We start from the raw sequence: 57,671 nt of genomic DNA, 5'->3' as shown, positions 1-57,671 counted from the left end.
ATGCGACTCGATCGCCCTGTCGTCGTCGCTTATCTGCTGGTCATCGTCAGTCTCTTCATCCTCATCAATTTCGTGGTCGACGTGCTCTATTCACTGGTCGATCCGCGTGTTCGCCTCGGAAATGCATCATGAGCGTCGCCGCCCTTTTCAACGAGGATATGCTGCTTGGCCGTCTGGTGGTCGGTATCGGCCGCAGTCCGAAGGCGGTGATCGCTGCCATCGTTTGCGTGGTCCTGCTGTTTGCCGCCATTGTCGGCCCTTACCTGACGCCGCAAGATCCCTTTGATCTCGCCGTCCTCGACATTCTCGACGCCAAGTTGCCGCCCGGCTCTCAAAGCTTGGATGGGCTTACCTATCTTCTCGGTACGGATGGGCAAGGTCGCGATATGTTCTCAGCGATGATCTATGGCCTGCGCACCAGCCTCGGCGTCGGCGTCTTCTCTGGCCTCGTCGCACTCATCGTCGGCACCGTGCTCGGCCTGATCGCTGCATATTTCGGCGGCCGAATCGAGGCGTTGATCATGCGTGTCGTCGACCTGATGCTCGGCTTCCCGACCATCCTCGTCGCGCTGATGCTGCTGGCGCTGCTGGGACAGGGGCTTTGGAAGGTCATATTCGCGCTGGTTCTCGTGCAATGGGCAACTTTCGCCCGGGCCGTGCGCAGCGCAGCCCTCGTCGAAAAGAACAAGGACTATGTCGAGGCGGCACGAACGCTCGGCCTTTCGACACCGCGCATCCTCCTCGGTCATCTCCTGCCCAACTGCCTGCCGCCGCTGATCGTCATCGGTATGCTGCAGATGGCAAACGCGATTTCGGCGGAAGCGACGCTCTCCTTCCTCGGCATCGGCCTGCCGATCACCGAGCCCTCGCTCGGCCTCCTCATCGCCAACGGTTACCAGCTGCTAATGTCCGGCGAATACTGGATCAGCGTCTATCCGGGCGTGCTGCTGCTCATCCTCGTCTTTTCGATCAACATCGTCGGCGATCGCCTCCGCGAAGTGCTGAACCCTCGTCTGGGCGAGAGGTGAGAAAGATGACCCCGGTTCTCCAAGTCAAAAACCTTTCCACTCATTTCATGACGCGACGCGGCGTACTGAAAGCCGTCGATGATGTCAGCTTCACGGTCGGCCAGCGGGAAATCGTCGGCCTAGTCGGGGAATCTGGGTCCGGCAAGTCGATCACCGGCTTCTCAATCCTCGGCCTCGTCGATCCGCCAGGTCGTGTCGTCTCCGGCCAGGTTCTTTTCAACGGCGAGGATCTCTTGAAGATGCCGCCGACCGCCATGCGAGCGATCAGGGGGAAACGCATCGCGATGATCTTCCAGGATCCGATGATGACGCTGAACCCGGTTCTGTCTGTCGGCACCCAGATGATCGAAACCGTACAGGCGCATGATAGGGTTTCTCGCGCCGAGGCGCGCGCCCGTTCGCGCGATGCGCTCGGTCTTGTCGGCATCCCGTCGCCGGACGAGCGGTTGGACTCTTATCCGCACCAGTTTTCAGGCGGCATGCGTCAGCGTGTGGCGATCGCGATTGCCCTCCTGCACCGGCCGGACCTGATCATCGCCGATGAACCGACGACCGCGCTCGACGTAACGATCCAGTCGCAGATCCTTTACGAGATCAAGCGGCTCGCCGCTGAGTTTGCCATGGCGCTGATCTGGATCAGCCACGATCTCGGCGTCGTCGCCGCACTCGCAGACCGCGTCATGGTCATGTATGCCGGCAAGATCGTCGAGGCGGGGCAGGTGGACGGCGTTCTGACCGAGCCGCGCCATCCCTACACGTCAGGCCTCCTGTGTGCCGTTCCCGCCGCCGTACCGCGCGGCGAGCCGTTGCGTCCCATTCCGGGTTTTGCGCCGTCGCCTCTGTCACGTCCCTCGGGCTGCGCCTTCCGTGATCGCTGTGCCCGCGCGACCGAAATCTGCGCCACCGACCCCGTGACGGAAATCGCGGCCGGACGTGAATTTCGCTGCTTCCATCCACATGTCGGGAGAGCCGCATGACGACGTCACTTATCGAAGCAGCCGATGTCAGCCGCCGCTTTTCACGAAAACTCGACTATGCGGAAAAGATCGCCAACCTGTTTGGTGCCGGCCTTGAGGAAAAGACCGTCCACGCGGTCGATCATGTCGATCTCGCCGTCTATCCGGGTGAGGTGGTCGGCCTGGTCGGCGAATCCGGTTGCGGAAAGTCGACGCTCGGCCGCGTCATGGCCGGTATCATACCGGCAAGCGACGGCGAAGTGCGCTGGCAAGGCACGGCGCTGACGGCGCTGGAAGGCGAGGAAAAGCGCGCCATGCGCCTTGGTGCCCAGATGATCTTCCAGGATCCAATGTCGACGCTCAACCCGCGCAAGAAGGTGATCGACCTGATCGGCGAGGCGCCCAAAGTGCATGGCATCGTCAAGGCCCGCGAGATGCGCGAGTATGTGGCTACGCTTGCAGAACGCGTTGGCCTCGATGCCACCTATCTCGACCGCTATCCTCACCAGTTCTCCGGAGGGCAGCGCCAGCGCATCGGAATTGCCCGCGCACTGGCCGTGAAGCCGAAGTTGCTGGTCTGCGATGAGTCGGTCGCCGCCCTCGACGTCTCGATCCAGGCGCAGATCCTCAATCTCTTCATGGACCTGAAGCGAGAATTCGGCCTCACCTATCTCTTCATCAGTCACGATCTCGGGGTGGTGAAACATATCTGCGACCGAGTCGTCGTCATGTACCTTGGCCGCGTGGTGGAAAGCGCCACGCCGGACGAAGTCTTCAACAATCCAAAACACCCCTATACGCAGGCGCTGATCCGCGAACTGCCCGATGTCTCCGACCGCCGGCGCAGCTTTACGCCGATCAAAGGGGAGATCCCATCACCGCTTCACCCGCCGGCGGGATGCCATTTCCATCCCCGCTGTCCGAAGGCTTTCGACCGCTGCCGTGTGGAGCGGCCGGTCCTCAAGAAAAATGCCGCCGGTCACGTCAGTGCGTGCCATCTGAACGATCAGCCGGTGACCGAAACCACGAATGCAACGGCCGAAACGGCCATCTGAAGAGGGGAATGAAAATATGAAACCGATGAAACTGCTCCTGGCCGGCGTTGCCGCCACGGTGCTTTCGCTGGGCTCCGTCCATGCCGCCGACCTCATTATCGGCAGCGCCACAGAGCCGTCCGCCATCGATCCGCTTTTCTCGCGCACCGGTAACAACCAAAATATCGCACAGTCGATGTTCGACCGCCTGGTCAGCACGGATGCCACGATCAATATGGAGCCGGCACTTGCCGTTTCCTGGACAAATGTCGATCCGCTGACCTGGCAGGTGAAGCTGCGTGACGGCGTGAAGTTCCATGATGGCAACCCGCTGACGGCCGACGATGTCATCTTCTCGCTGAACCGTGCCAAGAACGTGCCGAACAGCCCGGCGCCCTTCTCCGGCAACGTCGCGACCATCGCCAGCATGAAGGCGATCGACGATCTGACGATCGAATTCAAGACCAAGGCACCGACGCCCGATTTCATCGAACAGATTGGCTTCGTTTATATCCTTGAGAAAAAGGTTGCCGAAAATGCCACGATCGAGGACTACAACAGCGGCAAGGCCGCTATCGGCACCGGCGCCTACAAGTTCACCTCCTGGACGCCCGGCGATAACCTGGTGATGACCAAGAACGATGCCTACTGGGGCAAGAAGCAGGATTTCGACAAGGTCACGGTCAAGTTCATCTCCAACGACGCTTCGCGCGTCGCGGCATTGCGTTCCGGCGCCGTTGACCTGATCGACGCGGTGCCGCCGGGGGACGTCAAGACCATCCAGGGCGTTTCCGGCCTCAAGGTCTTCTCGATCGCCTCCTCCCGTCTGATCTACCTCGCGCTTGATAGCGTCCGCGACAAGAGTCCGTTCGTTACCGACAAGGATGGCAAGCCGCTGGACAAGAACCCGCTGAAGGACGTCAAGGTCCGCCAGGCGCTGTCCGAACTCGTCAACCGCCAGCTGATCATCGACCGCATCCTTGACGGATCGGCGGAAGCGGCCGGCCAGCTGGTGCCGAACGGCGTCGCCGGCAGCGATCCGTCGATCAAGGTTCCGGCCTTCGACGCGAACGATGCGAAGAAGCTGCTTGCCGATGCCGGTTACAAGGACGGCTTCGGCATCACCATTCACACTTCCAACGATCGGTTCCCCGGAGATGCGGAAGTTGCCCAGGCAGTCGGCCAGATGTTTGCCCGCGGTGGACTGAAGGTCAATGGCGTCGTCGCTCAGCCGTACAACGTTTATACCAAGGGCGCGTCGAATGGCGAGTTCTCGGCCTTCATCTTCTCGCTCGGCAATTCCACGCCGACCTCGGCAACCGGTCTGCGCAACCTGTTGATGACCGCCAACAAGGAGGCCGGCACCGGTTCGTTCAACCGCACCAAATATTCGAACCCGGCCTTCGATCAGGCGATGCTGGCCGCGACTTCCGAATTCGACGCCAAGAAGCGTATCGAAATGCTGCAGAACGCGACAAAGCTGGTCTTCGCCGACGTGCCGGTCATTCCGCTCTACTGGCAGAAAGTCCACTGGGCCGGCAAGGCGAACCTCTCCTATGTCGCCAACATGACGGAAGATACAACGCCGGTTCTTGCCGGGCTTGCGGAGTAGCGGTTGCGGCACACGCAACCAACCCAGCGATATGCCGCTGCGCCGCGTGTTCCGGCGCGGGGCCACTCCCGGGCCGGTCGCAGAATGCGGCGGTCCGGTCCGGGCCTTCGCATTGATTTTGAGGATACCGACATGGATAGCCTGGCGCCTTCGCGCGTTGAAATGATTGCCGACGACGTACTCGCCGAGCGCGATGTGATGGTGACGATGCGCGACGGTATTCGGCTCGCGACAGACGTTTATCGACCCGTCAAGGACGGCAAGGCGATCGAAGACCGGTTGCCGGCGATAATGGAACGCACGCCCTACGGCAAGGCCGAACGCTCACGCTCCGAGATCGAGATCGGTATGACGACGCCGATGAACCGCCATGAAGTGGCAAGCTTCTTCGTCCGTGCCGGATATGTGGTGATCTATCAGGACTGCCGCGGCCGATACAATTCCGAAGGCGAATTCAGCAAATACGTTTCCGAAGCCGCCGACGGTTACGACACCGCCGGCTGGTTGCTGGAACAGCCCTGGTCCAACGGCAAGTTCGGTACGATGGGCCTGTCCTATGCGGCACATACGCAGGCGGCGCTCGCCTGTCTCAATCCGCCTGGCCTTTCCTGCATGATCATGGATTCCGGCGGTTTTTCGAATGCCTTCCAGTGCGGCATCCGTCAAGGCGGCGCCTTTGAGCTGAAACAGGCGACATGGGCGTATAACCAGGCGATCGGCGAGGGTGACGAATTCGCCCGCGCTGCCATGGAGGCCGAGGATCTGCGAGCCTGGTTCTCCGTCATGCCGTGGCGCGAGGGCGTATCGCCGGTACGCTGGATGCCGGAATACGAAAGTTACCTTCTGGAACAATGGCGCAGTGGCACGTTCGACGACAGCTGGCGTCGCGTCGGCCTCTACATGGAAGGATACTACGAAACCTTCCCGCAGGTGCCCTGCGTGCTGATGTCCAGCTGGTACGATGCCTATGTAAAGTCGACGCTCGACAATTATCGAGGTCTTTCGGGTCGCAAACTGCAATTGATCATGGGGCCCTGGCTGCACGGCAACCGCAACACCACGCTCGCCGGCGACACGTCTTTCGGGGCGGCCGCACCGCTCGGCGGCAATGTCGTGGAAAGCTGGATGGCCTTCCGCCGCAACTGGTTTGACCGCTGGCTGAAAGGCAAGGAAAACGGGGTGCAGGACGAACCGACCGTGCGCGCCTTCGTCATGGGTGGCGGTTCGGGCAGGCGCAATGACGAGGGGCTGCTCGATCACGGTGGCCGCTGGATCGAGGCTGCTGACTGGCCGCTGCCGGGCACAGAATACCGCGATTTCCACATCCACGAAAATGGCCTGCTCTCGACCGAAAGACCGAAGGTCGATGCCGCGCCCTTCGTGTACGATTTCGATCCGAAGAACCCTGTTCCCACCATCGGCGGGTCACTGACGAGCGGCCAGCCGATCTTCGAAGGAGGCGGCTTCGACCAGCGCGAGGGTGAAAAGTTCTACGGCTCGAAATACCCTGGCCTGCCGCTCTCGGCCCGCGCCGATGTGCTGTCCTTCGAGACCGAGGCATTGGTCGAAGACGTCGCGGTCGTCGGCCCGGTCACCATCGAACTCTACGTCTCGTCGGATGCACCGGACACTGACTTCACCGCCAAACTGATCGACGTCTATCCGCCAAGCGAAGACTACCCGACCGGCTATGCGCTCAACATCACCGACGGCATCATCCGTTGCCGCTACCGGAATTCCTTCGAAAAGCCGGAACCGATCGTTCCCGGCGAGATCTTCAAGGTGACGATCGAGCCCTTCGCCACCGCCAACCTCTTCGCCAAGGGCCATCGCATCCGCCTGGACATTTCCTCGTCGAATTTCCCGAAATACGACGTCAACCCGAACACCTATGCGCCGGAAGGCCGGGGCCGGACGACCGAGATCGCCCGCAACAGAGTGTTTTGCGATGCCGCGCATCCCTCGGCGATCCGCCTGCCGATCGTCGGCAACGAAGCGATGGTGGCGCTGAAGCCTTTCACCAGATAGAAGGATCGGAGCATGTCGCTCACCGTCGCCGTCACCGGCCAAATCCTCATCCACGGCCCGCTCGATATTTCCGGTGAAGGACAGCGGCAGGTCATGGATTTCTTGGCGGCGGACGTCGCCTTTGCAAATCTCGAGGCGACGGTTACGACGGAGGGTGCGTGGCCGACCAAGACCAAGACGCTGCATCTGGCCTCGCCAGAGGCGCTCGTCTCCGTGCGCAAGCTCGGCTTCCACGCGCTCACCCACGCTAACAATCATGCCTTCGATCTTGGGCCGCCGGGCATTGCGTCCACCAGGGCCGCGGCCGAAAGGGCAGGGCTGAAGCTTACTGGCAGCGGGATGAGTATCGAGGAGGCGGCGAGGCCTGCCGTCCTTGGGAATATGAATAATACCCTGGCGATCTTCTCGGTCGATCTCGGCCCGCAGCCTGATATTACTTATGCCTCTTCCGATCGCGCCGGAACAGCGCCACTGCGGATGAAGCGGACGGTAAGTGTGCCGCCTGACGAGTTCGCAATGCTGCAGCGGTTGACCGGCGCTCTCGGCGACGACAAGCGCTCTATCGCGCGAACCGCCGTCGGCTACGATATAGCAGAGGAGACCACCCTCCAGGTTTTCGGCACGCCGGTCGTTCCCGGCGACGCGATCGGTGTTTCCTTCTTGGCGGACGAAAGGGATTGGGGTCGGCTTATGGCTGGCATTGGCGCTGCGAAAGCAGCGGGCCATTTGGTGGCGATAGCGGTTCACACGCATCACTGGGATGCGAATTGGTCGGAGACACCTGAATGGATGCTCGATCTCTGCCGCGATCTGATAGATGATGGGGCAGACATCATCCTTGGAACCGGTTCGCCGGTCATGCAGCCGATATTTTTCCACCGGGGCAAGGCGATAATCCCTGGTCTTGGCAATTTCGTCTTCCACACGAACCGCGCGTCCACCTACGACGAGAAGGGTGTCGACGTGTGGAGAAGTGCCGCCTTGCGGTTGACGCTTGGCTACGACGGTGTTTGCACAGGCCTCGACATCCTGCCGGTTGCGGTCGGGCGACCATCGGCAGGGATCTCACCTGCACCAGTTCCCCTCACGGAGAATGACGCAGAAGCAGTTCGTGTGCGGGCTCTGTCTCGAACTCACAGCGACACCCAATAAGCGAGCATCGATCGGCCGCGTGGGGTCAGACTGCCGAGCACCTATGAATACGAGATCGATGCCGAGTTTCCATCGCCGGATGCTGAAGCGAGAAACCAGTGCCGGATTTTGCGACCGCTTCGAGGACCGCCACTCTTGGATAATTGGCAACGGCAGAAGCTTAACGGCGCACCACAGTCGGTGACCAACGAAAACGGCCGGGCATCTAACCCGGCCGTTCTTTAGGGTGAGCACCCGATCCGCCATCCTGTCACAGATTTCGAACCGGGCGCTCTTGCGCTTCCATTGCCCCCAGAAGCGCGGTCCTTATTCCCGCTCGCCCGTGAAGTTGAGCAGAAGCTGGAAGATGTTGACGAAGTTCAGGTAGAGCGACAGAGCGCCGAAGACGGCGAGCTTCTGATTCGATTCCTGATCGTAGTTTTCCGAATACTGTTCCTTGATGTTCTGCGTGTCGTAGGCAGTCAGGCCAACGAAGACCACGATACCGATGACCGAGATCGCAAACTGCAGGGCGCTCGAACCCAGGAAGATGTTGACGATACCGGCGATGATGATGCCGAACAGGCCCATCATCAGGAAGGAACCCATCTTCGAGAGGTCACGCTTGGTCGTGTAGCCGTAGAGGCTGATCGCACCGAACATGGCGGCGGTGATGAAGAAGGTCTGTGCGATGCTCGTCTTGGTGAAGACCAGGAAGACGGAAGCAAGCGACAGGCCCATCACGGCGCAGAAAGCCCAGAAGGTCATCTGTGCGATGCTCGACGACATCGACTGGATGCGGAACGAGAAGAAGAAGACGAAGGCGAGCGGCGCCAGCATCACCACCCACTTGAGCGGCGTCTGGAAGATCGGCACGTAGAGCGCCGGCGTCGAGCCGACGATGAAGGCGACGATGCCGGTGATCACGAGGCCGAGCGCCATGTAATTGTAGACGCGCAGCATGTGCTGGCGCAGACCTTCGTCGAAAAGGACCTGTGTCTGGGCGCCGGAGCCGTAACCATAACGGGGATTGATCGGGTTCATACTGATCTCCTCGGTTGAACTAGTAGAGCGACTGGGCAAGCCGTTCGGCTGCCTGATCGAGATTGGTGCCGCTGTTATCGGCGATCAGCGCGTAAGCGACGTCGCCGATCTGCCAGTAGGCGGCTTCTGTTTTTTCAAGAGCGATATGGCTGACCGGTTTCACCTCGAAAGCGCCCGGGCGCACCGCAAAGAGCGACAGGCGTTTGCCGTCGGTCTCCTCGATTGCCATTTCGACACTCGGTCCAAATTCCGACGGGAAGATCTGCACATCGGCAACCTTCCAGTCATTGGGCAATTCCGGCATTACGATTGCGGTCGCAGCACGGATATCCTCGGCGCTATAGACCTGGGTTTTCTGCGACGGAATGGTTTCGCGAAGGGCTGCCGTACGATAGGCGCGCACTGCATCCTCGACATAGGCAGGGGCCGGAACCGAGGCGGCGACTTCCGTTGCCGTAAAGGCACCGAAGGAATTATGGGCCACCCAGCCTGCGGCCAGTAGAACGCCGACTGCGGCGATGCGCTGCATCGAATGCAGGATACGACCGTAGGACAGGCCGCGTTCCAGCCTGCGGGCGGCATCGCGCGTCTCAGGACGACCGAAGGCGCTTGCGCCTGCCAGAGCCAGGCGCAATTCGCCCTTCATGCTGAGATCGGCCATGACCTTTGCGGCGGTCGCCGGATTCTCGGAAAGATAGGATTCTACCTGAATGCGCCGCGCGACATCGAGCTCGCCGTCCACATAGGCGTCGAGATCGGCATCGATGATCGGATCAATCGCTTTCATTGCCGTTCCCTCCAATTAATCTCAGATGCGCGATGCGCGGCGTCTTTTCCTCGAACTCGCGCAACTGGGCGCGGGCGCGGGAAATGCGCGACATCAGCGTTCCGACGGGAATGCCGAGCGCATTGGCGGCTTCCTGGTAGGACAGGTCTTCGATCGCCACGAGATGCAGCGCCTCACGCTGTTCCTCCGGCAGGCTGAAGAAGGCGTTGCGCACCTGCTGCAGGCGCACCGCATGTTCCTGTCCGGCCGGCAGCGCCTGTTCCGCATCGACTGCCGCCTCGTCATGGCGGCGCGTCAGCGAACGGTTTTGGCGAACGCGGTCGATATGCGCATTGTGCAGGATGGAAAGCAGCCAAGTGCGCAGGTTTCCGCTGCTGCGGAAGCTCTTGCGCTTCTCGAAGGCCCGGACCAGCGCGTCGTGCACCAGATCCTCCGCCTCGTCCGAATTGCGCACCAGGGAGCGCGCATAGCGGCGAAGCGCTGCGAGCTGACCGATGACATCGAAGGGGCGTTCTTTCCGTTCCATGATTGAGTATACGAATGCATTTGAGATTTTATTCCGCAGCGATGCAGATTTTTTTCGCATCGATCGGAAACCTTGCCGAAACCGGACCAGGCACTGTAGGGAAGGGGCCGCACGGAGAAGGTAATGAGCAGGACCACCAAACGAGAAGCAGATCTCCTCATCACCGACGAGAAAGAACCGGTAAAACGCAGGCTTCGCGAGCGGGGCGCCGCGGAGCGTCCGGCAGAGCTCGAAAACTTCTTGAACTCGCTGGCCCGCGCGATGCTGGACCCGTCGGCCTCGACGATGGCGAGTTTTGTTGCAGGCAAGGTTTTCCAAAAACTTGAACGCACGGGGACGCTGAATCAGAGGCAGCTCCAGGACACCGGAATCCCTTCGGGCCTTGAGTCTACTCTCAAGAATGCAATCGCGACTGGAAAGGTTTGCGCGGAGATAGCGCACTGCGTTCGGCGGCTAGCTCACTCGCTTGTGTGGATCCGAGGCAGAAGCGGGCCATTTGCCAGCCTGAACTTCGAGACAGCTCATGCCCATAGCGTAATCGTCGGGCCCGGCGGACTTGAAGACCGGACGGATATTCGCATTGGCCTCACCTACATGGAGCCTTACAGCCGTTTCCCCGATCATGTTCAGCGATTTTCTCGGGCGTTCCTGTTGCTCTCTCCGTGCGAACTGTCGATTGCCGGAGAGAGTTGGTTTTCGAGCGGAACAGGCGGCGTCTTCGCTGCCGAAGCGGGACAGTCCTTTGCCATGCGTTGCACCGCGACTTCACTACTTACGGTCTGGTGTCACGTCGAAGAGATCGGGAAATCGAGAAGATAGTCCTCGCAAGCCCCGCAATTCGCGGAGGCGAGCGGCTTGATGCTCGCCGGTGTGAGGATCGCTTGCTCGCGCCTGTCGGCCAGTTGGCGATGCTATAACTGGTCCGGCTCGGCGGTGCTAAAGTGTTTCTCCGATTGCATCGATTAGGCACGCATTAGCCACCGGTCTACTAACACAAATGCGAGTTGGCGCAGTCAATGCCTCTGCGCATGATCCGGGTCGTCTTAACGGGCGGCGCATCCGGCTATAAGAACCCCCTTCCTAAGCTGCCGTAGTGCTTCCGCCTTCGACGAAACCACGTTTCGCCTGCAAGGAGCTTACGCTGTGGCATCGCATTTCTCGGTTAGAATCGTGGCACGAGGTTCGGGCCGGAGCGCAGTGCAACTTGCCGCCTACAGCCATTGTGCGCGGATGAAAATTGAGCGAGAAGCGCAGACTGTCGACTATTCCCGCAAGAGGGGTCTTCTCCATGAGGAACTGGCTATCCCCTCTGATGCGCCTGAATGGCTGCGGTCGATGACCGCCGCACGGTCGGTCTCGGGTGCGTCCGAAGCCCTCTGGAACAAGGTTGAAACTACTTCAAAGCGTTTAAATGCTCAGCTCGCCAAGGAGATCATATTGGGTTTGCCAATCGAGCTGTCATCGAAGCAGAACATCGCGTTGATGCGCGACTTTGTGGAGGTTTACGTCACATCCAAGGGCATGGTGGCCGATTGGGTGTATCATAACGCGCCCGGCAATCCACATGTGCATCTGATGATCACAGTTCGCCCGCTGACTGAAACTGGCTTTGGTCCAAGTATCGTTCCGCTGCTGGGAGATCAAGGCCGCCCGATCCGCACTGGTGCGGGCAAAATCGTCTACAAGCGCTGGTTAGGTAGTATCGAGGAGTTTAATACGCTCCGCGACGGTTGGTTTGCCGAACTAAATCGCCACTTAGCTCTTGCCGGTCACGATATAAGGGTTGATGGCCGCTCCTACGAAAAGCAGGGGATCGAGTTGGTGCCAACCGTCCATCTCGGCGTTCGCACTAAAGCGATTGAGCGAAAAGCCGCCAGATCAGGTCAGCCCGTCTCGCTTGATCGGCTCGAGTTGCAAGAAGAACGGCGCACTGAGAACGCGACGCGTATCTCGCGCAATCCCAACCTGGTGCTCGACCTGATCACGCGGGAAAAAAGCGTCTTCGACGAACGCGATGTGGCTAGAGTCTTGCATCGGTATATCGACGGGGAAGAGCGATTCCGGATCCTGATGGCACGGATCCTGAAGAGTCCACGCGCTGTCAGGCTCGAAGGCGAGCGCATCGATCTTGCGACCGGTCAACGCTCGCCAGCACGATATACCACGCGCGAAATGATCCTCTTGGAATCCGAAATGGCAAAACGAGCAAACTGGCTATCACAGCGTTCGTCGCATGGCATCAAGGGCAACGTCCTGCAGGCAATGTTTTTGCGGCACGCGCTGCTGTCCGATGAGCAGAAGGCAGCCCTCGAACATGTTACTGGCGACGGGCGGATGGTCGCAGTCGTCGGACGTGCCGGTGCCGGCAAGACCACGATGATGAACGCTGCCCGCGAGGCCTGGGAGTCGGCGGGTTACCGTGTCATTGGCGGTGCACTTGCCGGCAAGGCAGCGGAGGGCCTGGAGAAGGAGGCCGGCATCGCCTCGCGCACACTCTCATCCTGGGAACTGCGTTGGAGCCAAGGCCGCGATCATATCGATGGTAAGACTGTCTTTGTGCTCGACGAGGCCGGCATGGTGTCGTCAAGGCAGATGGCGTATTTTGTTGAGGCAGTAACCAGAACCGGTGCCAAGCTCGTCCTCGTCGGCGATCCGGAACAACTGCAGCCGATCGAGGCCGGTGCCGCCTTTCGGGCGATTGCCGATCGCATCGGCTATGCCGAACTCGATACGATCTACCGCCAGGAAGCCGAGTGGATGCGCGAGGCGTCGCTTGAACTTGCCCGCGGCAATATCGATAGGGCAATTGATGCCTATCGCGCCAACGATAGGATAATGGGTTCGGAGTTGAAGGCGCAAGCCGTCGCCGCTCTGATATCGGATTGGTCGCGAGACTACGATCCGAACAAGACATCACTCATCCTGGCGCATCTGCGCCGCGACGTGCGCGCCCTGAACGAGAAGGCACGCGCCATGTTAATCGAGCGCAACATCGTCGCCGATGGCTTCACCTTCGAGACGGCAGACGGCAAACGAAATTTCGCCCGCGGAGACCAAATCGTCTTTCTGAAGAACGATAGTGCGCTCGGCGTCAAGAATGGCCTGCTCGGCAGGGTGATCGATGCTTCGTCTAATCGTATCGTAGCCGAGGTTGGTACGGGCGCCGATCTCCGGCAGGTCGTCGTGGAGCAGCGTTTCTATCACCATGTCGATCACGGTTATGCAACGACGATTCACAAGAGCCAAGGCGCCACCGTCGATCAGGTCAAGCTGCTCGCCTCGCTCTCCTTGGAGCGGCACCTGACATATGTGGCGATGACGCGGCATCGCGAAGATCTTGCCATCTATTACGGCCGCCGGTCGTTCGAAAAGGCAGGAGGGCTCGCGGCCACGCTGTCACGAAGGAACGCCAAGGAGACGACTCTCGACTACGGAGGCGAACGCTTTTATCGGGAGGCTCTGCTTTATGCCGAACGCCGCGGTATGCACATCGTTCGGGTTGCACGATCGATCCTTCAAGATCGGCTCGATTGGGTAGTCATGCAAAAAGGGATGCTTTTCCGTCTCGCTACCCGTCTGGCCGCCGTCGGCAAAAGGCTCGGTTTCGCGAGGATCGGCTCGACGGCGGACCTTGTGAGTGGAGGCAAGACAGCGAAGCCGATGGTATCCGGTATCACGACCTTCCCTCAGTCGATGGCACAGGCCATAGAGGTCCGGCTCGGCGCGGATCCAAGCCTAAAGAAAGGGTGGGAGGATCTCTCGCTTCGGTTTCGTCTTGTCTATGCTCACCCAGAGGCCGCATTCAAAGCGGTCAACGTCGACGCGATGATCAACGATGCAAAGGTGGCTGAGGATACAATTTCGAAGATCGCGAACACGCCGGAATTATATGGCGCTCTCAAAGGAAAGACAGGCTTCTTGGCCGGAAAGAGCGACACGCGCGAGCGGGAAATTGCGTCCGTAAATGTTCCAGCCCTGGCTCGCTCTCTGGAGCGTTTCTTGAAGATGCGAGTTCAGATCGCCCGCAGGGCTGAAATAGAAGAAGTGACTCGACGCGAGAAATTATCGGTAGAAATCCCAGATCTGTCACAGGGCGCCAAAGCTGTTCTCGAGCGTGTTCGCGAAGCGATCAATCGAAACGATCGCTCGGCTGGCCTGGAACTTGTGCTCGCCGACGCAAAGGTAAAGGCCGAGCTCGAAGGATTTGCGCGCGCCGTTTCTCAACGGTTCGGGGAGCGCGCTTTTCTAGGAATAACGGCAAAGGACGCTACGGGAGAAGCGTTCAGTGTTCTTACCGCCGGCATGACCTCCGCGCAAAGGCTTGAGATCGAGGCCGCCTGGACCTCGATGCGGACTGTCCAGCAAATTTCTGCGTTTGAGCGTTCTGTCATAGCACTTAAGCAAGCGGAGATAATGCAAACAACGAAGACTCAGGGACTAGCCCTGAAATAGCATATATGATCAAAATTTATCGTCCCGGCCGCGCCAATGACCGCGCAATATCGATGATGTCGTCACGGCCGGCAGTCGGGTCTTCCCGGTTCCAGGCGACACCGAGCCCTATCTTGAAATCGATCCCCCTCACCTTCTTCAGCTCAAAGCCGCGGTTCGGCAGATCCTGCGTCCATTCCGGCACGAAGCCGATGCCAAGACCGGCCGAGACCAGCGACACCAGCGAGAAGGTGTCGTCACAGGTGTAAGCGACATTGTCGGTCAGATCGTGCTCCTCGAACTTTTCGGCAAAATAGCGCTCGCTGTAGGAGAGGTTCTGACGGGAAAACGAGATGATCTTTTCGGAGCGCAGATCCTCAAGATCGATCTCGCTCTTCAATGACAGCGGGCTCTCTTTGGCCACGGCCAGCAGGTAGCGCTCATGGGCGATCGAGAAGAAACGCAACGAGCCGATATTCTCCACCGGCCGGATGAAGCCGAGGTTGATGCGGCCTGCCTCGATATGGCGGATGATGTCATCGGTGGTGCCGCTTTCGATATGCATGCGGATATCGGGATATTTGCGGCCGATGCGCGACAGGAAGGATGGCAGCACGCCGATGGTAGCGGGATAGACGGTACCAATGGCAATCCTCCTCGCCGTCTTGCCGGCAACTGACCGGGCAATCTCCCTCGACAGGTCGATCTCACTCAGGATCCGCACTGACCGCTCGTAGAACGCCGCCCCTGCCCGCGTCAGCTCCACCCGCCGGGTCGAGCGGATGAAGAGCTGTACGCCGAGTTCCTTCTCCAATGCCATGACCTGGTTCGACAGAGCCGGCTGGGCGATATGCACCTTGGCTGCGGCTCTGCCGAAATGCAGCTCCTCGGCCACCGCAACGAAGTAGGATAGCTGGCGTAGTTCCATAGATTGCCCCTGACGCGTGCATTGATTGCAACCGCGCCTCGCAAAAGATAAGTTGGAGGCTCATAGCACGGAAGACTTTTGTTTTCAATACTCAACTTTCGGAAAAAGAAAGTTTTTATGATCAAGCCTCCTCAGTGTCGCGCTGCAAGAGCGCTACTTAACTGGACCCAGAATGATCTTGCCGAGCGCACAGCCATCAGCTCGGTCTCTATTCGAGCCTTCGAAAAAGGCGGCGAGATGCGGGAAAGCAATCTCCGGCTTATCAAGTTAACGTTCGAGTCTGCGGGAATCATTTTTCAAGGGGAGGGAGAGATGGTTCCAGGTGGCATGGGTGTAAGGTTGAAGACGAATTCGGAAGCAAAATGAGACGCTTTCCTAGATTGCACCGCTGAGCAATTGTCGACATATCACGGTCTGCTGTTGTTTGTGACAGTTACATGACAGAGTATGCCCCGCTAATGTGTGGGGAACATAGAAAATGAAAGAGAAGAAGCGGGTCTACGAGGCTCTCGTGGACGGCGCCATGGAAGGACTTGTGGGTGATGCGCTTTATGATTTCGTCCGCAAGCGTTGTCCGAAGGCGTCCAGCAAGAAGATCGTTCGCGCTTCGCTGCTGGCGTTGACCGATCCCCACCTGAGAGACCGCAATATTCTCGATGTCATCTATGCGCTAGCGATCAAGCATCGACTTGACGGAGCCATGGTCGAGGACGAACAGAACGAGGAGGCCGAAGATGAGAAGCCTTCCGAGGCCGCCAGCCAGGGCTAGCCGCCATTTTGCGGATATATAGCGACAGGATGCCCCGCGCTTTCAAGAGGAGGCCGCACCGTCAGCCTGCGCTGTCCGAAAGTTCTTCGAGGATCGGGCAGTCGGGACGATCATTGCCGTGGCAGGCATGAACGAGATGTTCGAGCGTATGCCGCAACTCCGTCAGTTCGCGGATCTTGCGATCGATTTCCGAGAGCTTCGCCTCGGCGATTCCCTTGACGTCGGCGCTCGCCCGGCTCTTGTCTTCGTAGAGCGCCAGAAGCTGGCGACACTCCTCCACCGAAAAGCCAAGGCCGCGCGAGCGCTGCAGGAAGCGTAGCTTGTGCACATCGGAGGCCGCGTAATCGCGGTAGCCGTTTCCGCCCCGATCGGGGCGGATGAGGCCGATATCCTCGTAATAACGGATAGTCTTTGAAGGCAGGCCGGACCGTTCTGAAGCTTCGCCGATATTCATCACCTGGTTCCTTTAGAGTTTTTCCACCCTGAGCCTCAGCGCATTGCCGATGACCGAAACCGAGGAGAGGCTCATGGCGGCAGCGGCAATCATCGGCGAGAGTAAGAGGCCGAAGATCGGATAGAGCACACCGGCTGCCACGGGAACGCCGAGGGCATTGTAGCCGAAAGCAAAGCCGAGGTTCTCGCGGATGTTGCGCATCGTCGCCTCAGCCAGCCGCCTTGCGCGCACGATTCCGTTAAGATCACCCTTCACCAATGTAATGCCGGCGCTTTCCATCGCAACATCGGCACCCGTGCCCATGGCGATGCCGACATCGGCTGCCGCGAGTGCCGGCGCATCATTGACCCCGTCACCCGCCATGGCAATGACGGCGCCCTTTGCGCGAAGTTCATCGACAAGCGATTTCTTCTCTTCGGGCAGGACGTCGGCACGGACTTCATCGATGCCGAGACTTTTTGCCACCGCGCGCGCCGTGCGTTCGTTATCGCCGGTCGCCATGATGATCTTCAGTCCGCTGTCATGCAGCGCCTTGATGGCCGCTGCCGTCGTCGGCTTGATGCGGTCGGCAACGGCGAGGAGACCGGCGAGCCCGCCATCGAGCACGACGAACATGACGGTCTTGCCTTCCCCGCGCAGCGCCTCGGTCTTTTCGGATAGCGGCGAGGGATCGATGCCGAGTTCGGCGAGCATCGCGGCATTGCCGAGCGCGACGGACATACCACCGACCCTGCCCAACACGCCCTTACCGGTCTTTGCCTCGAAGCCAGTGACATCGTTGAAAGTGAGGCCGTGTTCTTCCGCACCCGAGACGATTGCCTCTGCCAGAGGGTGTTCGGAGCCACGCTCGAGGCTTGCGGCAAGCGCCAGCAGATCCGCCTCGTCAACACCCGATGATACAGCCACATCCGTCAGCTTGGGTTTGCCTTCAGTCAGCGTGCCGGTCTTGTCGACAATCAACGTGTCGACCTTGGAAAAACGCTCCAGCGCTTCGGCATCCTTGATCAGGACACCTTCCTGTGCGCCACGCCCCGTGGCGATCATGATCGACATCGGTGTCGCGAGGCCGAGCGCGCAGGGGCAGGCGATGATCAGCACGGCGACAGCGGCAAGCAGTGCATTGGCAAGCCGCGGCTCCGGCCCGACGAAGGACCAGATGAGGAAGGCGGCAATGGCGGCTGCGACAACGGCCGGTACGAAGACCGCCGAGACGCGATCGACGGCACCCTGGATCGGCGCGCGCGAACGCTGCGCCTTTGCTACCATGTCGACGATACGTGAGAGCGTTGTCTCGGCGCCGACCTTTTCGGCGGTCATGACCAGCGCACCATTCTTGTTCATCGTGCCGCCGGTCAGTGCGTCGCCCTTGACCTTCTCGACCGGCAAAGGTTCACCCGTGATCATCGATTCGTCTATCGTGGATTGCCCCTCGATGACTGAGCCGTCAACGGGCACACGTTCGCCGGGGCGCACGCGCAAGCGGTCGCCGGCCTCAACGTCATCGATAGGTACGTCGTTCTCGCTGCCGTCGGCATTAATGCGGCGTGCGGTTTTCGGCGCAAGATCGAGTAGTGCGCGGATCGCTGAGCCAGTGCGCTCGCGCGCCTTCAATTCCAGCACTTGCCCCACGAAGACGAGCGCCACGATAACGGCCGCCGCCTCGAAATAAACAGGGACGGAGCCGCCATGGCCGCGGAAACTGTGCGGGAAGAGAGCGGGCGCCAGGGTCGCCACGACACTATAGAGATACGCCGTGCCGACGCCGAGACCGATCAGCGTCCACATGTTTGGGCTGCGGTTGACGAGCGATGCCCAAGCCCGGCGGAAGAAGGGAAGGGCTGCCCAGAGGACCACCGGCGTTGCGAGCAGCAATTCGACATAACTCGCCACGGGTTCGCCAAGCGCCTCGCGCGGGAAGGCAAGTCCGATCATCGGTCCCATGGTGAGGACGAGGAGCGGGACGGCCAGGATGGCGCTGATCCACAGGCGGCGCGTGAAATCGACGAGCTCCGGGTTCGGACCTTCATCCTCGGGTGGGATGCCCATCGGCTCCAGCGCCATGCCGCATTTCGGGCAGTCGCCGGGGTGGTCGCTGATGACCTCGGGATGCATGGGGCAGGTATAGAGCGTGCCTTTCGGCATGGCTGCTGCTGCATGCTTCTTTCCATGAAGATAGGTCTCGGGGTTGGCTTCAAACTTCGCCTTGCAACCAGCTGAGCAGAAGTAGAACTTCTCGCCGTCGTGTTTCAGGAAATGTTTGGCGCTGGCGCGCTCGACATTCATGCCGCAGACCGGGTCCTTGGCAGTCAGGTAATCCTGCGGTGCCGCCTCGAATTTCTTCCGGCAGCCATCGCTGCAGAAATGATAGCTGCGACCTTCATAGTCGATAGCAGGCTTGCCGGCATCGGGATCGACCACCATGCCGCAGACGGGATCGCGCGCGACCATATCTGGGTGTTTTTCATCGTGGCTGCATCCGCATTGTCCGCCGTCTGCGCGGTGGTGGTGGCCGTGGCCGTGATGATGGTCGTGCTTGTTATCCATAATACTGTGCCTTTCATGCCTTTCTGGCATCCGGACAGCTTTATGAACCTTCCAGCAACTGGAAGGTCAACAAGATTTTTACTGGCTTAGTTTCTAGGTTTTTGATGTCAGGCTGGCCCGATCAGTGCCGCTGGCTGGTCCCCGAGAAGGGCGGCGAGTGATATCTCACTTCCCGGCTCCAGCATCTTGCCGGTCAGGAGATCGGCCTTGAGACGATGGAGAGGCGAGGGCACTGATATCGCCGTATCCTCCCAGAATTCCGGACCGGCAAAGAGCACGCCGGGATCGAGCCAGCCGAACATCAGCCGTGGCACGACGGTGATCGCAAAATCATCGTCAAGCAGACGGGCAAAGGCGACAACATGGTCACGCCTCGTCCCGTTGACGAGAAGCGGCAGATATTCCCCGCGCGTGAACAGTGCCTCGTGCTGCAGCCGAAGCTTCAGGCCGATTTGGATGACACGTTGCTTCAGCGCCTCGGCTTGCAGCCTTGCGATCGGAGCGCCCTCGGCAAGCCAGTTGGCCAGCCTGTCGAAATCCGGCGGGCGGCGATTATCAGGATCGACGAAACTGAAATCGAAGCCTTCCGCCCCCTGATAGATGTCGGGGATGCCGGGCGCCGTCAGCTTGATCAGTGTCTGCGAGAGGCTGTTGATATAGCCGGCTTCGATAAAGGGCTGCATCACTCGGGCGAAATCTTCCAAGAAGGCGTCGTTTTCTGGCGATAGGAGCGCGGCGGCATAGGAGCGGACGGCCTCTTCATAATCGCTATTGGATGCTGTCCAATCGGTGCGCAGTTTCGCCTCACGGATAGCCTTTTCCACGTAGTCGCTAAAACGCTCGCGCAAGCCGTCTGCATGGCGGCGATCGAAATCCTTCGGCCAGGCACCGGCGAGCGCCTGATAGAGCATCCACTCAATATTGGGTTCAGGTGCCGCCCCGTCCGGCAATTCCTTGCGGTGGCTCGCATTCAGCCTGCACCAATGCTCGATTGCGTTGGCAAAGACATCGGCGCCCTCGCTCAAGATATAAAGCCTTGCACGCGCATCTTCTCCGCGCTTCGTATCGTGGGTCGATGTTGTCGAAACACCGAACGGCTGGGATTGTTGACGGTCTTTCATCATCAGATGAAACGCGTCGACCCCACCCGGCGCATGGTCCGGCTCCCCACCAACCTCGTTCATCGCCAGGAGCCGGTTGTAGCGGTAGAAGAGAGTGTCCTCCATTGCCTTTGCCATGATCGGGCCGGAGAGTTGCTGAAAGCGCATCCGGAATTCGCGCGCCGAGTTATCGTCAACCGGGCCTTCCAGAATGGCCGCGATGCGTTCGAGCGTCTCGGAGTCATGCACATGTCCGCCGGCTGATGCGACTGCCGTTTGCAGAAATGCAGCATCCCGTGCATCAAGCGGCCCGTCCGCCCCGTAGGTGCGGTAGACCGGAAAAGCGATCAGCAATTCTCGGATCGCTTGCGCGATCGTCTCCTCGGCAAGTTCGGGGAAGATGCCGTGCGCAATCTGCGTTAGGCGCCCCGTCTCGCCGGCAAAATTGCGCTCGACCATCAATGTCTTCGCCGCGCGCCGCCCTTCCTCGAAATCTCCGTTTCCGGCGGCCAGACGACGGTAGGCCGTATTCAGTGTCTGCAAGCCGCCGCTTTCGACGAAAAGCTCGCTCAGGGTAGCAATGAATTCGTATCCCGTCGTTCCCTCCACCGGCCAGCTAGTGGGCAATTCCTCACCCGCACCAAGGATTTTTTCGACGACGATATAGGTGTCGGTACCGACGGCTTGCCGCAGCCGCTGCAGATAGGCTGTCGGTTCCGCGAGCCCGTCGATATGATCGAGGCGCAGGCCTTGCACCTGGCCCTGCCGCACCAGTTCGAGCACGAGCCGGTGGCTTGCCTCGAAAACCTTGGGATCCTCGACCCTGAGGCCGACCAGCCCCGTCACCTCGAAGAAACGGCGGTAGCTCAGATGTCGGGAGGCCTCCTGCCAGGGCTGCAACTGCCAATGCTGCGCTTTGTGCAGTTCTCGCATGAACTGCTGGTCCTGCGAAAGTACCGCCAGTCCCTCCTTCAGGCGAGCGAAATCACCAGCCTCGAAGATCAGATCGCGCAAGCCGCGATGCAAAGCGTCACCGTCTGAAGAACCCGCAAGTTCCGTCATCCCGGTCAGGATCGGATCATCCAGCTTTTGCACCAACATGGCGTAGCTTCGCCTGCTCAACGGCAGAAGCGTGTCGTAGTAGGCGATGGCGAGATTGCCCCGCGCCTCATCGACGACAATCGTCAGTTCGTCCTCGGTAAGGCACTCATCGAAGCTTTTACCGAGCTGCGGCAGGGTCAGCCGTTCACTCCAGTCGATATCGAAATGGTCTGCGAAAGGGCTTTGCCTTCCGAATTCGAGAACACTTCGCCACCAGGCATTTTCCAGCGACGCCGCCATGTGGTTCGGTACGATGTCGAGGATCACTTCCATTCCGACTTTCGAAAGTGCCGCCGTCAGACGATCGAAGCCTGCCCTGCCGCCAAGCACCGGATCGATCTCATTGGCATCGGTCATGTCGTAACCGTGCGTCGAGCCGGTGGTCGCCGAAAAGATCGGCGAGGCGTAGAGATGGCTGATGCCGAGCGATTTCAGATAGGGAACGAGCTCGCAGGCACTGTCGAAGGTCATGCCGTTGCGGAACTGAATCCGGTAGGTCGCGGAGGGCAGCGTCATCGGGTCGTTTTGCCGTTTGGAGGGTCACCTTCAAACGGTTGCAAAAGACTTTTGTTCCTTCAGTCGATGAAGACGCCCACGCTTGCAGCACGCCCCATCGAATCGATCACCGTCAGCTTGGAATACCCGCCACCGTCGGGCATCCAGGTTTGCGTGCGTCGGCGTGAAAGGTCGGGCAATGGCTTGCCATTGGCAAGCCAGCGGAAGGGGGCGCGGCCGCCCTGTAGCTTCAGCATCAGCGGCGAAAGATCGCCCTCTTTGGCACCGAGATCGACATGAGCGCCCTCGGGCGGATAGACGATCTGCGGTGCCGCCTCTCGGCCGGAAGTGGCAAGCAACCCGCTGGCAGTTAGCGCAAAACGCCGCTGGCTGATCGGCAGTTCCGTCTGGGCAATGCGCACAGCGCCCGCCGGCGGACGGGGCAGGGGTGTCGTGGCAATGCCGGATTTTGCCAAGGCCTCGAAAAGGATTGGGGCAGCCGTCACATAGCCAGTCAATCCTGGTACGGCGCTATTGTCAGGCCGTCCAATCCACACACCAAGCACATAACGTCCGTCATAACCGACCGACCAGGCGTCACGATAGCCGTAACTGGTGCCGGTCTTGTAGGCGATGCCGCGCTGAGGGGCGCCGGCTGGCGGTATGACGCCCGAGAGGATGTCGGCGACATTCCAGACCGCGACCGGCTCAAGCAGAGGTTCGCCATCGATCTTGCCCGGCTCACCCGTGACACCATCGCCAATCCGGACTGGCTGCCCGCGATTGGCAAGTGCGGTATAGAGCTGAACGAGATCCTTCAGGGTAATACCGACGCCGCCAAGCCCGATCGCCAGGCCCGGTGTCTCATTTGCAGGCAAGGTGGGTCGAACATCGGCGCGACGGAAACGAACCATGAGCCGTGAGGGGCCAACCGCGTCTAGCAATTTGACGGCCGGCACGTTGAGGGAAAGCTGTAAGGCCTCGCGCACGGTGACATCGCCCTGGTAGCTCATATCGAAATTGCGCGGCCGATAGCCGAAGAAGTCGGCCGGTCGGTCCTCGATGATCGTTTCCTGGCTGACAAGCCCCTGCTCGAAGGCCAGCCCATAGATAAAGGGTTTCAAGGTAGAGCCGGGCGATCGACTCATGCGGGTCATGTCGATCCAGCCGGAGCGGCTGGCATCGAAATAATCGGCCGATCCGACTTCGCCGACGATCTCGCCGGTCTGAGCGTCCGCCATCACCATAGCGAGCGAAAGCTTCGGCCCGAGCTTCATCGTTGCGGCTCGCGCGACCGACTCAAGGCCGGTCTGGACCTGCCTCTTCAGCGTCGTCTGGTGCCGGATGGCCTTCGGGTCCTTGCGCAGTGCAGCTTCCGCAACATGGGCGGCAAGGGCCGGAAGCTGCAGACGGCGGGCGGGAATGGCGACACCCTCGGCGCGTTCGGCCTCCCCATCGCCGACGACCTCGGCCACCGCGATACGGTCGAGCACGCGCTTGCGCGCCGCTTCGGCGGCTTTCACATTCCGGTCCGGCCGGCGCTTTTCGGGCAATTGCGGCAACGCGACCAGGAGGGCGGCTTCGGCCACCGTCAGCCGCTTCGGCTCCTTGCCGAAATAGGCAAGGCTTGCGGCCCGCACCCCCTCGAGATTACCGCCATAGGGTGCATGGGTGAGATAAAGATCGAGGACCTCCTCTTTCGAGAGCCGTCGCTCGATCTGCATGGCGCGGGCGATTTGCAGGAGCTTCGCCGAAAAGGACCGGCTCTCGCGCGGCTCGATCAGCCTTGCCACCTGCATGGACAGCGTGGAGGCGCCGGAAACGATTCGGCCGTTGGTCAAGAATTGCAGTGCCGCGCGCCCGAGGGCCCAAACATCGATGCCGTGATGATCATAAAAACGCTGATCCTCATAGGCGACCAGCATGCGAATGAATTGCGGGTCGACATCGGAAACGCCGGTCTTCAGCCGCCAGCGCCCTTCAGGCGTTGCAAAGGCGCGCAGTAATTGCCCGTCTGCATCGAGCACTTCGGGCGAAACGGATTCTGCGTGCTGAAGCGGCGGCGGAAATGCCCGGTCGGCGGCATCGAGCGCAAGCAGGCCAGCGCCGGCAAGGACGATGCCGGCCGCAGCCCCGATCGCGAACTTCTGCCACCGCCTCATTGTTGAGCCGCAACGACCTCCATCTTGCCGGTTGCTGTCCGGGCGGAGAGGTCGGGACGATACATGTCTTCGACCGTCGCTGCCGGATGATCGTAGACGCCGGGAGTGACGGCACGCACCACATAGGCGACGTTAAAATCACGCGCCGAATTTTCATCGCGATTGAAGGCGGCGACGAAGCGGTCGTAGCGGAATTCGGTATGGGCCGCCGACATTTCGCCGATCCAGTCGAAATTCGTCATCTGGGCGCTGTCGACCAGGCTCGGATTGTCGATCTCGAAGCCTGCGGGTAGCAGGTCGGTGATGACGATGCGTGACGCCCAGTCATTCTGCTCGGTCACATGCAGCACGACGACATAACGTTCATTTTGCTGCGCTTCGCTGACATTCGCCTCCTCGCCGTCGAGCGTGTAGTAAGTCCGCTCGATGGCAAAGCCGTTGCCGCCAGCCGGCAGCGGCTTGACGGGAGCGGCGACCGTGGTGACGACGGCGGAGACCGTGTCGCTCGTGGCGCTCGTCAGCGTCAGCGGATGGTCGATCAGAGCGTCGCCGGTCATCTTCGCCATATAGGCACCGGTCCGCTGAGCGCCGTTGACGTTGATCTTTAGGTCGTCGTCACCACTCTGCAGTGCACGCGCCGCCAGCAGCATCCAGGCCTGTTCCTGGGTGCTCGTATATTTGCTGCGGTTCCATTCGCGTGCCACCGCCTTGGCCAGGTCTGGAATGACAGGCGGAACAGGCCGGCTTTCGGCGGCAAGCGCCAGAATCGCCGCGCCATCGCGCAACACCGAGCCATAGTCGGTGCGCGAGAAGTTGACGCGGGTAACCATCGCCTGTTTCGACATCTGCAGGGCATCCACGAAGATGTTCTTCGAACGGATCGCGTCACCATAGAGCGCCAGTGCCGCGGCGATATGGGCCTTGGCGAGCGGCGTCGGAAAGTCGTTGATCATCGTATCGGCATAATAGCGCAGGTCGCTGACGGCAGCCTTCTTGTTGCGGGCAAGCACGTAGAGGGCATAGGCGATCTCATCGCCCTTGCCCTTCACGTCCGTCGTGTAGGAGAGCGAATTCTGGAGGTTTTCCAGCGCCTGCACCAGCGCACGGTCCGGCACGTCATATTTCTGCTCGCGCGCCCGCGTCAGGAAGTCGGTGACGTAAGAATCGAGCCAGAGATCGCCGGAATCCGGCCCCCAAAGACCGAAGCTTCCAGCATAGGCCTGGTAGGACAGGACGCGATAGATCGCATCCTGCACGCGCTTGTGGACATCGTCATCGGTCTCATCCATGCCGGCCTGCTTGGCGACTTCGGCAAGGTAGAGCAGTGGCAGCGCACGGCTCGTCGTCTGCTCGGCGCAACCGAAGGGGTAGCGATCAAGCGTCATCAGCAGAGCCGGAATATCAAAGGCGGCGGAGCGTGTGACGTTGACGGCAATCGAAGCCCCGGGAAGCACGCTGTCGGCAAGCAGGTTCTTGTCGACGGTCAGGCTCTTGCCCGGTGCGAGCGCAATGACGCGGCGTTCGGTCACCGGCAGCGACGACGGCCGAACCGGCACATCTACCACCTGATCCAGCGACAGGCCGGAAGCATTGGACAGGTTGATCGCCACGCTGCCATCGCCCGGCTCGCCGCCGACGAGCGTCAGCGTCAGGTCGGATTTGGCGCCGGCTTCAAGCTTCAGCGTCTGTTCGGCAGGCCCATCGATGGTAAGCGCGCTGTTGCCCTTCAGCGTCAGCTTGTAGTCGCCTGCCGGTGCATCGGTATTGGCGATGTCGAGCCTGAGATTGGCTTTGTCCCCAGGGGCTAGGAATTTCGGCAGGCTCGCGGTGACGACGACAGGATCGCGGATAATGACGTCCCTGGCGCTGTGACCGACGCCGGTCTTCGTCCAGGCGAGCGCCATCACGCGAGCCGTACCGTTGAACTGTGGGACATCGAAGCTGACCTTTGCCTTCCCTTCGGCATCGAGCCTGACCGGACCGGAGAAGAAGGCGACGAGTTTTTGTGTTGGCGGACTTGCCTGCAGCGCGATTGCGCCGCCGTCACCGCCGGTGCGCAGCTTGCCGGTCGCCCCCAGCGACCCGTCGATCAGCCGGCCGTAAAGGTCACGGATTTCAAGACCGAGCTGGCGCTGGCCGAAATACCAGTCCTCCGGGTTCGGCGGTTCGTAGCGCGTTAAGTTGAGAATGCCGACATCGACGGCGGCAACCGTGACATAGGCCTCCTCATTCACACCGGCTCCGGCCACCTGCACGCCGATATCGAGGGGGCCGCGCGGGAGCATCTTTTCCGGCGTATCGATCTTGACCTGCAGCGCCCGCTCGGCCGGATCGACCTTCAGCCATTTGATGCCGATCGAGCGCGCCGGCATATGTGTGTCAAGTGAATCGCCCGGGCGGAAGAGGGTGGCAGTCACATAAGCGCCAGCACCCCAGTCGGCGGTGATGGGAATATTCACTTCGCCGCCGGTCTCGCCCATCGTGGCGTTTTGCACGGCAATCAGGTTTTCCGTGCCTGCCGTGATCATCAGCTCGCCGCCATAGCGAGACGTGACCTTGAGCTTGGCCGTCTCGCCGACCTTATAGCTGTCCTTGTCGAGCGCGATTTCGAGACCATCGGGTGTCTCGGTCGAAGTCGAGGCGACGAACCAGCCGGCATCAAATTCGACGCTGGAGGTCGGGCCATCGGCATCAGGACTTTCCACCTCGAGCCTGTAGCGGCCCCACTCGACCGGTGCCTGGATCTTGCCGCCATTGGCAGCCGTCGCATCCACCGAGCCGGAAGCGACCTCTACGGGCGTATAGGTCGGCTCGTATTTCCAGGCCGTTCCCTCGCGATACCACTGATAGTCACGGCGCAGCTTGTAGAACTTCCAGCGCAGGCCCTTCATCTCCTGCTTTCGACCCTGGGTGTCGAGACCGATGACCGTGAAATTCGCGAGCGCATTCTCCGGCAGATCGCCATCGAATTCCAGCTTGATGCCGATCGCGGCCTCATCCGTCTTGACCGGAATCTCCAGCGAGCGTTCGATGGCGCGCCCGCCCGGCTCCTGCATGCGCAGATAGACGGTCGCATTCAAAAGCTGGGTCGTTGCCGGCAGTTCGCCGATCGTCAGATCGGTCGAAGCCTCGCCGTTCTCGTCGAGCTCCGGCAATCCGTCGATTGGCTGGCGCGAATCCTCGCTCGCCTCCTCGTCGGCAAGGCCAAACTGATAGCCGGGGTAGGATGCGTTGGTCCGCGTCGGCTTGACGACGACATCACCTTCTATGGTGAGACCGGCCGCCGGCGCGCCATAAAGATACTTGCCCGAGATGGTGATCGTGGCGGCCGTATCCGTGCCGATTTCCTTGGAATCGGTCTTGATCTCCATGTCGGTGCGATCGGGCACGAAATCGTCGATGAGGAAAGTCTTGGTGGCGATCGGCGAGCCTTTCGGATCGGTATAGACGTTCATCGTCCAGGTGCCGCGCATGGCGGCTTCCTGCGTCTGCAGCTCCACCTGATAGCCGCCGAGATTGCTCGTCTGGCTGACGATCCGCCGGTCTTCGACGCCATCAGGGCGCGAGAAGATGAAGGTGAGCGGCAGGTTCTCGATCGCCTTGCCATCGGTATCGCGGGCAAGGGCGGCGGCATGCACGGTCTCGCCGGCGCGGTAGATGCCGCGCTCGGTCCAGGGCAGGACATCGATGGCACCGGGCGCGGCGCGGCCGGTGACGCCGCGGTCGGAAAGATCGAAACCGGCGCGCGTCATGTCGAGGAAGACATAATCCGACGTGCCGTTCTTGGCGGTGATGACGGCGGGGGTGAGTGCTGCCGTGCCGCGGATCAGCCCGGCCGTAAACGTGGCGCGGCCGTTCTGATCGGTTGTTGCCGTGCCAAGGACTTCATTGTTCTTTGCGAGGAGCTGCAGCTCGACGCCCGCCATGGGCTTGGCGGAAGCGAGCGACCGGGCAAAGACGTTCAGCCCGTCGGTGCCGGCATAGGTGGAAATACCGATATCGGAAACGAGGAACCATTGTGTGGCCTGCGAATCCCACTCCTGCACCGGGCCGGTCGGCGGGGTTGCGACCATCACATAGATGCCGGGCTTGCGCTCGGGCAGCGCCTCGTCGACCGGAAAACTAGTGACGACGTCTTTGTTGAGCTCGTTGGCGACCTCGATCGAACCCTGCCAGACGAGTTCGCCACTCTGGTCCTGGATGTTTTGGGCGCTGTAACCGTCAAGCTGCGTCAGGAACTGCGAACCGGTCAGGAGGGGCGCGATGCCGCGATCGCCGATGCGGTAGAGCTTCAGGTTGGCGGACGCCATATTGACAGTGACGATCGGGATGCCGCGGCGCGCCGTCGACGGCAGCACGAAGCTGTCGCCGGTAAAGCGGACCATCTGGCTGCGGTCCTTAATATAGACATCGATCGTAACAGGGGCTTCCAAAACCTCGTCGACCGAGGAGGGCAGGCCGGTACGGAAGCCTATCTTATAGGTCTCGCCGTGCGTGAGGCCTTCGACGCAGATTTGCTTGTCCTTGGCTTCGAGTGCTTTCGGCGCCTCGCCGTTCAGCGTCACGAATGGCGTGTAATCGACCGTCTTGACGAGCGCCTCCGAGAAGGTGACGCAGGCACGCGGTGTGGCGCTATCGGCATCGACGGTATGTTCGGTGATGCGGAAACCTTGTGTCTCCTTGAGCTGCAGGTAGTCCGCTTGCACGTCCTTTGCACCGACAAGAGCTAGGCTCGCCTTGTAGGCATTGAGCGCATCGCGATAATTGGCATTCTTTTCGAGCGCCTTGGCAAGCACAGCCAGCGCATCGGCCCGCTTATTGGTGGTGCGCGTCAGCTGGTAACCGTTCAGCGCATCGATGACCGCCTGGCCGAAAATGCCGCTATCAGGCGCGCCGAGCGAGGTGGCGGCGCGCGCCGTCTCGACCCAGAGATCGCTGTCGTCAGGGGTGATCGACAGAGCACCGTGGAAGGCCTTCAGCGCATCGGCAAGATTGCCGCCGGTCAGATCAAGCCGCGCACTCGCCGTCAGGCTATCGACGCCCTGGCCCTGCTGGTCGTCGGTCAGTGCCAGGTCGTTGCGAAAATCGCGCGCCTGCTGGACGAGATCGTTGGAGAGGAAGGACAGGCGGGGGGCAGCACCGATGTCCGGCTCTTGCGGCGTGGCGGCAGCAGTCGTTTCGACGATTCGGCCTGCGATCGCACCGGGGAAGGCATTCATCGTCTTGAAGTCGGATTTGAGGAAGCACCACTTCACCTTGGGATTATAGGTGAAGGCCTTGCAGCTCTTGTCGCCGATGCAGGCGGCCTTGCACTGATCGAGCGAGAGGTTTTGCTCGGTGCGCAGGTCGAAGCCGAAATAATCGGCATCCTTGACGGTCACGATATCGCGCTTGGCCTCGGCGGCAAAAGCCGGCGGGCCTGAAAAAATCATAGATACGGCGATGGCGGAAAAAGCGAAGAACGAGCGCACAGACATTGGTCCCCCCGGATGCTGGCTCTGAACCGGCGGCACTCTCCTCACTCCTCGAGAAATTGTCAACTCACCTCGCGGTCTGTCTCAGTTCCGCACATTCGCTTTCGTGCAATCGTCACATCGGCGTGAGTGAACGGCTTGTGATTTGCGGCTTTCTTGCCGATCGGCAAGGATTTTCCCACACTGTCTCCGGAGGTAGTCCCATGTCCATTCGCACGCCAGGAAAGATCTTTGCCGCGCTCGTCGCAACCGCGGCTCTGTCGCTCGGATTTGGTACGATCGCCAGCCGCGCAGCCGAAGATGCCGTCGTCATACCGGCGCCGGTCGTTGACGAGGCCGGCAAGTCCGGCATGGAAACCGCCGTTTTCGCCGGTGGCTGCTTCTGGGGTGTCCAGGGCATCTTCCAGCATGTGAAAGGTGTCAGGAGTGCCGTTTCCGGTTATGCCGGCGGCGAAGCGTCGACTGCCCAGTACGAGACCGTCAGCACGGGCACGACCGGTCATGCCGAATCTGTGCAGGTTACCTTCGATCCGAAACAGGTGAGCTACGGCAAGCTCCTGCAGATTTTCTTCTCGGTCGCCCACAATCCGACGCAGCTCAATTTCCAGGGACCGGACGAGGGTACACAATATCGCTCGGCACTCTTCATCGCGGATCCCGAGCAGCGCAAGGTCGCCGAAGCCTATATCGCCCAGCTCGACAAGGCGCACGTCTTCAAACAGCCGATCGTCACCAAGGTCACCGACTATACCGGCTTCTACCCGGCCGAGCAGTATCACCAGGATTTCCTGACGCTGAACCCGACCTATCCCTATATCGCTTACAACGATCTGCCGAAGATCGAGAATTTGAGAGAAATCTTCCCGACCGATTACAGCAAGGATCCGGTTTTGGTGTTGAAGGCTAAGGGCTGAGAACTCTCCGGAACCTGGACTCTGAAGGCGGCCGGAAAACCGGCCCTTCAGACTGCTGACAAACCCCTGGCCTCGTCGAGGGGTTTGTGATTCATTGGGATATGTTGAAGAAACCCGCTCCCGAACAGACGGCGCTCGAGATGGTGACGCTCGACGGCCTGGTGCCGAAGGATCACCTGCTTCGCAAGGTCGACGCGGTGATCGACTTCACCTTCATCCATGAGCGTGTGGCGGGGCTTTACTGTGCCGACAACGGCCGGCCGGCGCTCGATCCGACGCTGATGTTCAAGGCTCTGTTCATCGGTACGCCCGCGAGCGCACCGACACCAACCGGCTCACCCTTGGGGCAAGGCGATCTATAAGCGGCGCAAGGAGACGGTCGAGCGCTCCTTCGCCGACGCCAAGCAGCTTCACGGCCATCGCTACGCTCGCTTCCGAGGCCTCACCTGATCGTCGAAGACGATCTATTGATCGCCCTCGATCTCGAAATGACAATCGAGAATATGGGGGTGCATGTCCCAGACCTTGCGTCAGGTTGCGAAGCCGCCCTCGGGCTGCGCCCTGCAGCTCGCCGAAGACCATGGCATTTCCGTCGTCTTCATGACGGCCAATCCCGAGTTTATCGCCGATGGTGTGCGAGGGCGCTTGGCGCTATGCAAAAAATGATTATCTCGGCGTGGTGGAACAGCTTTTGAAATATGTTACAGCCTAGGCGCGCAGGCCCGTTGGCAACAGTGCCGCCGCAGATGATGGTGTTTATGCGAGGAACTTCAGCCGACGAGGATGTCGTCGGCTGCTAGCGCGAAAGTGAATCGCGAACGATATAGTACAGACGTGCACGGCCCTATCCTAAAGCCTCGATGATCACGCGCTGTGTCTCGATTTCGATATAGGGATGCATAGGCAGGCTAAGAACAGTCGCACCTGCGTATTCCGAACGCGCGACGCTTCCATGAACGCGGCATATGCTTTCGTACGCCGGCTGCTTATGGAGCGGAATAGGATAGTGGACAGCTGTCGGTATGCCAGCTGCCGAGAGCTTTGCAATAACTTCGCTACGATTCTCGACCTGGACGGTGAACTGTGCCCACACACATGATCTATCTGCTCCAACAGTCGGTGCTTTGGCATTGCTGCGTCGGGCAAGAAGCGAGAGGTATCGCTCTCCGGCCAGTATACGCTGTTCGATCTCCCAATCGAATCGCTCAAGCTTCGCCAGCACGACAGCACATTGCAGAGTATCCATGCGTCCACCAACGCCGATACGCGTGTGGTAATATCTGCGCTCCTGACCGTGAACGCGAATCTCGCGCATCACTTTAGCAAGGCGGTCATCGTTGGTGAAAATGGCGCCACCGTCACCATAGCACCCGAGAGGTTTACTTGGAAAAAAGCTTGTGCATCCGATTGTCGACACGTTGCAAGACTTTCGGCCCTTATATGTGGCGCCAAAACTTTGAGCTGCGTCCTCGATAACCGGGATATTGCCGTTTCGTCCGGCAATCTCGTTGATCTCATCCATATCGGCCACTTGGCCGTAAAGGGAGACCGGCATGATCGCCTTCGTTCGGGCAGTTATGGCTGCTTCAACTTCCCCGGCATTCAGGTTGAGGGTATCCGGATCGACATCAACAAGCACTGGTACCGCGCCGAGCAAAGCAATAACTTCGGCTGTAGCAATAAAAGTGAACGGCGATGTAATGACTTCGTCTCCGGGCTTTACATCCAATGCCATAAGAGAAATTAGCAAGGCTTCAGTGCCAGATGAAACAGTAATACAATGTTTCGAGCCGGTGAAGCTTTCCAGTCGCTGTTCGAGCTCTCGCACTTCTGGACCCATGATGAACTGGCCATGATCCAAAACAGCTTGAATACGGCGGTCAACGATGCCTTTGAGGTCGCGGTATTGCGCTTTGAGGTCAATGAATTCGATTTTGGACATCAGAGTGGCCTACACGTTGTTTCATTTATACGATAGCGCAAGCCACATTCGCAGCTCACATCCTCCGTTCCTTGTAAGGTCAGCCCGCAACTGCACATCCAGCCTCGACGGCGAGCTGGGACGCCCATCATCAGGGCGTAGGCTGGGACGTCGCGATTGATGACGGCACCGGCAGCGACAAAGGCGTGTTCGCCGATCGTTGTTCCGCAGATGATCGTCGAATTGGCGCCGAGTGTGGCTCCTTTGCGAACTGTCGTCTTTCGATATTCGTTCTTGCGACTGACCGAGGCACGTGGATTGTAGACATTTGTGAAGACCATGCTCGGGCCGCAGAATACATCGTCCTCCAAACTTACAGCGTCGTAAACCGATACGTTATTCTGTATCTTGACGTTATTGCCAATGACAACGTCGTTTCCAACGAAGACATTTTGCCCTAAAGAGCACTTTTCCCCGATCCGGGCACCTCCGCACACGTGAACCCAATGCCAAACACGCGTTTCGTCACCGATACGTGCTCCCTCATCGACAATCGCTGTTGGATGTATTTGCGGCGCCATTATCAGTAATCCAGAGGAAGCGCGACACGCTTTCCGTCGCGTGACGAAAGATAAGCTGCGATCAGAACTTCCAGCGACTTAAGGCCTTCTCTCCCATCTGTTTCAGGTTCTGCCTCGCCCCTCAAGACATTGATGACATTGTCGTAGTACAGAGGGTGACCAAAACCGTAAACCGAGGTCGTCTCGTAACTTGCTTCCTGAACCTTGGCATCACTCTCGTGGGGGGTATCAAATTCCCAATGCTGAATTTCGTTTACGGCCACGCCACCCAATCGAACGGTCCCCTTCTCCCCGAGGATTGTGATACTGCCTTCTAGATTTCGGGGAAAGGTCAGCATTGTGACGTTCATAGAACCCAATGCGCCGGAACGCCATCTGACGCTGACGACGGCTGAATCCTCAACTTCAATATTTCTCGCCAATGTACCGGTGTAGGCCTGCAAGCTTTCGATCGGGCCAATGAGCCAGTCAAGAAGATCGACGTAGTGGCTTGCCTGGTTCATCAAGGCGCCGCCGTCAAACTCCCACGTGCCTCGCCACGCCGCACTATCGTAATATTCCTGTGGACGGGTCCAGAATACGTTGATGTTGACCATATAAATGCGGCCAAAACGATTTTGCTCGATGGCCTGCTTCACCAGCTGGAGCGTGGCATTCCGGCGATTTTGCTTGACGACAAAGAGACGCACGTTTGCATCATCACAAACCTTAATCATACTAAGGCCATCTTTCCAGCGGGTAGCCATCGGCTTTTCTGTCATGACGTGCTTGCCGCTTGCTGCAATCTTGATTGTCTGTTCAGCATGCAAACCACTTGGCGTCGTCAGTATGACGATATCCGCGTTGGTGTGGTCCAGCATATCATCAAGGCTGGAATAGGGGCGTGCACCCGTGCGCTTGGCGGCAGCTTCAAGTGCCGCCGGATCGATATCGCAAATAGCGACGAGTTCGGCGCGATCGGCGTGTTTCTCCAGCGCGCCGAAATGATTGGCCGCAATGCGACCGCATCCCACGAGAGCGAAACGGACTTTCCGGTCAAGTATCCCAGGAGAATAACGTCGCATGTTAGGCCTTTGTAATTTTCTGGCTCGGTTCAAGATAGCGGCCGCGAGAATCAACGATTAGTTTTGCACTCTCTGCAATCAGCGCATAATCGAACCGATCATGGTCAGTTGCCAGCACGACGCAGTCGAACGCGGCAACATTTTCGCGCGTCAGCTGCACGCTTGAAAGATCGAAATGATGCTCGCGCATCTTCGGAAAAGTCGGAATATGAGGGTCGCTGTAAGAGATTTCTGCTCCAAGATCACGAAGCTTCTCCATGATGGTCACCGACGGAGATTCCCGCATGTCATCGACGTTTTTCTTGTAAGCTATGCCCAGTACTAGGACACGGCTACCGCTCACGGATCGACCGACCTTGTTGAGGGCGGCATTAATCTTTGCAATCACGTAGTCCGGCATGGAGGAGTTTATTTCGCCCGCCAGCTCGATAAAGCGAGTATGAACGCCAAATTCGCGCGCCTTCCACGTCAGATAGAAAGGGTCGATCGGAATGCAGTGTCCCCCAAGTCCTGGTCCTGGGTAATAGGGAACAAAGCCAAATGGCTTTGTTGCTGCGGCACGAATCACTTCGTGTATGTCGATACCCATTTTGTCGGCTACGACTTTCATCTCGTTGACAAGGCCGATGTTTACAGCGCGGTGGATGTTCTCCAAGAGCTTCGTGAGCTCGGCAGAACGCGTTGAACTCACAGGCACGACGCGGTCAATAACGTGCCCGTAGAGTGCCAGGCCCGTCTCAAGGCACGCCGCCGTATCGCCCCCGCAGATCTTCGGAATGGTCTTTGTCGTGAAGCTGGCGTTTCCGGGATCCTCACGCTCGGGCGAAAATACGAGGAAAATGTCCTCACCGACCTTTAGGCCAGCCTTCTCGATCCTTGGTCGCAATTCTTCGTCAGTCGTTCCGGGATACGTCGTGCTTTCCAAGGAGACGATCTGACCCCGACGCAGATGTGGCACGAGGGTGTCCACCGTACCAATGACGAAGCTGAGATCTGGCTCTCGATATTTATTAAGCGGTGTTGGCACGCAGATGATGAGGGCATCAACTTCGCCTGCACGCGAGAAATCAGTTGTGGCCTGAAACCCCTTCGCAAGCGCGCCGGCGATAGAGGATTCTGCAATGTGTTCGATATAGCTGTGGCCCGCATGCAGGGTGTTCACTTTTACCGGATCGATGTCAAACCCGACGACCTTATAGCCAACTTCGGAGTATCGAAGCATCAGTGGTAGACCGACATAACCTAGCCCAACAATGCCAATCGTTGCCTTTTTGGCCTTCAGCTTTTGAACAAGCTCAACGTTCAACGTTAAAATCCTTACCCGTCACTACTGTATTCTGGGAGCAGTCAACAATCATGGTTCAGACGAAATTGCAAGTTTAAGCAGTTGGCGCATTCGCCGTCTTTCGAAAGCGGATGCGATCCCCTGTAGGGCAGAGTTGTCAACAAATTTCCTTGCCTGTATAGAGACGCCAACCCAGATCCCCGAGGCAATTCTATATGAAAATTTTGACGGTAGTGGGCGCGCGTCCGCAGTTTATCAAAGCAGCAGCAATATCACGCGTTATCCAGGATCTTGCTGATCAAGGTGTCAGGGAAGTCATGATTCACACTGGTCAGCACTACGACGAGAAGATGTCCCGGGTTTTTTTCGATGAACTCGAAATCCCAGAACCAAGATATAATCTGGGCGTGGCTGGCGGCACGCATGGCGAGATGACTGGCCGAATGCTGGCAGGTATCGAGAAGGTCCTTCTCGACGAGAAGCCAGACTGGCTTCTCGTTTATGGTGACACCAATTCGACGATAGCAGGAGCTCTTGCTGCGGCAAAAATTCACGTTCCTGTTGCGCACGTGGAAGCAGGGCTAAGATCCTTCAACATGAGGATGCCGGAGGAAGTAAACCGTGTCGTTACAGACCGGATCTCGAAACTGCTTTTCTGCCCGACTGATACTGCTGTTGAAAATCTCAAAACAGAGGGGATGACAGATAACGTCTTTAATGTGGGTGACGTTATGTACGACCAAGCGCTGTTTTTTGGAGAAAAGGCGCAGCATTCCAGGGTGCTGGACGCATATCACTTGTCGCCGGGGAACTTTATCCTCGTGACCTGTCATAGGGCTGAAAATACCGACGACAGCGCGCGTCTGACCGAAATTATCCGTGCCCTTGAAGAGCTCGCACAGCAAATCAAGGTCGTATTTCCATTGCATCCTCGCACGCGGAAGCTCTTGGACCAGTATGGTCTGTCAGAGTATATGAAAGATGTTCTGGTTACTGATCCATTGCCCTTCTTGGACATGGTCGCTTTGGAACGGTCGGCGAAAGTCATTCTTACCGATTCCGGTGGTGTGCAGAAGGAGGCGTTTTTCTATAATGTGCCTTGCATCACGATGCGGGACGAAACTGAATGGGTTGAAACCGTGGAGCTTGGGTGGAATACGATCACGGGCGCATCCCGCGACAGGATCGTAAACGCCGTTTGGGATAACGCGCCGATACGCCGTCAATCCGCAGCACCATATGGTGATGGCGCAGCAAGCAAGAGGATTGTTGCGGAAATTGTAGGCTCCTGATGAGCTTCCGATCAAACGCGTTGGCTATGCTGACAGGCACTGTCTTTGCTCAGGCGATACCGCTTATTCTGTCTCCTGCCTTGGCAAGGCTCTACTCGCCCGACGCATTCGGGCTGCAGACACTGGTGATGGGAATAACAACTATATGCGTCGTGCCCGCCACGTTGCGGCTCGATCTGGCAATGGTGCTTTCACCGGATGACGACGAGGCTAAGGACATTGCGGCCGTCATCCTTGCCCTAACGACGCTCATGGCCGCCATATTCTGTCTCGTTGCTCTGGGCTGGGGTGAGGGTATTGCCTCAGCCTTCGGTCACCCTGGAGATGCGTTGTGGATATGGATCCTCCCGCTGTTGACGATCAGCGTTGTTGGATTCCAAATCCTCTCTGCGTTCGCGTCGCGGGCGAAACGTTTTCGTACTGTCGCAACCGGCAACGTTATAAATCAAGTGAGTTACATTCTATCGGCGCTAGCTCTCGGCGCTATTGCCTCAGGCTGGACGCTGGGACTATCAATATCAAAGTTGATTGGTCAAGCGGCGGGTACGATTGGACTGCTGCGAGAGCATGGGCGCGATTTTTTTTCAGTCCTTCGTCACTTTGAGCCTTCCAAAATGCTCGGTGCAGTGAGGAGGTATTGGCAGTTCTTGGTCTTCAACACACCATATAGCCTCATAGGAAGCCTCTCGCGAGAAGCTCCGATATTGATCTTCTCCGCGACGGCTGCGGTGTCTGCGGCCGGCCTTTATGGCATGGCGCGGACGATCGTGCTCGCGCCGACATTACTGATTTCGAATGCACTGAGCCAGGTGTTCTATCGTGAAGCTGTGGCGCTGAAGGGAACCGTGCGGCTCCACGATATGACAGTCACGCTGATCAGAACCGGACTTCTTGTGACAGCGGCTCCCTTTGCTTTCTGTGCCGCGTGGGGAGATGATTTTTTCGGCGTTGTCTTTGGCTCCACTTGGCGTGAAGCCGGCGCTTTTGCGATGGTGCTCGCGCCCGCGGCATGGGTGTCCACACAAACAGGTTGGCCTGAGCGCCTGTTTGAAGTACACGGTCGCCAGGGCGTATCCTTCGCGGTCCAAATCATTGCAGATACGTCGATGATCGTAGCTTTGGCTGCTGTCCTAACTTCCACATCGTCACCATTTTGGGGCGTCGTCGCTTACGCGGTTAGCAATACGATCTATCAATTCGCATACCTCATCTCTATTTTTCGGATAGCGAAGTTTCCCCTCGGAAAGCTTAAAAGCACAATTATTGGAAGTATGCTTGCATTTGCGCTGTTTTACCTTGTGTTCATGGCTCTGAAGGCGGTAAGCGGAGCATCATTGGTATCAGGAATCTCAGCGATTGTTATAGCAGCGGTAGCTGCTCTCGCGATTGCGTGGAACTGCCGAAAAGACGTGATAGCATTTACCTAATCTAGGAAAATTGGCGTGATCATTGTTGTGGATTACAACACGGGGACAGTCGGCTCGGTCCTCAATATGCTGAAAAAAGTCGGCGCGAAGTGTGATGTTTCACGGGACCCGGAAGCGCTGCGCAAGGCAGATAAGCTGGTGCTGCCAGGGGTTGGTGCGTTCGACGAAGCCATGCGCACCCTTCATGATTATGGTCTTTATGACGTCCTCAACGAAGAAGTTATTGAAAAGCGCAAGCCCATCCTGGGCGTATGTCTTGGTGCGCAGTTGATGACGAAAAGAAGTGAAGAGGGCGTGCTTCCCGGCTTCGGATGGCTCAACGCTCACCTAGTCCGATTCAAACATACCGAAGAAGGTCGGAAAATTCGTGTTCCACATATGGGATGGAATTCGGTGACGCCAGAAGGCGAAGGCGGCGGTATTTTTGACGGCGTTGCGCAGCCGATGCGGTTCTACTTCGTCCATTCCTATCACATGATTGCGGAGGAGCCCGGAATAGAGATCGGATCCACCGTGCACGGCTACAGGTTTGCAAGCGCATTGGCGTCAAAGAATGTCGTATCTCTTCAGTTCCATCCTGAGAAAAGTCACAAGTATGGTCTTCAGGTCTACCGCAATTTTGTAGAGAGATTTACGACATGCTGAAGGCACGAATAATCCCGAGCCTCCTCCTCCGGGGCGGCGGACTTTACAAGACCGTCAGGTTCGCGAACCCTAAGTACGTTGGTGATCCCATTAATGCGGTCAAGATATTTAATGAAAAGGAAGTTGATGAGCTGATCCTGCTTGATATCACCGCGACGCCCGAAAAACGAGAGCCGAACTACGAATTGATCGGGGATATTGCCAGCGAATGCTTCATGCCTCTCTCCTATGGAGGCGCTGTCACGTCGATCGAGCAGGTTCGCCGCCTGCATCGGATTGGGATTGAGAAAATTTGCTTAAATACTGCGGCTTTTATCGATCGGACGCTCGTGAAACAAAGCTGCGACACGTTTGGAAGTTCGAGCATCATTGCGGCCATTGACGTAAAAAGAACGCTGCTGGGTCGCTATGAGGTCTGGATTAATTGCGGCAAGACTAACACCAAAGAAGATCCGGTCCGCTATGCGGCGGCCCTAGCCGATCTCGGTGTTGGAGAAATCCTCGTCAATTCAATAGACCGCGATGGGACCATGTCTGGTTACGACATTGACCTGTTGAAAAAGATTACAGGCTCCGTTAACACCCCTGTCATCGCTTGCGGCGGAGCTGGTAGCCTGGAACACATGCAACGGGCGATTGGGGAGGCTCATGTTTCCGCTGCGGCTGCGGGCAGCATGTTTGTATTCCACGGCAAACACAAAGCTGTGTTGATCAATTACCCCGACCAGTCGGAGCTGGAATGGCTTTAGAAATGAAAAATGCCGATGCTGCTGCTTTGCCTACTTCAGAAAATGCACTCACTGGCAGTGACCGAGCCTATAAGATTTGTATCCGTTGCGTCATGGATACATCCGATCCGGAAATTTCTTTCGACGACCAGGGGCTCTGCAGCCACTGCTTGCGCTATGATCGCATGGTCAGAAACATCATCGATAAGGCCGATCGCGGTGAGCGCGAAGGCGAGCTTGGTGTCATTCTGGACCGTATCAAGCATGATGGCCGCAATCAAGAGTATGACTGCATTATGGGGCTTAGCGGAGGGGTCGATAGTTCCTACGTCGCCTTCATGGCCAAGAAGCACGGATTGCGTCCGCTGGCTGTTCATTTTGACAGCGGCTGGAACTCAGAGCTTGCAGTAAACAACATTGAAAATATCGTCAAGAAGCTCAACATCGACCTTTTTACCCATGTCGTAAACTGGGACGAGATGCGCGATTTGCAGCTCGCCTTTTTCAAAGCATCGGTCGCGAACTGCGATATTCCCACCGACCATGCATTTCCAGCGATTCTCTATCGTGAGGCTGCTCGGCATAAGATCAAGTACATCCTGTCCGGTAGTAACTACGCAACCGAATTCATATTGCCATCGGCATGGGGACATCAGTCAGGCGACCTAAGGCACCTGAAAGATATCCACCGCAAGTTCGGTAGGGCTCCACTTCGGGACTACCCGACAATGGGCTTTTTTAGCCAATATATCTGGTATCCCTACGTTCGGCGGATCAAGACCGTTAAGATTCTAAACTATCTCCCATATAACAAATTCAGCGCGAAAAAGACTATTATCAAAGAATTGGATTGGCGCGACTATGGTGGCAAGCACTACGAGTCAGTATTCACGCGCTTTTTTCAGGGGTACTATCTTCCTGTAAAATTCGGTTATGACAAGCGGCGAGCGCACCTATCGTCTCTGATTAATTCAGGTCAAGCGTCACGGGAGGCTGCATTGGAAGAACTCGGCCGGCCAACGTACGACAGTGATCTGCAGCAGCAAGACAAAGCATTCGTTGCCAAAAAGTTAGGCGTTTCAGAACTGGAACTTGATGCAATCTTCGCGCAGCCCAGCAGACTATATTCTGATTACGCATCGAACGCAGCTTTGTTTGACATGGGCTTGAAGGTGAAGCGCATGTTCACTCGTCTGTAGGACAGGGCATGGTTTCGGTTCGTTCACGCAACCCGGTTTTCGTACTCTATAGCGTTTCCATGTTCTGGCTTGCGGCGATAAGCGCCGCATTCCAACTGTCCGAAGGTGGCAGCAAAAGTCTTCCTCTCGGAATACTCGCGGTTTGGTTCACCGCGGCGATTGTATATCTGGCTCTGCGATGGTTGTTTCGTGTAAGACTGCCAGTTTATTCGGCGGAAGCCAATCCGGCTAAATACACTAAAGCGGGTTTCTGGCTGTTGATTATATTGACTTTGGCATACGCTGCCGAGGTGGTGGGCCATATTTGGACACTCGGATACGTTCCCGTGCTTGAGGCGTTCAGGCAGCAAGACGACATCAAGATTTCGATCATACGCCAATCTGCATATTTTTCACTGCCGCCCTGGATGCGCTACGCTAGCGACTACAGTGTTAAGGCGCTCGGCCCCGCACTCCTGGCAATTGCATTTTACTATCGCTCAAAAATATTTTGGGCCATTCTCGCGGTCGGCTCGTTTTATTGCGTCGCCCTCTTTGTTCGAGTCTTGCCCATATACTTTCTTTTTCCTGTGATCTTTCTGGCAATATACTTGAAAGCGTGGCGTTCCGTCGCTGTTAACACAGGCATTTTAGTTCTACTAATGGGGCTTCTGACCGCGGTCTCAGCGCCGTCTATTCGCCAAAATCTTGCATTCCTCGGCGATATATTTCCAGCTGAGGAAGGTGCATTAGATCTCGATAAAAGTCTGCTACAGCCCGAGTTGACTGGCTGGAGATCCACATCCGCGAGTTATGCGTTATTTGATCGTGTCGCGATTGTCCCAGCTCGCGTTATGGATCAATGGTTTTCTGCCTATCGAGATGTCTCGAGCCGGGAGAAGGGCTGTGGCTATCGGCCGGGTGCCAAGATCCTGGGGTGCGATTATGTCCATATTCCCGAAAAGTTATATGGAAGGTACTACCCTGAGAACGTCGCTCAAGGTATGAAGGGTAGCCTTAACGCGGCGTCGTTCATGACCGAATATGCAAACTTTGGCGCCGCCGGCTTTGTGCTCGCGGGTATCTTGAGCGGCATATTCTATGCCATTGTCTCTCTGATCTATCGCGGCCATCCGTTGGCGGTGCCCTTTAATCTCTCCGCCATCATCGCGATGATGGAGACCAATTTCTTCACCGCGATAAACTCCGGATCAGGATGGATCGTTTTCACGACCGTCTTTATCCTCTTCTTTAGGCTTCTAAGGGTATGATGCTCCAGTTTTCCAGCAGCCGCCGCTACCAGATCTGCAACAGGTGCCTGATGGACACCTCCGATCCCGAGATCGCCTTTGATGAGCACGGGAACTGCAATCACTGCAATCGTTACTTCGTTCGCGTCGACGAAGAGGTTCGGCGTGGCCCGGAAGCGGAGCTCGCTCTCGAGGCATTGGTTGAACGCATTGTCAAAGAGGGCAAAGGAAAGGACTATGACTGTATTGCCGGCGTAAGCGGCGGAGTGGACAGCACCTTTGTGATTTATAAGCTCAAACAATTGGGCCTTCGTCCGTTGGCAGTGCATTTTGACAACGGCTGGAATTCGGAGTTAGCCGTCGCGAATATCAAAAATGCGCTTGATCGGTTGCAAATCGATCTCCATACTGATGTTGTCGACTGGGAGGAATTCCGTGATCTTCAACTTTCGTTCTTGAAAGCATCCGTGCCCAACTGCGAAATCCCAACCGATCACGCCATTACTGCTACATTAGTGAAGACAGCGCGCCGCAACCGCGTTCGCTATGTTGTCAACGGTAGCAATGTGGTAACGGAAGGGATACTGCCCATCTCATGGGTTTACTACAGCCACGACTTGCATCATATTCGCGCGATCCACCGGCAGTTTGGTCGTGTTCCTTTGAAAACATTCCCTCAGGTATCACTGGCATCGTTCTCTGCCAGGATTCTTTCGGGAAGCTATAAAATGGTAAATCTGCTCAACTACGTTGAGTACGATAAGGCCAAAGCTGTCCAGACTATGAAACGAGAGCTTAATTGGCAGTACTACGGCGGAAAACACTACGAGTCTATCTATACGCGCTGGTATCAGGGTTACTATCTGCCCACGAAATTCGGTTTTGACAAGCGGCGTGCGCATCTATCCGCGCTCGTCTGTGCTGGACAGCTCAGCCGCGAGCAGGGCATCGTTGAATTGGTGAAAAACCCTTATGCCGACAACGATCTCGATCAAGACATGGATTTTGTAGTGAAAAAATTTGGCCTTGATCGGGGCCAGCTTCAGCACCTAATCGACAAGCCGAACAAGAAGCACACGGATTACTCGAACAGGAATAATTTCATTGAGGGACTGTCTGGGCTGCGTAGCTACCTGAGGAACCGGGCTAAATCCGTCTGATGCTCAATATCCATATATACCCATCGCCACTTACGCATGAGAGCCGGATATTACGCATTACAGACGCGCTCGCGGAGGCTGGTATATTCGATAGTATTGAAGTGCTTGGTGTCGCGGCAGAGGGACTGCCGGCTCGCGAGGAGGTGGACGCGAAGCGTTCGCTAGTCCGTTTGTCCAGAAAGCTCCTTTCAAATCGCGACGGCTTTGTTGCCAAGTTGAGCAAAAATATCGAGTGGTCTTTAAGGGTACTTTCATATGTGAAAGGGAGGGAGGTCGCCGCAGTGAATGCGCACAGCTTGGCGGTACTTCCTCTCTGTGCCGTGGTAAGTGCCATCACCGGTGCCAAACTCATCTACGACACACACGAGCTAGAAACGGAAACATCGGGCTACAAGGGTTTCCGCCAAAAATTTGGGAAGCTGATTGAGCGAATTTTCATTCGCCGCTGCGATATGATCTTCGTCGTCAGTGACTCGATTGCCGATTGGTATGCGTTGGAATATAATCTCACTCGTCCTACCATAGTCCGCAATATACCGCAGTTTAAGGTCGACGACTCGGCAGAGAGACCAGTCTCGATTGAGCGCCTGAACCTGGATAAGAACAAGGTCCTATTTATCTACCAGGGAGGCTTCATCGCAGGTCGCGGTATTGAGAGGTTACTCGCAGTATTTGCGAAACTGCCTGAAGCCAATCTTGTGTGCATGGGGAGTGGGCCTCTGAAGGATTTGGTCGCTGATGCCGCTTCACGATACCGAAACATTTACCTCATACCCTCGGTCAAACCATCCGAGGTCCTTAATTATACGAAGGCCGCCGATGTCGGGATCTGTCTTACGGACAATTCCTGCCTGTCACATTATTATTCGTTGCCAAATAAGATCTTTGAATATCTACATGCTGGGTTGCCAATCATCGTCAACCCTCTGAAAGAGCAACGCCGTCTCGTCGAGGAAAATTCTTGCGGCTGGGTTGCACCAAAGGCTGAGGCTGAGTTTATTGATCTGATTGCGTCCATCGACCGCCAGGCGATTGAACGTTGCGGGCGCGGAGTTGCGCAGGCCAATCGGTCCCTTTCATGGGAGAGCGAAAAGAAAAAACTAGTTGAGGCCTACAAAGCGACGTCCCGTGCCTGAAAATCCCTGCATCTGGTATATCCACCCCTATGCCGGCGGCCCTGGCATTGGCCGCTACGATCGTCCCTATCATTTGTCACGTGAATGGCGCAAGATTGGCGTGAGCAGTGTCGTAATCGCAGCCTGTAACCATCATCTCCTTGACCAGCCTCAAGCCGCAGGAACGAAGGAGGTCGATGGAGCCATCTACGAGTTCATGGATACGCCAGCGTATCGGGGGAATGGTCTTCATCGGATTCTCAACATGTTTGCGCTGGGGTGGAAAATCTTGACCCGTCACCACCAGATCGCTCATCGGCATGGGCGGCCATCAGTGATCATTGCGTCCTCCCCGCATCCTTACACTTTCCTTTCGGCCTGGTGGCTCGCACGAAAGTACAAGGCAAAGTGCGTTTTCGAGGTTCGTGATATTTGGCCACTGAGCATGGTGGAGCTTGGGGGTGTCAGCGCATGGCATCCAATGGTTTTGCTCACAGGCCGGCTTGAGCGTTTTGCGTATCGTCGGTCAGACGCAGTCGTTTCGCTTTTGCCGGCGGCCGCGCCACATATGATTGCTCGGGGTCTAGAACCCGAGCGATTTCGTTACATTCCAAACGGCGTTGATCTGAGCAATATGCCGCGTAGCTGGACGGAGGAACCGGAGTGCGTGACTCTGGCGAGATTCTGGCGCACGCAAGGCTATTGCGTTGTTGTTTATGCTGGCGCCCTAGGCCGACCGAATCACGTGACAACACTCATTAGAGCTATCATCGAGCTACGTTCAAAAGGTTACGACAAAGTTCGAGCAATAATCGTCGGTCGAGGTGAAGAGAAAGACGAGCTGAAGTCGTTGATCACTTCCAATGCTCTGGAAGAAACTGTTGCGCTGTTTGGGCAGGTCCCCAAGGTCGACGTACAATCGCTACTCGCGGATGCAAGCATTGGGTACATATCACTGCGTCCCGAACCGATTCTCCGATTTGGGGTCAGCCCAAATAAGCTGTTTGATTACATGCTCGCGGCGCTTCCGGTAATCTTCGCTGTTCGTGCCGGAAATGATCCTGTTGCTGAGGCTGGATGCGGAATATCAGTAGATCCTGGCGACGTTCCGGCCATAGCGGCTGCGCTGCGAGAACTCTCATCCCTTCAAGACATCGATCTGGCCGCATTGGGGCAGAATGGTAAGGCTTATGTCGAGCGTAGGCATGGCTATGATCAATTGGCGGCAGCTTACAGGGAACTTCTGAATCCGCACGGGCCGTCACCGGATCCTCCGCGGGCGTCGTGCGGCAGTTGATCAGATTTCCTAATTCGTTGATGCAGATATGGTTGAAAACGGTTAAGTGCACAGAAGCGGCTGCCCATTTCCAGGATGATTGCGCAGAAGCGAAAAGTCTAAGGATCGTTCGCGGGTGCTGTGGGTAACTGCGGAAGCGTCAGTTATCATGCCATTGAAGATTTGATTACCAGGTGGAGGACTTGCCTGATTAAGGTTTTTCGAAGGTTTTTAGCCGCTTGTTTGCTCGCAATTCTCTATGGCGTTTTTTGTTTTATCAGTGACACGAGTGTTGGGGTTGTCATCCCGGCACTCGTCATATTGGTTGCTATCAGCTTCGATTATATTCTCAGCTTCTTCTGCTTCTTTTATCTGCTTATGGCTGCTGCGCGGGGTGAAAGATGAGTTATGACTGACGAGAAAGCGATGCGATTTCGTCTGACAATCAGCCATTCCTCCATCTCGTAGAAAAAGGCTCACTAGCCAAAGCCGATTTTCTTGCCGCGTTTTAAGAAGGAGGGTTCTGTGGGGGGCAAACCGGGTCTTTATCACTGGCGCGCAGGGATTTGTCGGTCGCTCGGCGGTTAACTATTTTTTGAAACAGCGGTTCTGTGTACGGGCAGCGGTGCGTGTAGCGCCTGACGCAAGGTTCTCGAAGCGCGAGCGGGTTGAGTATAAGGTCGTCGGCGACATTGTTCAGATTTCCGACTGGAGTTCTTACCTGGACGGCTGCGAGGTCATTGTTCACCTTGCAGCGAGGGCGCACAAGACCAAAGAGGGATCCAGCGATTCAGTATCTGAGTTTGAAGAGATCAATGTTCACGCGAGTGTTAAGCTGGCGAAGAACGCAGCGGCGATGGGAATCAAGCGTTTCGTCTTTATAAAGTTCTGCCGGTGTAATGGGCGAGACGTCGTCGGCGCCGTTCACCGAAATCGATGCTCCGCGGCCCTCGAGTGAATATGCCAAAAGCAAATATAAGGCTGAGTTAGAATTAGCCTCCATTTGCGCCGCTCATGGAATGGAACTTGTCATTTTGCGACCCACTCTGGTCTATGGACCAGGCAATCCTGGAAATCTCGAGCGGCTGGACAAGCTTGTTCAGAGTCATTTGCCGCTTCCGTTCGCTGGCATTCGCAACAAACGAAGCCTTCTTCATGTTTCTCACCTTGCAAAGATAATTCATCTTGCTTCCGTTGCCCCTGACGTCGCCGGACTTACTTTCTTGGTGTCTGACGGCGAAGACCTGACGATATCCGAGATAGCAATGGCGCTTGCTGAAGCTGCGGGCGTGCGTGTACGCTTGTTTTACGTTCCGAAAGTGCTCTTGTTTTTTGTGGCATCAGTTTTTGGTAAACGAAGGGAAATCGAAAAGCTCTACGGCTCTTTTCAAATCGACAGCTCGATGATGCGAACGCGGCTCGGTGTCGATGTGCTCTCGACCAGAAAGGCGATCAAAGAAAACGTTGTGGCTTAACGGCAGAACTTCGAGTGAGTTTCATAGCGCTCTATTCTATTGCCAGGAGACCCGTGTTCTGCGCGATGTAGATAGCCATGATGAAAGCAGCGACCAGAAAGATTGCGATCAAAACCGCTCTTATGCTTCCCCGTTCGTCCATCGATACTCCTATTCCTTGCTTCCGATCTTAGGCCAGCTGTTGACCTAATGTGGTGGACGGCCCCCGCTGACCACGAAGGTGGTACGATCTGCATACGATACGGCCGACGAATTACGCTTCATGATGGTGGTTTTCTGGATGCTGTTCTTTCGGGAGATTCTTCTTCAACATGATCCCGCAGGCAAATGCGACAGCGGAGAACACGAAGAAGAACGATTCGCCGATCGCCAACCGGTTGTTAGAGTTGGACAGGATCGTTCCGAGGAAAAACAGCGTGACCATGGTGTAGGCCAGCAATGCGCTGAGGCTGATCAGCTTTTCCCTCCTGGCGGCCAGCACCCGTCTATACATGGCGACCGCCAGAACGGTGAAAACGATGATGCCAAAGAGCCCGTGGCGGACAAGCATTTCGAAGTAGCCGTTGTGAAGCAGCGTATAGGGCACGCTGGCATAGGTGGTCGAGCCCCAGATCGTAAGCCAGTGATTGCCGGCCCCAAAGAGAGGTGCCTGGGCAATCACTTCCGAAGCATTCGCCCAGAGCTGCAGCCGCTCACTCATTGCGTTCGGCGTATCGCTCGAAGCAATAGCTGCTGCAACAGCGTTCCACAGTCCGCCGCGTGCTGAAATCTCAGCAGGGATCCTTGCAGCAGCCTCAAAGGTCGGACCAGCAAATGTCCAGATACTGTTCCAGCCGCCCCAGATCCCAAGGGAGACAAGGATCAAAATGACCAGACCCGCAATAGCAGCCCGGCGTCTGTCTGCATAAAGCAGCAGCGAGGCGAGCATGAGAGGCCCGACGAGGACGAGGCTCAGCCAGACGCCTTTCGCCTTGGAGCCATATATGTTGAAAAGGCAGAGCGCGATGACGAGCGTCGCAACGACAAAGATCCAGCTGCCGGAACGGCGCGCGAGCTTGCCAGTCTCCCAAGCGTGCAGCAGCCAGTAAAAGGCACCGATCGTCAGGAAGCCGCAACCAATCGCGCCATGGATCAGGTTGTTGTGGTAAAGCGGCGAAATACGGTCGTTGCCTGCAAGGATCAGCCGGTAGTCGGTGGAGATCAGCAAGGCGGCAAGTGCCACAGGGAAATAGATCGCAAAGACAGTTTCGACATGCTTCCGGCTGCAATAAAGCGCGATGCCGACAGCTGGGAAGAACAGCGGAAAGGCGTAGAGCCAGTCGGATGCGCCCTTCTCGCCGTAGACGATCAGGCCAAAAAGGAAGCGCAGCAGCGCATAAGTGCCCCATGCAACGCAGGCGTTCGCCAGCCAGTTACGCTTCAGCAGCTGATAATTCGGCTTGAAAAACGCGAAAGTCGTGCCGATCAGCAGCAATGCGGCATAGCGATAGGTATCGCTTTCCACAATGGGAGCCGATATCAACAGCAGCCACAGGATGACAAGGACGGGCTTGAGGCGCGGGGGCGTGGCAATCGGCTCTTCGCTCGCTACCATAGAGAATACTGTACCCTTCTAGCATAATCAGCGGCGCGAAGCAGATGCGTGACGGAGCGGCGCAGTCCCTTGAATTTCTGCCGCCGGTAGTCGAGCTTCGTCGCGATCGCCGTTCGTGACTGTTCGGCCCTAGCTCTATCAGATTGTTCCTAACCGTAAAGGCTCTTGGCGCGGGCAACAGCTTCCGGACTAATGTTTGCCTTGGACTTAGCGCAGGGGATGACGGTGAATGTCCAACAGCCGTGCGCCTAATCATGACAAACCATGCTCCGCGAGCGGGTTACTAACCTCGGCCGCCGGCAGACGGATCTTGGAACCGAGGTGCGATCTGGCTTCAAGAACATCGACACTGCCGTCACTTCGCTTGCGAACGAAACCGCGAGCCTCGATCGTCGCACTGTCGACGAATCTGGCTGAGTGCAATAAGCCACAATGGTAGGCGCTGGCGTGGCGCTCACTTTCGCCGCTATGCTCGGCGGCTTGGCCTATCTCCCGATCCGCGAAGCAGCCAGCGACTTGAAGCAGTCTGTGGGCATCCTTGCCGACAAGATGGTGACGCAGAAAGAGATGAAGTGGCGAACGGCGCGAGGAGCCGAAGACCGAGCACGAACAGATGCGAGCGTGAAGGAACTTCGCAATGCCCAGGTGCCGCGGGAGGAGCTGAATAGCGTGTTCGGTAGCTACGACAAGCGCTTTGTAGACCAGCAGCGGCAGATCGATGAAATGAAGACCGCGCAGGGCTCGGTCTATGGCATAAGAGATATCCTACTCGACCTCAGAGATCGCACGGAGCGGGAGAGGCTGTCCTCGGTCCAAAACGGCGGGTAAGGACGGCATGCTCGTTCGGTGGATGGTAAGGGATGTTTAATATAGAAGCAATAGCGCCATAAATCGCAATCCACACCAAGCTCCTGCGGAATTTCCCGCATCAGATGGGGTGTTTGTATCTCGAATCCCTTTCTTCCGCGCGGCATCGGTCGATCGAATGAAGGATGTTAAAAACCGGGTCACATTCAAAAACTTCATGGACAGCTTGAACGCGACTCGGTATCGCCCCTAACGAAGTATGTTGTTCAAGCTATTTCGCGTGGGCTTATGGGGGAACAATTGCAGGCAGATCAAATATTGGGGCCTTCGTTGGTCAAAAGTCCATCCATCGCGGTAGTGATCCCCGCTTACAACGAAGAGAAGAAGATTGGTCGCACAATCGCGGCTGTCCCGGAGCGAGCGACAAGGATTTATGTCGTTAACGATGCGAGCACGGACGGAACGGCCACAGTTGTCCAAGAATACGCTCAGCGCGATCACCGCGTTGTCCTCGTCGACTTGAAGAAGAACGTGGGCGTAGGAGGTGCGATAGTCGCGGGCTACGAGCGGGTCATCGCCAGTGGAGAAGATATTGCCGTAGTAATGGCAGGCGACGGCCAAATGGACCCTGCGGATTTCGATAATGTTGTTGAGCCAGTTGCGAGCGATATCTGTGATTACGCGAAAGGGAACCGATTTATTGGTCACCGGGGTCAAATATCCGAGATCCCGAAGCACCGTTTGTTCGGAAATCTTATGCTCTCGGTCTTCACGAAGATCGCCTCTGGTTATTGGCACATAAGCGACAGTCAGAGCGGGTACACAGCAATCAATCGACGTGCGCTTTTGGCGGTTGATTGGTCGAAGTGTTATCCCAGATACGGCTGTCCGAACGACTATCTGGTTAGGCTGAACATCGCCAACATGCGTGTTGCGGATGTGCCTATCAGAGCCGTATACGGCCCGGAATGGAGTTCGCATATGCGCCCGCATCTGATCGCGTGGCCACTGTTGCGGCTTTTGCTACGTCTGTTTTTAAGCCGGATGTTTCAAAAGTATATGGTGGCGAACGGCCACCCCATCATCATCTTTTATGCAGTGTGTTTCGTTGGCTTTATCTGTAACGTGGCACTGTTGATTTATATACTGCTTAAAACGGCATTCACTGGCATCATTCCGCAGACTGCGACGATTTTATGGGGCATGAGCGGCATGGTCTCTATCCAGCTTTTGCTTCAATCATTCGAGATGGACTACCGCGATAACGAATGGCTATTCGTGCATAAGGGGGCGAAATAGTGACGAACTGCCCCATTTGCGGGTCATCAAGTACTCGTTTTTTCACCTCTCTGAACACCCCTTACTTAGCGAGAGATGAAAATTACCGGATCTACACCTGTTCGAATTGCGGTCATGGTGTGGCTGTAGGGAGGCAAGACGATCAGTATTTGGCCGAAATATATTCCGACGGCTTCCATCACTCGACTCAACAAGACACGAATGACTTGAGCGCCCCCATTTACGTCAATGCCCGGCAGAGGGTACAGTGGCTAACCTCCATGGGCCTGTCTGGTCGTTTGTTGGATATTGGCGCCGGCAAAGGGGCTTTCGTTGAGGCAGCTCAGGCCGCGTTTTCGGCCGAAGGCGTCGAGTTGTCTGAGGAAGCTGCGGCAGAAGCGCGTTCGAGGGGCATTCCCATCCAAAGTGGTGACTTTCTTGCCAAAGAGGATGATCAAACCACCTTCGACGTCATCACGTTGTGGGACGTACTCGCTGGCTTTAGGGATCCGCGGCGAGTCCTGGCGAAGTGCCGCGACATGCTCAAGGCCGATGGAACTCTCATTGTGACGGTCCCAATGGTGGATAGCTTTGTCGCCCAGGCTTTGAAGCGCTTCTGGCCCCTTATGATACCACCCGTAAATCTTCAATATTTTAGCAGAAGGTCGCTTGAGGTGCTGGGACGCAAGGAGGGGTTCGAGCTGGTAGGCTTCGAGCTTCCCAGCAAAAAAGTTGCGGCCAATTTCCTTTGCTCAAAGGCATTCCGCAGCGTCGGACTGTTTTCGTTTGCCGAGTTCTTGGGGAAGGCGGTTCCTGCCTTTCCAGTTTCCCTGAACACCAGGGATATAGCGTGCGTAACCTTCAGAAGAACGGTTTGAGTGCAATGAGACTTGTAATTACCGGCGTAACGCGCACAGGAAACCTTGGCGGGACAGCAATGCTTTGCGCCGTTGAAGACGTCCTTCGTCCCTACTTTGACGATATCGCACTTGCCAGCATCCTGCCCGAAAAGGATCGGAAGCAAGTTGGGCCGGATACGACCCGACTAGTGTCGTCCGGTTACCGGTATCTGCTTTTGCTAGCCGTACCACTATGCATTTTGTTCTGGCCATTGAGAAAGATCCGGCCGGTACGCAACACGTTGGCCCAACTGCCGCTGCTGAAAGATATTGCCGCAGCCGACGCAGTTGCCGACCTGTCCGGCATCGCGTTCGTCGATGGGCGGGGTATCCCACTACTGTATTACAACGTCGCTGTCGCTCTCCCGGCATTCTTCTTCGGAACCCCGGTCTACAAACTTTCTCAGGCGATGGGACCGTTTCGTGGCCGCTTGAATGCTTTCGCGGCGAAGTGGACATTGCGGCGTTGTGCCACGGTCGCAGCTCGCGGAAACATGTCACTCATGCACCTGAAGCAACTCGGCATTGCCAACGCTCAGTTCTGCCCCGATACAAGCTTTGCGTTGCAAATCGACGAAAGTGTCAAGCGAGCGGCCCAGGATCACATAAAGTCACAGAGCGGCTTCACGAATGACGGTCCACTCATCGTTTGCTCGCCCAGTGCGGTTGTCTTGGCTCACTGCAAGGACGCGGGCGTCGATATGGTGTCGGTCCTTACCGATACCTTCGCGTCACTGATCGCCAGTGGCAACCGCGTTGCTATGCTGCCGCACTCCATCGACAGCGGGATCCGTAAGAACGATGACCATTCGGTAGCAAGACGCATACAGCAAAGCCTACGCGAACGCGGGTACTCGGTGCCAATCCTTGACCCTTCAGGCAATCCGCGTCTTGCCCGAGCTCTTGTCGGCCAGTCGGCTGTTTTTATAGCTTCACGGTTCCATTCAATGATTGCTGCTCTTAGCCAATCAATTCCGGTCGTAACCGTTGGTTGGAGCCACAAATATGCTGAAGCCGCCGAGCCGTTCGGAATGAGCGAATTCACAATGGATTACTCTCAGCTGACATCCGAGCGGTTGATATCGATGCTTTCTGAAATGCTAATCCGGCGCGACAAATTGCATGATCAGATGAAACTCGTGTCAGCCGACGTGAGCGCCAAGGCAACCGACGGGATCAAACTCGTAGTCGGGGGCGCTTAATATGAGTGCACTGGGAACGATCTCGACCGATCAAATTCCTTCCGTTGTCAAAAACGGGCAGTGCATTGGGTGCGGTTTCTGTCAAATCGATGTCGCTCGTAGCGAAACCACCGCGCGGATCGATATGACCTTCTCGACAGAAGAAGAGATTTGGACTCCGTCGTTAAATGGCCTGATCAATGAGGCTGCGGCGGGATTACGTGTCTGCCCTGGCGCGAAAATGGACATGCAAGGAGTAGCTCAAGCGGTGTTCAACAGGCAGCCCGACGACGCACTTGTCGGCGAAAGCTTGCTTATCGCCGCCGGCTATGCCCACGACCCTTCGGTACGGCAGGCAGCTGCCTCGGGAGGTGTCACGACAGCATTGCTCGATCACCTATTCGCCCGCGGGGAGATCGACGTTGCCTATTGCAGCGCAGGCAGAGATCCTAAGCATGGAAAGGCGGTCTTGGCGCGATCTAGCGATGAGATTCGACAAGCCATGGGCTCCCATTATCACCCCATCAATTACGGGTCACAGCTTCCGGCACTGGTAGACTCTTCGGATCGGTTTGCATTTGTCGGTCTGCCTTGTGAAATCGCAGCGATGCGCGAAGTGATGATGGCGAGGCCGGACGTACGCGACCGTTGTGTTGCGTTGATCGGGCTCTTCTGTGGAGGCATCAACAGGTTTTCTGGAATCGGGAAGTATATCGAGAACTTTGGGACCGATCCGAAGGCTGTGGATGACATCGATTACCGCGACGGTGCTTGGCCAGGCCAGATCCGTTTAACGACTACGGATGGGGCGGCCCCCAAGATCATTCCGCGGATCATGAATAACTCACGGTGGAATATCCTTCGCTACGTCATTTCATTCCAGGGCTATTGGATGTTGCCTCGCTGCAGGATATGTCCTGATCAAATTGCGGATTTTGCGGATATCGCCGTAGGGGACCCGCACCTGCCTCGCTTCAAAAGCTATGGCTCGCCCGGATATTCGGCAGTTATCGCGCGAACCAAAAAGGGCCTTGAGATCATTAACGATGCAGTCGAGGCGAGCGCCGTTGTCCTTGAGCCGTTATCGCGTGATGAACTGGTCAAGAGCCAGGGGTACACTCTAGAAAATCGACGGCAGGCGCTTCTCTATTCAAAGGTGGCTTCGTTCTTAGGCATGAAGCCGCCTGAGATTTCTATCTATAAAGGCTTGCAAAACCATAAGACGTGGCATCAATACGTCTACGCGTTCGTCGACCTGATCAAGATCAAAGTCCGTCAGCGCAAATGGCTCAGGCCATTCTATATGCCCCTTCAGATTTTCGAGTATCTTTTTCTGACCTTCTCAGTAAGGGTTCTATTGAACAGGTTGGGAAAGCTCGCGCGAGGGAAGTAGAATGTCGTTTTTACTGTCCGAGTACCAAGAACTGCTCGGCACCATCGAAAAGAGCGGACGAATACCTTGTGGCGTCCTAGAGTTTTTTGAAGCGGGCCCGGATGACAAATCCGGCTCGAAACTAGTGCTGCGCCATGATGTTGATAGGCTCGCCGATCGCGCTGTTACTATGGCGGAGTTGGAGAAGGCCGCAGGCGTGAGCTCCACTTATTATTTCCGCTGCACCCGAGACGGACGCTTTCCCGCTAAGCAGATCGAGCTCGTCGCGAACTTGGGGCACGAAACTGGTTACCATTATGAGTGTCTTTCCGCCATGAAAGGCGATCGAGGAGCAGCCCTGTCAGCGTTTGAGAGAAACCTGTCGAATCTCCGACAGATTGCCCCTTGCAGCACCGTGGCTATGCACGGCGCGCCCCTTAGCCGCTTTCATAACCAGGAACTGCTTGTCGGAAGAGACCTTGGTGAATTTGACCTGAAGGCAGACGCGTCGCTTTCGTTTGCTACGATCGAATTGGCTTACTTCACCGACACCGGTGGTCGATGGAATGCCTCAGCTGCTGAAAACTTTCGGGATCGCGTTGGCCTATCGCGCGGCTGGTCGCCGCCGCCTTCGGCCAACGAATTTCCGACTTGGCTGCGTTCCTACAGGAATCCGGTCTATATCTCCACACATCCCGAACGTTGGAATTCGTCCCCGGGCAAATATGCGTTCGCGTTATGCAAAGATATTGCGATTTCGCGCGTGAAGAGGGCGATCAAGCTCTTTCGCAGTGTTTCGACTTGAATAGGGCCGTTATCAAGCGCTGGGCGGCCAGAATTTGGCTTCTGCTTCTCGTCGCGTTTCTGGTCTTGGCCCTGAAATCGCAAAAGCTATCGTTCGAATACATCGCCGAGCATATCTCTCTGAGTACCTTCGTTCTTTCCTTAGCGCTTATAATCGCGGGAAAGATCCTAGTAATTTTGCTTGTTCGAGGCGTTTTGCGCTCATCGGGCGAGGATAGGGGGCTGGCGTTCGCATGGTATGCCTACTCTAGGGCCGATATAGCGAAATACATTCCGGGTGGGATATGGGGGCTCACAAGCAGGCTAGCGATCTATCGTACCGCAGGTATTGGTTTTACAAAAGGCGGAAAGCTCCTCCTCGCCGAGACCGGGATTTTGATCGTTGCCAGTTTTGCCAGTGGAGCATCGTTTATTGCGGTAAGCGAGTTCTCGATGATCTCATGGGCTACCTGCGGCGTTGCCGCGTTTTTGTTCATTTACGGATTCAGCAACCTAGTCGTGCCAATGGCGACAAAGCAGGACGCCACCATCATAACACTGCAGCAGGTCTCCGCTTGGATATTGTTCGGATTAAGCTTTGCAGTGGTGGTTCCAGACGCGGAGGCGTTCTGGGCTCAATTGGCCGGGATATTCAACGTCGGCTTTGCTGCGGGAACGCTTGCAATTTTCGCTCCATCGGGCATTGGTGTGCGCGAACTCGTTGTTGGCTTCCTGGCAAGTCGAACTGGGGATCTGAGCGTTCAAAACCTCATCGAGCTCTCTCTCTTGCATCGAGCTGTTTGGATTGTGGCTGACCTGTTGGTGTTTGTGCCAACGCTATTGCGGCCATATGCAGTCCCGGAAAAATAAATGAGCCGAGCATGAGTCTTTTCCTCTTCGTTGTGCTGGTTGTTTCTGTCTGTTCGCTGTTGGGGATTTCTTTCGGAAGCAACAGGAATGGCGGTTTCGACATCTCGCGGGTGCTGCTTGGTGTTGCGCTAGCGCCAACTTTCATTTCGCTCGTTGCCTACGCCTCCTTTATGATCCTCTCGCACTGGATGCCAGGGCGGATTATTTTCATCGTCTTGCCCTTGCTTGCAGCACTTGCGTTGGCCGGCAGCGGCATCAGGCATTTCAGCGGAATTGCTTTCCGTATACCCGCCGGTAGGTGGAACCTTGTGCCGTTGGCGCTCGTCCTTTGCGGGCTTCCGTTCTTGGTAACAATCTGGTCGTGGGCAGCTACCGATTTTTCGGCGCACGATATAACCCTGTACCTGACGGAGGCTAGCGACTTAAGTCGGATAATGCGTGAAGGATCGGAGTCATTTTCCGACCCGTTCAACTATCGCCATCCAGTGGTTGTTCACCCTCATAGTCTGTCATTTTCATTGTATCTGGCTTGGGGATTTCTGTTTGAGGCCCCTGCGGGATATGGGAACGATTTTATTCCCAAGCTTCTTGTTGGGCTGACATTTTTAAGCGTCCTCTCTGCCGCCGTGAGTATTGTCGGGAAGCGCGCAGGAATCTCGATAGGGCTTGCCGCGGGCTTAGTAATTACGATGAGCGCTCTGTGGTCGAACGAGATCAGGGGGCTTTCTCGCGATGCGTTTTATATTGGACCGGCCATTGTTCTTGCCGGCCTTGTATTAGAGCAAGAGGCCAGGAAAGCGGGATTGAGACTGGTCGGGCTTCAACTCTTAGCGGCACTCGGCGTGCTTCTAGGCCATTCTATCGGTATCGTTTTGGCAACGGCACTGTTGGCGGGATGCCACATAGTGCTGTTTGCGCGATACAGATTTGCCATACTTACGATGCCATCGACGTGGGTACTTGCTGCCACACTATTCGTTGCGGCCGTGATCAGTTACCTGCGTTATTTTGGCTCCGGTGCGGCTAACCTGGGCTTTACGTACCCATTCTACGCTGACCCCTATCAGATCCAAGCGCTCAAGACGACGACCCCGTTCGCCGTCGAGCCGTCATTTATGGAGTTCGCGCTCAAAAATCTCGAGTACGCACAGATCTCCCCATACTGGGCAATAGCTGTAGCTTTGGCCGGGGTTATGGTCTCGATTCGGATCGCGAGGAAGAGATTGCTGCGCGGCACCGAGTTACTCTGGTGCGGGATGATATCCGTGCTCTTGGTCTCGCTGATCCTTATAGGGTTCATGCCGCTGCATCTCGACGGCCTCAGTCTGGCGGGGGCTTTTGTCGCCAACTTTCGCTACGGATTTCACCTCGGGCTTTATGCGTTGTTGGTCATTATGCTCAGCTTTGAGGTTATCCGCCAATGTTTGGTGGTTCGTCTCGGTTTGGCAAATACCCGCGGTCGCGACCTTCTAGCTTTCCTAGCGGGAGCGGTCGTTTTAAATGCTTGGTGGGCGCAGGTTCCGAAGGAGAAAGAGGATGTGTTTGCCGTCAATACGTCGGTGAAATCACAGAATTTGACGTGTTCGAAACTTCAAGCGTTAAATCCGAGGCGGGTGTTAGTCGATAACGTTGGTAGATTTTACACCTGCTCGGGGAATCTGCAGTATGTGTTCACCAACGAGGGAGTTCGAATTACGGGGGCGGAGAACGATAGTGCCATCCGCTTAGCCTTGGACGCTGCATCAATCGATGCTATCGTACTGGACAGCAACATTCAGATGTGGTGGAGCGGTACCCGGTTGTACCATTACTTGCTTTCAAACTGGACCCATTTCGAGCGCTTGCCGGGTGCGCCCGATGTCTTTGTCAGGCCACGCGTGTAGGGCGACAATCTGGATGAGATCAGCGCGACAATCTGGATGAGATTCTGGTGTCGCGATCGTCGGCGACGGTATCATCGTGATTGTCGCTG

General features: G+C 57.0%; 44 protein-coding genes and 2 pseudogenes (1 of these 46 running past the window's edge). 31 read left to right on the top strand and 15 right to left on the bottom strand.

The features are described from left to right. From EV281_RS22395 to EV281_RS22365, 7 genes are all read left to right on the top strand, one after another. A protein-coding gene (locus EV281_RS22395; RefSeq protein ID WP_132656395.1) for an ABC transporter permease crosses the window boundary here: on the top strand, window positions 1-132 show its 3' end. Its footprint begins 843 nt before the window's first position; 132 of the gene's 975 nt are visible here — the last part of the coding sequence; its start codon lies beyond the left edge, outside the window; it ends in the stop codon at window positions 130-132. Further along, window positions 129-1,028, top strand: coding sequence for an ABC transporter permease (locus tag EV281_RS22390; protein WP_132656393.1), 900 nt, complete (start codon window positions 129-131; stop codon window positions 1,026-1,028). Before EV281_RS22395 ends, EV281_RS22390 begins: the two co-directional genes overlap by 4 nt. A 5-nt stretch (window positions 1,029-1,033) precedes the next feature. Beyond that, entirely contained in the window at window positions 1,034-2,005 is a 972-nt protein-coding gene (locus EV281_RS22385) for an ABC transporter ATP-binding protein (RefSeq protein ID WP_132656391.1), read from the top strand. Continuing rightward, complete coding sequence (locus tag EV281_RS22380; protein ID WP_132656389.1) at window positions 2,002-3,039, top strand: oligopeptide/dipeptide ABC transporter ATP-binding protein; 1,038 nt, start codon at window positions 2,002-2,004, stop codon at window positions 3,037-3,039. The genes EV281_RS22385 and EV281_RS22380 overlap by 4 nt, the downstream gene beginning before the upstream one ends. A gap of 16 nt (window positions 3,040-3,055) precedes the next feature. Continuing rightward, window positions 3,056-4,630, top strand: coding sequence for an ABC transporter substrate-binding protein (locus tag EV281_RS22375; protein WP_132656387.1), 1,575 nt, complete (start codon window positions 3,056-3,058; stop codon window positions 4,628-4,630). A gap of 132 nt (window positions 4,631-4,762) precedes the next feature. Beyond that, window positions 4,763-6,658: a CocE/NonD family hydrolase gene (locus tag EV281_RS22370; RefSeq protein ID WP_245508340.1), complete on the top strand. Its 1,896-nt coding sequence runs from the start codon at window positions 4,763-4,765 to the stop codon at window positions 6,656-6,658. A gap of 12 nt (window positions 6,659-6,670) precedes the next feature. Then, window positions 6,671-7,810: a CapA family protein gene (locus tag EV281_RS22365; protein ID WP_132656385.1), complete on the top strand. Its 1,140-nt coding sequence runs from the start codon at window positions 6,671-6,673 to the stop codon at window positions 7,808-7,810. Between the two features lie 306 nt (window positions 7,811-8,116). Here the strand turns inward: EV281_RS22365 and EV281_RS22360 are convergent, their stop codons facing one another. From EV281_RS22360 to EV281_RS22350, 3 genes are read right to left on the bottom strand one after another with little or no spacing between them, the layout of a single operon-like run. Continuing rightward, window positions 8,117-8,833 (bottom strand): Bax inhibitor-1/YccA family protein, encoded by a 717-nt coding sequence (locus EV281_RS22360; protein WP_132656383.1) that lies wholly within the window; start codon window positions 8,831-8,833, stop codon window positions 8,117-8,119. A gap of 19 nt (window positions 8,834-8,852) precedes the next feature. Beyond that, entirely contained in the window at window positions 8,853-9,620 is a 768-nt protein-coding gene (locus EV281_RS22355; protein ID WP_132656381.1) for an anti-sigma factor, read from the bottom strand. Further along, on the bottom strand, window positions 9,607-10,146 hold the full coding sequence (locus EV281_RS22350; RefSeq protein WP_132656379.1) for a sigma-70 family RNA polymerase sigma factor: 540 nt from the start codon (window positions 10,144-10,146) through the stop codon (window positions 9,607-9,609). The genes EV281_RS22355 and EV281_RS22350 overlap by 14 nt, the downstream gene beginning before the upstream one ends. Window positions 10,147-10,269: 123 nt before the next feature. Here EV281_RS22350 and EV281_RS22345 point away from each other — a divergent pair, with 123 nt between their 5' ends. Together EV281_RS22345 and traA are read left to right on the top strand one after the other, a co-directional pair. Next, on the top strand, window positions 10,270-10,965 hold the full coding sequence (locus EV281_RS22345; RefSeq protein WP_132656377.1) for a dimethylsulfonioproprionate lyase family protein: 696 nt from the start codon (window positions 10,270-10,272) through the stop codon (window positions 10,963-10,965). Window positions 10,966-11,289: 324 nt separating this feature from the next. After that, entirely contained in the window at window positions 11,290-14,598 is a 3,309-nt protein-coding gene (traA, locus tag EV281_RS22340) for a Ti-type conjugative transfer relaxase TraA (protein WP_132656375.1), read from the top strand. Window positions 14,599-14,614: 16 nt separating this feature from the next. Here the strand turns inward: traA and EV281_RS22335 are convergent, their stop codons facing one another. Beyond that, window positions 14,615-15,505, bottom strand: coding sequence for a LysR family transcriptional regulator (locus EV281_RS22335; protein ID WP_132656373.1), 891 nt, complete (start codon window positions 15,503-15,505; stop codon window positions 14,615-14,617). A 478-nt stretch (window positions 15,506-15,983) separates the two neighbouring features. On the opposite strand from EV281_RS22335, the gene EV281_RS22325 reads away from it, so the two are divergent. Further along, on the top strand, window positions 15,984-16,274 hold the full coding sequence (locus EV281_RS22325) for a hypothetical protein (protein WP_132656369.1): 291 nt from the start codon (window positions 15,984-15,986) through the stop codon (window positions 16,272-16,274). Window positions 16,275-16,335: 61 nt separating this feature from the next. Here the strand turns inward: EV281_RS22325 and cueR are convergent, their stop codons facing one another. The 5 genes from cueR to EV281_RS22300 form a co-directional block, all read right to left on the bottom strand. Further along, window positions 16,336-16,728, bottom strand: a complete 393-nt coding sequence (cueR, locus tag EV281_RS22320) for a Cu(I)-responsive transcriptional regulator (RefSeq protein ID WP_132656367.1) — start codon at window positions 16,726-16,728, stop codon at window positions 16,336-16,338. A 12-nt stretch (window positions 16,729-16,740) separates the two neighbouring features. Next, the gene (locus tag EV281_RS22315) at window positions 16,741-19,272 is read right to left on the bottom strand and encodes a heavy metal translocating P-type ATPase (RefSeq protein ID WP_132656365.1); all 2,532 of its coding nucleotides are present in this window, start codon (window positions 19,270-19,272) and stop codon (window positions 16,741-16,743) included. A gap of 107 nt (window positions 19,273-19,379) precedes the next feature. Beyond that, the gene (gene treY / locus EV281_RS22310; protein ID WP_132656363.1) at window positions 19,380-21,989 is read right to left on the bottom strand and encodes a malto-oligosyltrehalose synthase; all 2,610 of its coding nucleotides are present in this window, start codon (window positions 21,987-21,989) and stop codon (window positions 19,380-19,382) included. A gap of 59 nt (window positions 21,990-22,048) precedes the next feature. Continuing rightward, the gene (pbpC, locus tag EV281_RS22305; RefSeq protein WP_132656361.1) at window positions 22,049-24,130 is read right to left on the bottom strand and encodes a penicillin-binding protein 1C; all 2,082 of its coding nucleotides are present in this window, start codon (window positions 24,128-24,130) and stop codon (window positions 22,049-22,051) included. After that, a complete protein-coding gene (locus EV281_RS22300; protein WP_132656359.1) occupies window positions 24,127-29,607 on the bottom strand; it encodes an alpha-2-macroglobulin family protein in 5,481 nt (1,826 codons plus the stop codon). Before EV281_RS22300 ends, pbpC begins: the two co-directional genes overlap by 4 nt. A gap of 200 nt (window positions 29,608-29,807) precedes the next feature. Here EV281_RS22300 and msrA point away from each other — a divergent pair, with 200 nt between their 5' ends. The 3 genes and pseudogenes from msrA (at window position 29,808) to EV281_RS31775 (ending at window position 31,184) form a co-directional block, all read left to right on the top strand. Continuing rightward, window positions 29,808-30,518 (top strand): peptide-methionine (S)-S-oxide reductase MsrA, encoded by a 711-nt coding sequence (gene msrA / locus EV281_RS22295; protein WP_132656357.1) that lies wholly within the window; start codon window positions 29,808-29,810, stop codon window positions 30,516-30,518. Window positions 30,519-30,619: 101 nt separating this feature from the next. Beyond that, window positions 30,620-30,823, top strand: a pseudogene (locus tag EV281_RS22290) (IS5/IS1182 family transposase); the annotation flags it as partial. A 208-nt stretch (window positions 30,824-31,031) separates the two neighbouring features. Next, complete coding sequence (locus EV281_RS31775) at window positions 31,032-31,184, top strand: hypothetical protein (RefSeq protein ID WP_245508339.1); 153 nt, start codon at window positions 31,032-31,034, stop codon at window positions 31,182-31,184. A gap of 178 nt (window positions 31,185-31,362) precedes the next feature. On the opposite strand, the gene EV281_RS22275 is transcribed toward EV281_RS31775, so the two are convergent. From EV281_RS22275 to EV281_RS22260, 4 genes are read right to left on the bottom strand one after another with little or no spacing between them, the layout of a single operon-like run. Then, entirely contained in the window at window positions 31,363-32,460 is a 1,098-nt protein-coding gene (locus EV281_RS22275; protein WP_132656355.1) for a DegT/DnrJ/EryC1/StrS family aminotransferase, read from the bottom strand. After that, complete coding sequence (locus EV281_RS22270; RefSeq protein ID WP_132656353.1) at window positions 32,460-33,020, bottom strand: acyltransferase; 561 nt, start codon at window positions 33,018-33,020, stop codon at window positions 32,460-32,462. The genes EV281_RS22275 and EV281_RS22270 overlap by 1 nt, the downstream gene beginning before the upstream one ends. A gap of 2 nt (window positions 33,021-33,022) precedes the next feature. After that, entirely contained in the window at window positions 33,023-34,084 is a 1,062-nt protein-coding gene (locus EV281_RS22265) for a Gfo/Idh/MocA family oxidoreductase (RefSeq protein ID WP_132656351.1), read from the bottom strand. 1 nt (window position 34,085) lies between these two features. Then, entirely contained in the window at window positions 34,086-35,390 is a 1,305-nt protein-coding gene (locus EV281_RS22260; protein WP_132656349.1) for a nucleotide sugar dehydrogenase, read from the bottom strand. A 194-nt stretch (window positions 35,391-35,584) separates the two neighbouring features. Between EV281_RS22260 and wecB the strand changes: the two genes are divergently transcribed. The 9 genes from wecB to EV281_RS22215 are packed head-to-tail and all read left to right on the top strand — an operon-like array spanning window position 35,585 to window position 45,461. Beyond that, on the top strand, window positions 35,585-36,661 hold the full coding sequence (gene wecB, locus EV281_RS22255; protein WP_132656347.1) for a UDP-N-acetylglucosamine 2-epimerase (non-hydrolyzing): 1,077 nt from the start codon (window positions 35,585-35,587) through the stop codon (window positions 36,659-36,661). Window positions 36,662-36,687: 26 nt separating this feature from the next. Then, window positions 36,688-38,088 (top strand): oligosaccharide flippase family protein, encoded by a 1,401-nt coding sequence (locus tag EV281_RS22250; protein WP_165911943.1) that lies wholly within the window; start codon window positions 36,688-36,690, stop codon window positions 38,086-38,088. 15 nt (window positions 38,089-38,103) lie between these two features. Next, window positions 38,104-38,733, top strand: a complete 630-nt coding sequence (hisH, locus tag EV281_RS22245) for an imidazole glycerol phosphate synthase subunit HisH (protein ID WP_132656343.1) — start codon at window positions 38,104-38,106, stop codon at window positions 38,731-38,733. Further along, window positions 38,727-39,482: an AglZ/HisF2 family acetamidino modification protein gene (locus tag EV281_RS22240; protein WP_132656341.1), complete on the top strand. Its 756-nt coding sequence runs from the start codon at window positions 38,727-38,729 to the stop codon at window positions 39,480-39,482. Before hisH ends, EV281_RS22240 begins: the two co-directional genes overlap by 7 nt. Continuing rightward, complete coding sequence (locus tag EV281_RS22235) at window positions 39,473-40,660, top strand: N-acetyl sugar amidotransferase (protein ID WP_245508338.1); 1,188 nt, start codon at window positions 39,473-39,475, stop codon at window positions 40,658-40,660. Before EV281_RS22240 ends, EV281_RS22235 begins: the two co-directional genes overlap by 10 nt. Before the next feature lie 8 nt (window positions 40,661-40,668). After that, window positions 40,669-41,910, top strand: a complete 1,242-nt coding sequence (locus EV281_RS22230; RefSeq protein WP_132656339.1) for a hypothetical protein — start codon at window positions 40,669-40,671, stop codon at window positions 41,908-41,910. Beyond that, a complete protein-coding gene (locus EV281_RS22225; RefSeq protein WP_246698355.1) occupies window positions 41,907-43,049 on the top strand; it encodes an N-acetyl sugar amidotransferase in 1,143 nt (380 codons plus the stop codon). Before EV281_RS22230 ends, EV281_RS22225 begins: the two co-directional genes overlap by 4 nt. After that, window positions 43,049-44,185 (top strand): glycosyltransferase, encoded by a 1,137-nt coding sequence (locus EV281_RS22220; RefSeq protein ID WP_132656337.1) that lies wholly within the window; start codon window positions 43,049-43,051, stop codon window positions 44,183-44,185. Before EV281_RS22225 ends, EV281_RS22220 begins: the two co-directional genes overlap by 1 nt. Further along, window positions 44,178-45,461 (top strand): glycosyltransferase family 4 protein, encoded by a 1,284-nt coding sequence (locus EV281_RS22215; RefSeq protein ID WP_132656335.1) that lies wholly within the window; start codon window positions 44,178-44,180, stop codon window positions 45,459-45,461. The genes EV281_RS22220 and EV281_RS22215 overlap by 8 nt, the downstream gene beginning before the upstream one ends. A 210-nt stretch (window positions 45,462-45,671) precedes the next feature. Here EV281_RS22215 and EV281_RS22210 read toward each other — a convergent pair whose 3' ends face one another. Beyond that, window positions 45,672-45,893, bottom strand: a complete 222-nt coding sequence (locus EV281_RS22210) for a hypothetical protein (protein WP_132656333.1) — start codon at window positions 45,891-45,893, stop codon at window positions 45,672-45,674. 443 nt (window positions 45,894-46,336) lie between these two features. Here EV281_RS22210 and EV281_RS22200 point away from each other — a divergent pair. After that, window positions 46,337-46,915, top strand: a pseudogene (locus tag EV281_RS22200) (NAD-dependent epimerase/dehydratase family protein); the annotation flags it as partial. 253 nt (window positions 46,916-47,168) lie between these two features. Here EV281_RS22200 and EV281_RS22195 read toward each other — a convergent pair. After that, complete coding sequence (locus tag EV281_RS22195) at window positions 47,169-48,509, bottom strand: O-antigen ligase family protein (protein ID WP_132656329.1); 1,341 nt, start codon at window positions 48,507-48,509, stop codon at window positions 47,169-47,171. A gap of 447 nt (window positions 48,510-48,956) precedes the next feature. Between EV281_RS22195 and EV281_RS22190 the strand changes: the two genes are divergently transcribed. From EV281_RS22190 to EV281_RS22155, 8 genes are all read left to right on the top strand, one after another. Next, window positions 48,957-49,337, top strand: a complete 381-nt coding sequence (locus tag EV281_RS22190) for a hypothetical protein (protein ID WP_245508336.1) — start codon at window positions 48,957-48,959, stop codon at window positions 49,335-49,337. A gap of 279 nt (window positions 49,338-49,616) precedes the next feature. Further along, window positions 49,617-50,615: a glycosyltransferase family 2 protein gene (locus tag EV281_RS22185; protein WP_165911942.1), complete on the top strand. Its 999-nt coding sequence runs from the start codon at window positions 49,617-49,619 to the stop codon at window positions 50,613-50,615. Between the two features lie 260 nt (window positions 50,616-50,875). After that, entirely contained in the window at window positions 50,876-51,472 is a 597-nt protein-coding gene (locus tag EV281_RS22180) for a class I SAM-dependent methyltransferase (RefSeq protein ID WP_132656326.1), read from the top strand. Beyond that, window positions 51,445-52,695 (top strand): polysaccharide pyruvyl transferase family protein, encoded by a 1,251-nt coding sequence (locus EV281_RS22175; protein WP_165911941.1) that lies wholly within the window; start codon window positions 51,445-51,447, stop codon window positions 52,693-52,695. Before EV281_RS22180 ends, EV281_RS22175 begins: the two co-directional genes overlap by 28 nt. Window position 52,696: 1 nt before the next feature. After that, complete coding sequence (locus EV281_RS22170) at window positions 52,697-54,067, top strand: Coenzyme F420 hydrogenase/dehydrogenase, beta subunit C-terminal domain (RefSeq protein WP_132656322.1); 1,371 nt, start codon at window positions 52,697-52,699, stop codon at window positions 54,065-54,067. Window position 54,068: 1 nt separating this feature from the next. Continuing rightward, a complete protein-coding gene (locus tag EV281_RS22165) occupies window positions 54,069-54,851 on the top strand; it encodes a hypothetical protein (protein WP_132656320.1) in 783 nt (260 codons plus the stop codon). Next, window positions 54,848-55,699, top strand: a complete 852-nt coding sequence (locus EV281_RS22160) for a hypothetical protein (RefSeq protein WP_132656318.1) — start codon at window positions 54,848-54,850, stop codon at window positions 55,697-55,699. Before EV281_RS22165 ends, EV281_RS22160 begins: the two co-directional genes overlap by 4 nt. Before the next feature lie 11 nt (window positions 55,700-55,710). Then, window positions 55,711-57,582 (top strand): hypothetical protein, encoded by a 1,872-nt coding sequence (locus tag EV281_RS22155; RefSeq protein WP_132656316.1) that lies wholly within the window; start codon window positions 55,711-55,713, stop codon window positions 57,580-57,582. The last annotated feature ends 89 nt before the right edge of the window (window positions 57,583-57,671 follow it).

Source organism: Rhizobium sp. BK418 (assembly GCF_004341105.1).
Taxonomy (GTDB): domain Bacteria; phylum Pseudomonadota; class Alphaproteobacteria; order Rhizobiales; family Rhizobiaceae; genus Rhizobium.
The sequence above is the reverse complement of the archived record's forward strand: the minus strand, read 5'-3'. Positions and strand labels throughout refer to the sequence as shown.

Excerpts from the sequence above, each read along its gene's own strand:
- EV281_RS22390 (WP_132656393.1), top strand. The coding sequence starts at position 129 with ATGAGCGTCGCCGCCCTTTTCAACGAGGATATGCTGCTTGGCCGTCTG.
- EV281_RS22385 (WP_132656391.1), top strand. The coding sequence starts at position 1,034 with ATGACCCCGGTTCTCCAAGTCAAAAACCTTTCCACTCATTTCATGACG.
- EV281_RS22380 (WP_132656389.1), top strand. The coding sequence starts at position 2,002 with ATGACGACGTCACTTATCGAAGCAGCCGATGTCAGCCGCCGCTTTTCA.
- EV281_RS22375 (WP_132656387.1), top strand. The coding sequence starts at position 3,056 with ATGAAACCGATGAAACTGCTCCTGGCCGGCGTTGCCGCCACGGTGCTT.
- EV281_RS22370 (WP_245508340.1), top strand. The coding sequence starts at position 4,763 with ATGGATAGCCTGGCGCCTTCGCGCGTTGAAATGATTGCCGACGACGTA.
- EV281_RS22365 (WP_132656385.1), top strand. The coding sequence starts at position 6,671 with ATGTCGCTCACCGTCGCCGTCACCGGCCAAATCCTCATCCACGGCCCG.
- EV281_RS22360 (WP_132656383.1), bottom strand. The coding sequence starts at position 8,833 with ATGAACCCGATCAATCCCCGTTATGGTTACGGCTCCGGCGCCCAGACA.
- EV281_RS22355 (WP_132656381.1), bottom strand. The coding sequence starts at position 9,620 with ATGAAAGCGATTGATCCGATCATCGATGCCGATCTCGACGCCTATGTG.
- EV281_RS22350 (WP_132656379.1), bottom strand. The coding sequence starts at position 10,146 with ATGGAACGGAAAGAACGCCCCTTCGATGTCATCGGTCAGCTCGCAGCG.
- EV281_RS22345 (WP_132656377.1), top strand. The coding sequence starts at position 10,270 with ATGAGCAGGACCACCAAACGAGAAGCAGATCTCCTCATCACCGACGAG.
- EV281_RS22335 (WP_132656373.1), bottom strand. The coding sequence starts at position 15,505 with ATGGAACTACGCCAGCTATCCTACTTCGTTGCGGTGGCCGAGGAGCTG.
- EV281_RS22325 (WP_132656369.1), top strand. The coding sequence starts at position 15,984 with ATGAAAGAGAAGAAGCGGGTCTACGAGGCTCTCGTGGACGGCGCCATG.
- cueR (WP_132656367.1), bottom strand. The coding sequence starts at position 16,728 with ATGAATATCGGCGAAGCTTCAGAACGGTCCGGCCTGCCTTCAAAGACT.
- EV281_RS22315 (WP_132656365.1), bottom strand. The coding sequence starts at position 19,272 with ATGGATAACAAGCACGACCATCATCACGGCCACGGCCACCACCACCGC.
- treY (WP_132656363.1), bottom strand. The coding sequence starts at position 21,989 with ATGACGCTGCCCTCCGCGACCTACCGGATTCAGTTCCGCAACGGCATG.
- pbpC (WP_132656361.1), bottom strand. The coding sequence starts at position 24,130 with ATGAGGCGGTGGCAGAAGTTCGCGATCGGGGCTGCGGCCGGCATCGTC.
- EV281_RS22300 (WP_132656359.1), bottom strand. The coding sequence starts at position 29,607 with ATGTCTGTGCGCTCGTTCTTCGCTTTTTCCGCCATCGCCGTATCTATG.
- msrA (WP_132656357.1), top strand. The coding sequence starts at position 29,808 with ATGTCCATTCGCACGCCAGGAAAGATCTTTGCCGCGCTCGTCGCAACC.
- EV281_RS31775 (WP_245508339.1), top strand. The coding sequence starts at position 31,032 with ATGTCCCAGACCTTGCGTCAGGTTGCGAAGCCGCCCTCGGGCTGCGCC.
- EV281_RS22275 (WP_132656355.1), bottom strand. The coding sequence starts at position 32,460 with ATGTCCAAAATCGAATTCATTGACCTCAAAGCGCAATACCGCGACCTC.
- EV281_RS22270 (WP_132656353.1), bottom strand. The coding sequence starts at position 33,020 with ATGGCGCCGCAAATACATCCAACAGCGATTGTCGATGAGGGAGCACGT.
- EV281_RS22265 (WP_132656351.1), bottom strand. The coding sequence starts at position 34,084 with ATGCGACGTTATTCTCCTGGGATACTTGACCGGAAAGTCCGTTTCGCT.
- wecB (WP_132656347.1), top strand. The coding sequence starts at position 35,585 with ATGAAAATTTTGACGGTAGTGGGCGCGCGTCCGCAGTTTATCAAAGCA.
- EV281_RS22250 (WP_165911943.1), top strand. The coding sequence starts at position 36,688 with ATGCTGACAGGCACTGTCTTTGCTCAGGCGATACCGCTTATTCTGTCT.
- EV281_RS22240 (WP_132656341.1), top strand. The coding sequence starts at position 38,727 with ATGCTGAAGGCACGAATAATCCCGAGCCTCCTCCTCCGGGGCGGCGGA.
- EV281_RS22235 (WP_245508338.1), top strand. The coding sequence starts at position 39,473 with ATGGCTTTAGAAATGAAAAATGCCGATGCTGCTGCTTTGCCTACTTCA.
- EV281_RS22230 (WP_132656339.1), top strand. The coding sequence starts at position 40,669 with ATGGTTTCGGTTCGTTCACGCAACCCGGTTTTCGTACTCTATAGCGTT.
- EV281_RS22225 (WP_246698355.1), top strand. The coding sequence starts at position 41,907 with ATGATGCTCCAGTTTTCCAGCAGCCGCCGCTACCAGATCTGCAACAGG.
- EV281_RS22220 (WP_132656337.1), top strand. The coding sequence starts at position 43,049 with ATGCTCAATATCCATATATACCCATCGCCACTTACGCATGAGAGCCGG.
- EV281_RS22210 (WP_132656333.1), bottom strand. The coding sequence starts at position 45,893 with ATGGCTGATTGTCAGACGAAATCGCATCGCTTTCTCGTCAGTCATAAC.
- EV281_RS22195 (WP_132656329.1), bottom strand. The coding sequence starts at position 48,509 with ATGGTAGCGAGCGAAGAGCCGATTGCCACGCCCCCGCGCCTCAAGCCC.
- EV281_RS22180 (WP_132656326.1), top strand. The coding sequence starts at position 50,876 with ATGGGCCTGTCTGGTCGTTTGTTGGATATTGGCGCCGGCAAAGGGGCT.
- EV281_RS22170 (WP_132656322.1), top strand. The coding sequence starts at position 52,697 with ATGAGTGCACTGGGAACGATCTCGACCGATCAAATTCCTTCCGTTGTC.
- EV281_RS22165 (WP_132656320.1), top strand. The coding sequence starts at position 54,069 with ATGTCGTTTTTACTGTCCGAGTACCAAGAACTGCTCGGCACCATCGAA.
- EV281_RS22155 (WP_132656316.1), top strand. The coding sequence starts at position 55,711 with ATGAGTCTTTTCCTCTTCGTTGTGCTGGTTGTTTCTGTCTGTTCGCTG.